We start from the raw sequence: 54209 nt of genomic DNA on the forward strand, positions 1-54209 counted from the left end.
TTGGTGTCGAAAGTTTTCAGCGACGACGGCCGCGTATCGCCGAAATAAAGCTCCTGATAGACGTCGTTTTCGATCGCCGGAATCTCGTGCGCGGCGAGCAGTTCGACCAGTTGCCGCTTGCGCTCGTCGGGCATCCGGAAACCGAGCGGATTCTGGAAGTTCGGCATCACCATGCAGGCCGCGATCTTCTGGCGCGCGATCACCTTCGCGAGCGCATCGATATCGATCCCGTGCTGTGGATGGGTGGTCACCTCGATCGCGCGCATGCCGAGACGCTCGATCGCGTGCAGCATCGCGTAGTAAGTGGGCGATTCGACCGCGACCGTGTCGCCCGGCTTCGCGACCGCCTGCAGGCTCAGATTGATCGCCTCGGTCGCGCCGAGCGTGATGACGATCTCGCCCGGATCGACCGGCAGGCCGTTTTCCGCGTAGCGCCGCGCGATCTGCCGGATCAGCTCCGGATTGCCGGGCGGCAGATCGTCGATCAGGTTCCAGCTCGCGTGGCGCCGCGCGATCGCGTTCGCGTACTGGTTGATGCGCCGCCACGGGAACAGCGACGGATCGGGGTACGGCGAGCCGAACGGCACCGCGTCGTGCGCGCGAATGCTGCGCAGTGTGGACAGCACCAGCCGGCTCACATCGACGGTCGCGGGCACCGGCGGCGGCGCTTTGCGAGCGGTGCGCGACGCCGCCGGCGCTGGGGCAAGCGCGCGGGCGGCATCGTCCCGCACGAAGTAGCCGGACTGCGGCCGCGTCTCGACGATGCCGCGGCTCTCCAGCAGCGCGTACGCGTGCAGCACGGTCTTGATGCTGACGCCATGCTGCTGGCTCGCCTGACGCACCGACGCGATCCGCTCGCCGGCCGCGAACACGCCGCGACGCACGGCTTCGGTGATTTCGTCGGCGAGTTTTTCGTAGAGTTTCACAGGCGGCGTGACGGTTTTGACGGTGGCGCGAGCGGGCTGCAAACACCCAAGGTTCGAGCCTGAGGCACAGTTGTGCAACTGTACTCCTGTTCTTTCCGATTTTCTGTATCCGACGCGCTTTGTGGAACACAGTAGGCTTGCGGGTATCGGCTCAAAGAGCCTCTCGAGTCCCTCCCGTCACCGCCATGAAGAAGAACGAAGTTCGCGCCGCAACCCGCACCGAAGCCCGTGTCGAATCTCGCACTGAACCGCGCATCGAACCGTACAAGCACCCCGCCGCCGGCTGGGGCGCGCTGAAGTACGTCGCCATCAACCTGCTGAAGGAAAAAGTCGCGGGCGGCAACTATCGCACGCTGCTTAAGCAGAACCAGCCCGACGGCTTCGACTGCCCCGGTTGCGCGTGGCCGGATCGCGAGCACGCGTCGACCTTCGAGTTCTGCGAGAACGGCGTGAAAGCGGTGGCCGCCGAGGCGACCAGCAAGCGCGTGACGCCCGCGTTCTTCGAGGAGCACAGCGTCGCCGAACTGATGACGCAATCGGACTTCGAACTCGAACAGCATGGCCGGCTGACCGACCCGCTCGTCTACGACGCGCTGCGCGACCGCTACGTGCCGATCGGCTGGGACGAAGCGTTCGAGCTGATCGCGAGTCATCTGAAGCGGCTCGACGATCCGGACCGCGCGGCGTTCTACACGTCGGGCCGCGCGAGCAACGAGGCCGCGTTCCTGTATCAGCTGTTCGTGCGCATGTACGGCACCAACAATTTCCCCGACTGCTCGAACATGTGCCACGAGGCGACCAGCCGCGGACTGCCGCACACGGTCGGGATCGGCAAAGGCACGGTCACGCTCGACGACTTCGAACACGCGGACACGCTGCTGATCTTCGGTCAGAACCCGGCAACCAACCATCCGCGCATGCTCGGCGAACTGCGCGAATGCGCGAAGCGCGGCGCGACCATCGTGTCGATCAATCCGCTGAAGGAACGCGGACTCGAACGCTTCGCGAGCCCGCAGCACCCGGTCGAGATGCTGACGATGGGCAGCACGAAGATCAGCTCGGTGTTCATCCGCCCGAAGGTCGGCGGCGATTTCGCGCTGATCAAGGGCGTCGCCAAACGCGTGCTCGAACTCGACGACGAAGCGCTCGCATCAGGCTTGCCGCGCGTGCTCGATGTCGAATTCATCGCCGAACACACGGTCGGCTTCGCGGCGTTCGCCGCCGATCTGCGCGCCGAGCGCTGGGACACGATCGTCGCCGAAGCGGGTGTGCCGTTCGACGATGTGCTCAAGCTCGCGGACATCTATGTGAAAGGCCGCGCGGTGATCTCGACGTGGGGGATGGGCCTCACGCAGCACAAGAACTCGGTCGCGACCGTGCAGCTGCTGTCGAACCTGATGATGATGCGCGGCAATATCGGCCGGCGCGGCGCGGGGCTGTGCCCGGTGCGCGGTCATTCGAACGTGCAGGGCGACCGCACGGTCGGCATCGAGGAAAAGCCGACCCAGGCGTTTCTCGACCAGCTCGGCGCAGTCTACGATTTCGAGCCGCCGCGCGAGCATGGACTCGACGTCGTCAATACGATTCAGGCGATGCTCGACGGCAAGGTGAAGGTATTCATCGGTCTCGGCGGCAACTTCTCGATCGCGACGCCGGATACGCCGCGCACGTGGGAAGCGATGCGCGCGTGCGAGCTGACCGTGCACGTGACCACCAAGCTGAACCGCAGCCACCTCGTGCATGGCCGCGACGCGCTGATCCTGCCGACGCTCGGACGCACCGAAATCGATCTGCAGAACGGCGTGTCCCAAGGCGTGAGCGTCGAGGATTCGATGAGCATGGTGCACATCTCGTACGGGATGAACAAACCGGCGTCGGATAATCTGCTGTCCGAAGTAGCGATCGTCGCGCGCATGGCGCATGCGACGCTCGGCAGCGCGAAAGTCGACTGGCTCGCGCAGGCGGCCGACTACGCGCTGATCCGCGACGGTATCGCGAAGGTGATCGACGGCTTTGCGGATTACAACGAGCGGCTGAAAAATCCGGGCGGCTTTCACCTGGGCGTCGCGTCGCGCAATCGCGTGTGGAAAACGCCTAGCGGCAAGGCACAGTTCATCGCACACGCGATCGCGCTCGACACGCCGATTCACCAGGCGCGCGAGCAATACGGCGAACGCCTGATGACGCTGATGACCACACGCTCGCATGATCAGTACAACACGACGATTTACGGTCTCGACGATCGCTATCGCGGCGTGTATGGACAGCGGCGCGTGCTGTTCGCCAATCAGGAGGACCTCGATATGCTCGGCTTCGCGGCCGGTCAGCGTGTCGATATCACGAGTGTTTGGGCCGATGGGATCGAGCGGCGCGTGGATGGTTTTCTGCTGGTCGAGTACGACATTCCGCGCGGCTGTCTCGGCGCTTATTATCCGGAGACCAATCCGCTGGTGCCGCTCTCCTCTGTCGCCGATGGCGCGGGAACGCCGACGTCGAAGTCGATTCCGGTGCTGTTGAGCGCGTCGGCGGTGGAAGTGTCGGAGGCGGTGGCCGCCTGAGTTTCGCGACGGGTCACCGCGCAATGCGGGACCCGTGTTTCAGGCGCTCGCCTTCGCCAGATCGCGATGCGTCAGATACAAACGCAGATCGAATTCGATCTGGTGGTACCCCGGCTGCATGAACTCGCACAGTCGATAAAACGCCTTGTTGTGATCGCTCTCTTTCAGATGAGCGAGTTCGTGCACGACGATCATCTTCAGAAACTCCGGCGCCGCTGATTTGAATAGCGACGCGATGCGGATTTCCTTCTTCGCTTTCAGCTTGCCGCCCTGCACCCGCGAAATACTCGTGTGCAGGCCGAGCGCATGACGCACGACGTCGAGCTTGCTGTCGTAGGTGACCTTGTCGATCTGCTCGGCGCTGCGCAGGTGTTCGCGTTTCAGGTCAGCGCAGTAGGTATAGAGCGCGCGGTCGGTCTGGATCTCGTGCGTGTCTGGATACTTTTTTGCTATGTACGAGCCGAGCTGGTTGGAGGCGATCAGCGCTCGCACTTTGTCTTGCAGCGGTGCTGGGTAGCCGGTCAGGTATTTGAGGTGGGACATGGGGGGTGCGGCTTTCGGCGGCTGAGTGTCCTGATAGTGGACGCGAGAGTTGGCGAATGGGCGTGAGAGATTTCGCTCATTTTACCCGGCGTGGGTCGAGCGCAGGTTTGCGTCCGTTTGCGTCCGTTTGCGGCGCGCAGTCGCGAGCAGCCAACAAAAAATGCCGGCTCGAAAGCCGGCTTTATGCCGACGAACAGGTGTTTAAGTCCCAGCGGCTGATGCCCCGCTAGCGGCGCCCGCGGTTGCCGCGGTCGACGAACTCTTGTAGCGGGCGGCAAGCGAATCTGCGGCCGACTGCACGCGCTCGGTTTGCAGATAATTATCGGGACTGGCGCAATTCGGGGCGAGATGCGTCACATCAGGCGACGAAACCGCCTTACCCGACGAATCAAACGTGAACGACTGCGGGATCTGACCGATCAACTGAACCGGCGCGCCGTTGCTCTGGGCTCGGGTAAGCGCGGCCGCCAAGCCCACAGAGGCCGAATCCTCCGTTTCGCAAGTCCGGATCGGCATCACCGCGAATACCGGCTTACCGGCGAGCGCAGCCCGTTGCGCAAACACGGTCAGATCCTGCACGAACTGGTCGAGCGCGGCTTGCTGCGCGGGATCGCTCGCCGGCGTCCACATGTCGTCGAGATCGAAGTTGACGACTATCCAGTCGCCCGGATCGCTCTTGAATTGATCGTTCGTCGGCGGCAGCGTCTTGTTCTCGCCCGTCACGATCTGATGCAGTGTCGTGCCGTCCATCACCTGCGCCGCCACGCTCGCCGTGATGCCGTCCGCCGTTAGTGCGTTCTGAACGGACTGCACCGTTCGTGTCACATAACTGTCAGTTGCGGTGTCCTTCGAAACTGCACTGGCTCTCACCGGCGTGGCCGAGGCGTATCCCATCACCAGCGGCTCGCCGTACATCGAGATTGTCAGAGGCTTGGCGACTGGCTGGGCCGGCGGCTCTGTGACCGACGGCTCCTCATTGACACTCCCCCCGCCGCAGGCTGACAGGCACAACGCGGCGATCGCTCCCAATATCATCGTTTTTTTCATTCCCGTCCCCGGTGGTTATATTTTCTAATCCTTACCAAAGAATACCTGCGCTGCGAGCCATTAATCAACGGTTTCCTGGACCTCAGATGTACGCTGTTTCGCATGGATGGCGTCGACACGTGAGCGAGCAAGATCCATTGGACGGGGTGAGCCTTACTGGCAACGCGTAGATCAATGCCATTTGAATATTTCACTCCTGCTGCGCGAGAATCAAGGCCGTCGCGCAATATTGCGTTCCTCGACACTCATCCTCACAAACGGCCAGTTCCGCTGCCGTAGATCAACCAGCCAACATTCGCCCATCGAAACCATTTCGGGATACTGATATTTAGCCTATAACGACCATCAGGATCGACTGGTTTCGCAAAAACCGCGAAGCAATTGCGCACGCTGCATCGACAGCAAGCCATCGCGACGGCTTGCTGCGCGGTCCAGCATGAGCCGCACGCGTTAGCCTGGAAATGAAAAAGCCCGTCAGGAGATGACGGGCTTAGCAGGCAATGCTGTTTCTAGCAGATGACTTTAATCGATGACGATCTCGCCTTCATACAGGATATCCACCACTGATAGCTGGTGACTGACGTTATCGGGCAACCTTGCGGTGTTGCGCATCATGATGGTTTTGCTGTTATCGGCGATCTGCTCTCGTGATGCCAACCTGAATTCCACAGGGGTGAATTCCTTGGATACACATGTGGCATTTCTGTAGTACTGGTCGGGCACGCACACGTTCACCAGAAACTTGAAATTGCCTTCATCAAGCGCTGTTCTTCTGAGGGAGAACAAAACCTTCTCACCACCAAAGTTGAAATCGATAACACCATCATTCGGAACTGATATTACTATCAGCGCCAACAGCGTGCCCTTGATCTTGAACCTTACCGTATCGCCTTGCTCGATCCGATAGGCTTCTTCGCTCACCAGCGAGTTCGAGAATGCTTCGAACCTCTCTGTCTGCGAGAATATTTTCCGGAAGACGCCTTCCCTGACAGCCGACTTTGCATTGATGTACCGCCCCTTGGAGATAGGCAAAACGTTCGCATTGGAGCTCCGGCCATGTCCTTGAAGAACTGTCGAAGCCACCATTTCGCCGATCAGTGAGTGTGCTTTTTTCGAATAGTGCGAAGGGTCTCGATACAGGTCAACAGCCGGGGTGAGCTCGCCAGCAATCGACTTGTCGTATAGCTTTTGATTGCAGTCTACGGTCGTCACGCCGTAACGCTCATTTATAAAAGCCACTCCGGAGTTGATCTCCGAGAACGTCGGGTTATCCCAGATGTTCTGCGTGGTCAGCAACGGAGCCACTATCTGAGCAGAGGGAACTTCAGCACGCAGCTTCGCAATCAGTCCCTCGTACGTGCGGGCCCATTGCTTGGCGATCCTCCAACGCGACAACTCGCTGTCATTGAGCGCGTATTCAACCACGATGACGTCCGCTGATCGATGTTTGTCCTTCGCGGTGACCTGCCAAAGGCCAAAATGGCTGAACGTTCCACCGATTGCCAGATTTACCAGATCTATCTTTTTGTCTAGCGATTTTTCAAGGGCGGCGACAAGAAAAGGGACATAGCCATCCTTGAGAACTGAGTTTGATCCGCCAATGATGCAGAGTTTCATACGGTTTTTTGCCGGCGTCGATATACGGTTTTATTACCGACCTAATTTCGAGCCGGCTCCGAAAGGGCGATAGCATACCGTCCCGCAGCAAAGCGGGGAAGGCGATATATGATCCACCAGGCCAAACAGCAGAAATCAGCAAATGGACAGCAGTCGACAGCAACAGTAGAAGTGTTCCGCCCGATATCAGACGATTCGGTAGTGAAAAGCGAAGTGGTGTTGCGGCACAAACGGCGAGATTCTCCGAGCCAAGATTTGGCGGCAGGAATATTCACCTGACGGCTCGAAGAACGGTCAACCGCGCATCATCTCCATCCACGCGCGAATCGCTATGTTGGCGATCTCCGGCACGGCGCCGCATCTGAGACGATCAATGCCGGAATCGATCTCTTCACCGTCGGTGGAGTTCTCGGACACAAGTCCGTCGTATCGACGAAGCGATACTCGCACCTGGTCACGGAGAGGCTGGCGGCGGCAGTGGGGAAAGCGGGCGGAAAAGGATGGAAAACAAAGAATCCGGTTTAAGGCAGAAAGACCCACAGCCGAAATCTGAAGCGGCCCCGTCGAATCCGCTAAACCCTGCTGATATTGTGGTGCCGGGGACCGGACTCGAACCGGCAAGCTGCGAAGCGGCGGATTTTAAGTCCGCTATGTTTACCAATTTCATCACCCCGGCGGGGGTCGCAAAACCGCGTGGACGCGAATTCTACCATTGCCTTGCCGGACCGCCCAAGAGCGCCTTTGCAGCGCCGATTACCGCGCCGGCAACCGCCCTGACCCGCCAGCGCCCTCGGCCCCTCTCCAGCCGCCTCACCACACCACCAACCGGTCAATCCCGATGAATCGCACGGTCGCGCAATTGGTCGGCACGATCAACCGGCTCGCCGCGCGGTTACGCGGGCTAATAGAAAGCACCGCGTTTCTCGGCGAACGCGCCCGCCTGACGATTGGCGGCGCCGCACCGGAACCGCTCGGCGTCAACGTAGCCGACCGTATCGAACTGCCTCGCTGCACCGCGGTCCGCATCCCGATCGATCCGGACGCGCCGATTGCACTATCTTAGAGACAGCGTTAAAAACAGCGCCTGCTCGCGGCGCTCAACAAGCAGAAACCCGAAGGATTTCCACCATGCTGCTGGCTCAAATTAGCGATCTGCATATCAAGCAAGCGGGCGTTCTCGCGTATCGCCGCGTCGATACCGCCGCCTATCTGACGCGCTGCGTCGCCGCGCTCAATGCGCTCGCGCCGCGTCCCGACGCGGTGCTGATCACCGGCGATCTCGTCGATCAGGGCGACCCGCAACAGTACGCACACCTGAAGACGCTGCTCGCGCCGCTCGAAATCCCCTACTTCCTGATGGTCGGCAATCACGATGAACGCGCCGCGTTGCGCGCGGCGTTTCCCGAGCGCGCGGAACTGCGCGACGGCGGCGAATTCGTGCAGTACGGGGTCGATGTCGGCCCGCTGCGCGTGCTCGCACTCGATTCGATGGTGCCCGGCCAAAGCGGCGGCACGCTGTGCGATGCGCGGCTCGGCTGGCTCGCCCAGCAGCTCGACGCGGCGCGCGGCAAGCCGGTCGTGGTCGCGCTGCATCATCCGCCGTTCGCGTGCGGAATCGGCCATATGGATGAAATGCGCGTCGACCAGGCGGCGGCGGACAAACTCGCGGCATTGATCGGCCAGCATCCGAACGTCGAGCGCGTGCTGTGCGGTCACGTGCATCGCGCGATGTTCGTGCGCTTCGGCGGCACGATCGCCAGCGCGATTCCGGCGCCCGCGCATCAGGTCGCGCTCGATCTGCGCGAACACGCGCCGTCGGCGTTCGTGATGGAGCCGCCCGCGTACGCGCTGCATCGCTACGAGCCGGCGACCGGTCTCGTCACGCATCACGCGTATGTCGATGCGGCCGACGGACCATATCCGTTCCATGACTAAAGCGGCCTGATCGACCGAACGGGCGGACCGGATGAACGATCTGGCGGCGCAACATCGTTGACAGCAGGAACCACGCCGCTCCGGTATGATCGGCACGCTTGAGGACCGTGCATGGGCCGGTCCGCCGATCCCCCTCTGTCATGTCCACTCCCGACGCCTCCACTTCCGCTCCCTCCGCGCGGTCGCTGCGCAGCCTGTTGCTGCTGCTCGCGACGATCGCCGGCATCTCGGTCGCGAACATCTATTACAACCAGCCGCTGCTCGACAACTTCCGGCAGTCGTTTCCGGGCAGCGCGTCGTGGGTCGGCGCGGTGCCGGCCGTCACGCAGCTCGGCTACGCGGCCGGCATGCTGCTGCTCGCGCCGCTCGGCGACCGCTTCGACCGCCGTCTGCTGATCCTGTTGCAGATCGCCGGGATGTGCGTCGCGTTGATCGTCGCGGCGACCGCGCCGACGCTCGCGGTGCTGATCGTCGCGAGTCTGGCGATCGGCGTGCTCGCGACGATCGCGCAGCAGGCGGTGCCGTTCTCGGCCGAACTCGCGCCCCCGTCCGAACGCGGTCACGCGGTCGGCATGGTGATGAGCGGTCTGCTGCTCGGCATCCTGCTCGCGCGGACCGCGTCGGGCATCGTCGCCGAATACTTCGGCTGGCGCGCGGTGTTCGGCGCGTCGGTGCTCGCGCTGGTCGCGCTCGCGGTCGTGATCATTCTGCGTTTGCCGAAGAGTCAGCCGACTTCGACGCTGCCGTACGGCAAGCTGATGGTGTCGATGTGGCATCTGGTGGTCGAGCATCGCGCGCTGCGCGAGGCGTCGCTGACCGGCGCCGCGCTGTTCGGTGCGTTCAGCATCTTCTGGTCGGTGCTCGCGCTGCTGCTCGCGGGCGCGCCGTTTCATCTCGGCCCGCAGGCCGCGGGACTATTCGGTATCGTCGGCGCGGCGGGCGCGCTGGCCGCGCCGCTCGCCGGCAAGTTCGCCGACCGGCGCGGACCACGCACGATCATCACCCTGTCGCTGGTGCTGGTCGTGATCGCGTTCGTGATTTTCGGGGCATCGGCGAAGAGCATCGCCGGGCTGGTGGTCGGCGTGATCATTCTCGACATCGGTGTGCAGGCCGCGCAGATTTCGAACCAGTCGCGCATCTACGCGCTGAAGCCCGACGCGCGCAGCCGCGTGAATACGGTGTACATGGTCGCGTATTTCATCGGCGGCGCGTTGGGCTCGGGCGTCGGTGCGATCGTCTGGCCGGTGTTCGGCTGGCTCGGCGTGAGCATTGCGGGCATCGTGTTTATCGCGCTCGGCGCGTGGAATCATTTGCGGCTGCCGGCGCGGGCGGGGAATTGATCGCAATGCCAGGTAATAGCGAGGAAGCGCGCATGCGCAAGCGCGACGTCGTCGTAGCCTCGTTGCGGTCACCGTTCAGCGCCCAAGCGCGTGAACTACCCGGTGGCCGCGAACTCACGCTCGGCATGCTCGAAAAAGCGATGCAGCGCGGCGCGTGGCAGCGGGACTAATCGGGACTAGTAATTAGTCGCGCCGCTCACCCGCCGTCGCCCCGCCCCGCCGCATACTCATGCAACGCGTCGAGCACCCGGTCGAACTCGAACGATTTGTCGTAAAAGTGGCGCACCCCGTACTGCTCGCAACGCGCGCGATACGCGGGCAGCGCGTGATTGGTCAGCACCGCCGCGAACATCGAATCGATCAATCCCTCGCGTTGCAGATACGCGAGCACCGGCACCCCCGAACCCTGCTTCAGTTGCAGATCGACGATCACCGCATCGAACGCCTCGGCGTCGAGCAGCGCGATCGCCTGATCGGCGGAATCGGCATACGCGGATACCTGCAACACCCCCGACGAATCGATCGCCTCCACGAGAGAGCGCCGAATCAGCGGCGAATCCTCGATCAGCAGCACGCGCAGCGGCGTGCGAGCGGCTGATCCATCGACAGGGTTCGGTTCGCTGTTCATCGGCGTGTCTCGCTCGTCCATCATTCGATCAAACCGTTCTTGATCGCGTAATAGGTGAGGTCCGCGTTGTTCGTCAGACGCATCTTCTCCAGCACGCGCGCGCGATACGTGCTGATCGTCTTCACCGACAAATGCAGTTCCTCGGCGATCTCGGTCGGCAATTGCCCGGCCGCGAGCTTGCAGAAGATCTGGAATTCGCGCTCGGACAACGCTTCATGCGGCCGGCCCGCGGCGGGTTTGTCGAGATTGTCGGCGAGCGTATCGGCGACCGCCTCCGACAGATAGCGATGTCCGCGCGCCACCGAGCGGATCGCACGGACGATCTCGTCGGGCTCGCAATCCTTGTTCAGATAGCCGTTCGCGCCCGCGCGCAGCAGGTTGATCGCGTACTGGCTTTCCGGGTAGCCGGACAGAATCAGCACCCCCTGCTCGGGGCGTACCTGCTTGATCACGCGCAGCGTGTCGATGCCGTTCTTGTCGGGCATCGCGATATCGAGCAGCACCACGTCGAACGCCTGCTCGCGTACGAGAGTGATCGCCTCCTCGCCGGTGGCCGCCTCCGCGGCGACGCACATGTCCGGCTCGTCGGCGACGAACTGTCTGAAACCGCCTCGAACGATCGCGTGATCGTCAGCTATCAGCACTCGAATCATCGGTTGGGTGTCCGTGCAAAGAGCGTCGCTCCGAAGCAGACATTGTAATGATCCGCACAACGCGCGGGCGGCGAATAAAGTCCGCGCGAAGCGATGCGACGACGCGCGGCGCGGGCCGTCGCCGCTTCACGCGCCCCCGTCGATTGCGGCGTTAATCGCGGCGTTAATCGCGACGTTAATCGCGGAGTTAATCGCGCCCGGACAGCAGGTCGGCCATATCGTCCGCATGCTCCTCCTCGACCGCGAGGATTTCCTCGAACAGCCGCCGCGTGGTCACGTCCTTCTCGCCCAGATAGCGGATGATCTCGCGATACGTATCGATCGCGATCCGCTCGGCAATCAGGTTCTCGCGGATCATGTCGGTCAGGTCGGTGCCCTCCTTGTACTCCGAATGCGCGCGGCCCTTGATGCCGTCCGGCGCGAAATCGGGCTCGCCGCCCAGCTGCACGATCCGCTCGGCGAGCCGGTCCGCATGCTCCTGCTCCTCGCTCGCATGCTCGGCGAATTCCGTCGCCACCGCCTCCGAGTTGATGCCCTTTGCCATGAAGTAATGCCGCTTGTAGCGCAGCGTGCAGACGAGTTCGGTTGCGAGCGCGTCGTTCAGGAGCTTCAGCACCGTCTCGCGGTCCGCGCCATAGGTCGCGGTTACCGGACCATCGGACATGTGCTTGCGCGCGTCGTCGCGAATCTTCTGCAGGTCCATCGAAAACGAACCGCCCGCCTGGGCGCCAGATTGCTTCGTCATCGAACTTCTCCTTAAACCGTATTGGGGGAACCCGCGCACCAGCATGAATCGCGCCTGGCGCGCGGGTGGGGACTGTCGGCGTTCGGAGTACTTCGCAGGTACTCCGCGCGGATTCGATTTTTATCGCTACGTTCGGAACACGCCGAGCAGCAACGTGACCACGAACACGACGAGGAAGATATAGAACAGGATCTTCGCGATTTCGGCCGCGCCGGCCGCGATGCCGGTAAAGCCGAACACCGCGGCGATAATCGCGATCACGAAAAACACGATGGCATAGTGAAGCATGGCGTTTCTCCCTTTGTTATCGGCTTGCGATGGCAACGAGCAAAATCCGCGTCGCTAATCGATGATTTTCTTCGTCACCACGAAGCCCAGCACGAGGAACACCACGCACAGCACGACGAAGACGAAGAACAGGAACTTCGCGATAGCCGCGGCGCCGGCGGCGATCCCGGTGAAGCCGAGAACGCCGGCAATCACGGCGACGACCGCGAAGATCAATGCCCACTTCAACATGATGGTTCCCTCCCGAAACATTGATTGAACGATCGGGTCCATGCTATCGATGCAGCGCGGCGCGCGCATTCCGACGCTCGCCGTTTTTCGTGTGAGAATCCGCTTACATTGGATTACGACGGCGTTACGCCGCAATCCTCGCCAAGGAGTTAAACGTGTCGAACGTGCAGAACCTGCCGGAAGTGCGCAGCGCTACGAGCGCGACGCGGCTCGCCGACTGGATGCGCAACCGCAGCTGGGCGATCGCGATGACGGTCGCGATCGTGATCACCGTCGGCGGTCTGGTGATTCTCGAGACCGCGCGCCAGCGCATCACCGCCGAATATGAAACCGCGCTCGAAGCGCGCGACGTGACCGTGCAACTGAGCACGCTCGCGAGCGAGCTGTCGCGCCTCGACGCACGCCAGAACCAGTTTCTTCTGACGAAGGACGACGCGTCCGCGCAGGCGTTCTGCGCGAGCGCCGCGCGCATTCGCGACAACACCCGGCAACTGGAGCGCTTCTACCGGGGCGGGCGCGCGGACAGCGCGGAGCTCGCCAGCTTCACGCAAATCCTCACGCTGATCGACGCGCGCATCGGCGCGGGCGCCGCCGCGCTGCAGCACGCGGCGCCTCACCCGCTCGAACTGGGCGCATGCGGCGAAGCCGCCAGTGTGAATCCGGCCGACGCGTCGCTGATCGACAGCACGCTCACGCTGCTGCGCGACAACGAAGAGCGGCGCGCGCAGCACGCGCTGGCCGCGAGCCGCGCCGATCAGCGGCTCTCCACGCTGTGCGCGGCCGGTCTGTCCGCGTTGAACATCGTGCTGTTCATCCTGCTGTTTCGCAATCTCGGCATCCAGATCGACCGGCAGGCGCGCGCGCAGCGTCAACTGATCACGCAGCAGGAAGAACTGGATCAGCTGGTCAATGAGCGGACCCGTCAGCTCGAAGCGCTCGGCTGGCATCTGCAGGCGGTCAGCGAAAACGAAAAGACCCAGCTTGCGCGCGAGCTGCACGACGAACTCGGCGCGATCCTGACCGCTTGCCGGATGGATGTCGCGTGGGCGCGCCGCAAACTGAAGGACAGCGAACCCGAACTCGCCGACAAGCTGAAGCGCGCGCTCGCCAATCTCGACCAGGGGATCGCGCTGAAGCGCCGCATCATCGAAGACATGCGCCCGACCGTGCTCGCCAACTTCGGACTCGTCACCGCGCTGCGCACGCTCGCCGACGAAGCCGCGCAGCGCAACGGCTGGGCGCTCGAACTGCATCTGCCGGCCGACGATATCCAGCTCGACGAACAGACCGAGATCGCGCTCTTCCGGGTCGCTCAGGAGTCCCTGACAAATGCGGCGAAGTATGCGCGGGCGTCGAAGGTATCGATTGCGTTGCGGGTCGACGACGGCGAGGTCGCGCTGCATATCGCCGACAACGGCGTGGGCATCATGCCGGCCGATCTGAAGCGCACCCACACGCATGGGCTGCTCGGGATGCGCCAGCGGGTCGCCGCGCACGGCGGACGCTTCGAGATTCGTCGCGGCACGCACAACGGCACCGATATCGACGTCGTGATGCCGAGCGCGAGCACCGCGACGCCGTCCGTCGATGTACCGCAGGCCGTGGTGCCGCCCGCAGTCCCGCCTACATCGCCGCAAAACCCGCTATAGCAAGCCCGCGCGCCGCCGCGATGCGACCCGCTGTAGGACGACGCCGACGCCAACACCGGAGCCCGCCTACAACAAAATCGCGGCGCCGCCGACAGCGCCGCCACCGCCCTTTTTTTACCATGCAATCAGGCCGGTTCGAGACCGGATCAAAACCTGATCGACTGGCATGTCCCCGGTCGGACGACATCAACCGATGCATTCTCGACAAGGAGAACTTTCATGACTCGACTGATCGCTGTGCTTCTGCTTGCAGGAACGGCCGTGCTGGCCACCGGTTGCAACACGATGGCCGGGGCCGGTGAGGATATTTCGAAGGGTGGCAACGCGCTGACGAACTCGGCCGAAAAGGCGAAATAACGGCGCAGCGGGCGCGCGAGCCGCGCCCGTCGTCGCCGGGTTTTACGCAGGATTGCCAGGCGCCCGCCGCGGGAAACCGCGGCGGGCTTTTTCGTGCGCGGCGTTGGCTCACGACAGGAAGCCGGCAATAAAAACAGAACGGCGACCCGCTTGCGCGGGATCGCCGTTCCGTCCTTCCAGCGCCTGCTATTGCGCAGTCCTTGTTATCGGCAGCGCGTGCGAACTCATCGTTCACGCATCGCGCCGGGCGCTTCCGGCGCCCGCGCCGTCAACCCCCGTCATGTGCCGCCGTCACTCCCCGGTCAGCGCATTCGTCAACTCGATGCTCGGCGTGCTGGTATTGCCGTTCTGCGCGATCAGCAGATGAATCTGCCCCGGCAGCAACTGGCTCAACGCGCCGCCGATCGGCACCGACGTAATCAGCCAGTCCGCGTTGTTCGCAAGCGAGAACGCCGACGAGCGGAACACCGGCGTCTTGTTGCCGGACACCGTCGCGATCAGCACGTACTGCCCGCCCGACACGTAGATCGAATCCTGGCCGCTCGCCGGCACCGCGTTCTTGAACGATACGCCGGCCATCGTCGGCGACACGTTCGAAACGTCGGTGGTGCCCGCCTGCACCAGGTAGAGATCGAGATTGCTCGCATTGGCCGATGCATTGAAGCCGCGCACGCGCGCATCGTTGGTCAGCAGGCCCTTGTCGAACGGATCGTCGATCAGGCCGATGTCGGGCGCGCTCAGTCCGGGCAACGCGAGCACCGTGTACTCATGGCCTTTCGCGACGTTCGGGAAGGTGCCGCTCGCGAGCGCGGTCGTCGAACCGGTGGCCGCATATGCGACAGTGGTCGAACCGGTGTTGATGTTGGTGAGATTGGTCACCCCTTTATAGGCGATGTTGGTCTGCCCGGACGGCGCGCTGCCGTTGACGAGGAAGTCGACCGCCGGCCCGCCCGGAATCGCGTGAATGAAGTGGATCTGCGGATTGGTCAGCCCAAGCTCCTTGCCGGCATCGCTGCCACCGCCGCCACACGCGCTGAGAATCGATGCGGCCGCAACCACTGCCGCGATGGTTCGGATCGTTTTCATTATGTTCACCTGTCTCGATGTCGGGCTTTACGCCCTTTGCCCATTGATATGCGGACTGCCGCCGCGAAGCTCGCGGTTGCCCTCCCCCATCCGAACCGCACCGCGCGCCATGCGTTGGTCACAGCGAGCACCGTGCCGGTGGATGCTCGCAAAGAGCAATGCGTGTGCCGCGGCCACGCAAAGGGCTTGCCAGCCGCACGAATGTCTTGGGTGGCCGCACCCGGCCGCGATTTAGAATTTTTCCTCGGCGGCCAGGCACACACGCGCGGTGTATCGTTCGAGCGGCTTCCCTCCTTACACGGCTCCCGCATGTCTTACCAACACTTACTCGCCGAACTCGATCTCGGCTTCACGCGGCTGCGCAATCGCGTCGTGATGGGTTCGATGCATACCGGCATGGAAGACCGCTTCTGGCATTACCCGCAACTGGCCGCGTACTTTCGCGAACGCGCCAAAGGCGGCGTCGGTCTGATCATTACCGGCGGCATCTCGCCGAATCGCGAGGGCTGGCTGCTGCCGTTCGGCGGCACGCTGAACTCGGTATTCGATCTGCGCAATCACCGGCTGCTGACCGAAGCGGTGCATGCCGAAGGCGGCAAGATCGCGCTGCAGATCCTGCATGCGGGACGCTATGGTTATCAGCCGTTCGTGGTGTCGGCATCGAGATTGAAGTCGCCGATCTCCAAGTTCAAACCGCGCGCGTTGAGCATCGCCGGCATCGCGAGAACCGTGCGCGACTACGCGCGTTGCGCGCGGCTCGCGCAGCGCGCCGGCTACGACGGCGTCGAGATCATGGGCAGCGAAGGTTATCTGCTGAACCAGTTCCTGTGTCCGCGCACCAACCAGCGCACCGATCAGTACGGCGGCAGCCTCGAGAACCGGATGCGGCTCGCGCGCGAAATCGTCGAACGGGTACGCGCGACGTGCGGCGAGCGCTTTATCGTCGTGTACCGGCTGTCGCTGATCGATCTGGTCGAAGGCGGCAATACGTGGGATGAAACCGTGCAGGTCGCGCGCGCGCTCGAAGCGGCCGGCGTGACGATCTTCAATACCGGCATCGGCTGGCACGAGGCGCGCGTGCCCACCATCGTGACGTCCGTGCCGCGCGCCGCGTTCGTCGCGCTCAGCGCGCGCCTGAAGGCCGCGGTCAACGTGCCGGTGATCGCATCGAACCGCATCAACACGCCCGAGATCGGCGACACGCTGATCGCCGACGGCGCGGCCGATCTGGTGTCGATGGCGCGGCCGCTGCTGGCCGACCCGGAGTTCGTGCTGAAGGTCGCCGAGGGGCGCGCGCACGAAATCAACACCTGCATCGCCTGCAATCAGGCCTGCCTCGATCACACGTTCAAAAACCAGCGCGCGAGCTGCCTCGTCAATCCGCGCGCGGGCCGCGAGACCGAACTCGTCTACCGGCCGCTCGCGAATGCGCAGGCCGCGCGTTCGATCGCGGTGGTCGGCGCGGGGCCGGCCGGGTTGTCGGCGGCGACGGTAGCGGCCGAGCGCGGTCATCGCGTGACGCTGTTCGAAGCGAGCGACGTGCTCGGCGGCCAGTTCAATCTCGCGATGCGCGTGCCCGGCAAGGAAGAGTTCAGCGAAACGATCCGCTATTTCCGCAGCCAGTTGCAGCGCCATCATGTCGACGTGCGGCTCGGCACGCGGGTCGATGCGGCGCTGCTCGCGGCCGGCGGTTACGACGACGTGATCGTCGCGACCGGCATCGTGCCGCGCCGGCCGTCGATCGCCGGGATCGACGGACCCAACGTGCTGTCGTATGTCGACGTACTGCGCGGCGCGCCGGTCGGCGCGCGGGTCGCGGTGATCGGCGCGGGCGGGATCGGCTTCGACGTCAGCGAGTTTCTGCTGCATCGCGCGGGCGAGCCGCTGCCGGTGCCGCGCGATACATGGCTCGACGAATGGGGCGTCGACCTCGCGGTACGCGAGCGCGGCGGCCTGAAGCCGCCGGTGCCCGCACAGCCGCCGCGGCAGATCTGGCTACTGCAACGCAAGGCCGGCAAGCTCGGCGCGGGTCTCGGCAAGACCTCGGGCTGGGTGCATCGGGCGACGCTCGCAAGAAACGGTGTGCAGATGCTCGGCGGCATCGAGTATCGCGAGATCAGCGCGCGCGGTCTGCGCATTGCGCGCGACGGGGTCGAGCAATGGCTCGATGTCGATACGATCGTCGTGTGCGCGGGGCAGGACTCGCTGCGCGAGCTGTTGCCGTCCTCGACCGACGGCGCGCGCACGGGCGGCCCGCGCTTTCATGTGATCGGCGGCGCGAAGCTCGCGACCGAACTCGATGCGAAGCGCGCGATTCGCGAAGGCGCGGAACTGGCGGCAAGACTTTGACGACGGCCGCGCCGCCGGCTTGTTACGCGCTGCCCTTCTTCCGGTAGTCGAACCAGAAAGACAAACCGACGCTCAGCAGAATCACGAGCGTCGCGACCACCGTATAGCGGGTGACCTCTTCGCCGAGCAGCAGCGCGCCGAGCGCGACCGCGACGACCGGATTCACGTACATGCAGCTGCTCGCGATCATCGGGCTGGTATGGCGGATCAGAAAGCCGTACGCGACATACGCGGCCATCGAACCGATCAGCACCAGATACAGAAACGCGAGCACCGGCAGGAAATGCAGTTCGAGCATCCGTTCGCCGGAGATCAACGCGAGCACCGTCGACATCGCGCCGCCCAGCCCGATCTGCAGCGCGGTCGACAGAAACAGATCCGACGGCAGCTTCAGTTGCGCGGCCAGTTGCGCGCCGCCGGCCCAGAACAGCGCGCCGCACAGAATCGCCAGACTGCCGCCGGCCGAGCCCGGCGTGTTGTCGCCGTGACTGAGAATCGCGATGCCGACCAGCCCGAGCCCGACCGCGACCCATTCGCCACGGCCGATCTTGCGGCCGGCGAGCGCCGCGATCACGGTCGCGAACAGCGGCACGGTCGCGACCATCACGGCCGCGGTACCGGTGCCGACCGTGCGCATCCCGTACGCGAGCATGCCGCTCGACAGGCCCACCAGCATCGTGCCGACGAGGCCGGCGTTGCGCACTTCGGCGGCGCTCGGCCAGACCGGCTTGCGCCGCACCGCGAACGCGAACAGACCGAGGCCGGCGAACAGATTGCGCAGCCCCGACATCAACAGCGGCGGAAACGAGCCGAGCGCGACGTGCACGCCGAGATAGGTCGAACCCCACACGAAATAGACGACGGCGAGCGCAAGCGCGATCTGGCTATTGCGCGAGCGCGGCAGGCGCAGCCAGTCCGGCAGAAAATCAGGGGATTGCAGCGACATGCGTTCAGTCCGCCCGGTTCGTGCGCGCAAGCCCGCGCATGATCGAATGCGCGCGCCGCGGCGCGCCTGTGCAAACGCCACCGGGGCGGGACGGCGGACACCGCATCGGCGATGCGGTCTGACGGGCGAAGCTGGCGGGCATGGTGGTGGAACGGGAAGACGTGAAAGGCGCGGGCCGCGCCGAAAGCAGCGCGGCCGCCGGATCGGTCAAAACGACCCGATGCGGCACCGGCGCGACGCGCGGCGGAATGCTGGAAAAAGCCGCCGCGCGGCTCCGCATTATGCAGTAAGCGCCCAACGCGCCGGGCGGGAGAATCGTAACTTTTTGGCGTACTTGCAACAGAAAAGCCGGGGACGGAGCCCCGGCTTCATAGGGATTTCAGATTACTTCGATGTCCGGCGTTTTCCGGCTGGCTGGATCGCCCGGAATGGCCCGGGATCGGCAGGATCGCTAAAGACTTGGGGAGCGATCACGGGTGCTCCCGCGCTTCGCTTTTTGCGGCGGCAAAGCGAGCCGCCGCCCGCCTTGAAACCCCCGCTTACTCGTAGCTGACCACCACCGTCACGCGCGTATCCACGTCGGTGCGCTTTGCATTGAGCGACAGCACGCCGCCGCTGCGATCGACCGCGTAGTGGCCGTTGCGGGCCGCGCCGACCCGACCGTTGCCGTCGACGAAGCGCGCCGCCACCCGCTCGGCGCTCTGCGTTTTGCCGTCGACCTCCAGCGCGACATCCGCGCCGCCGGCCGCTCCCGGCGGTGCGCTGAACGTCACCGTACGCGCGAAGCCCTGCCCCGTCACGCTCGCGACGCCGCCCGTCATCTGCGCCGCATCGGCGCGGATCTGCAGCGGCGGCGCGACGATCGCCCCGACGAAGCGGATCACCCCGCCATTGGCCCCCGCCGCCGCCGATGCCGCCAGCGGCGCCGCGAGCAAGGCCGCCAGTACCGCCGCACGAGCGGCGCTTCGCGTCTGCATTTTTTTCGTTTTCATGCGCACCTCTCTCTGTCAGTCGGCGCGAGTCGCCTCGCGCCATTTACACGCCATTTACTTGCCACTCACTCGCCGCCCCGCGAATCGCTTCGCGAAGCGGCGCCCTTCTCTGCACACTGATTAACGACGCTTTTTCGACTGGCTTGAACGCATCGCGCATCATTTGCCGACTGCACCCCGCTCGCGCGAACCGCATACCGCGCGGAACGCGTGACCGCGAAACAGAAGCGCGCGACAGCGTGCTAACATCAAGCTTTCGTTTCACAACTGCCGCATCGCTGCAGCGCTATTCGCCGCCGTTCGCCGCGCCCCCTTTCCGACACTGTTCGTCCTGTCCATAACGCCTATGCGCCGTCCGACTTTCCGTGCTCTCGCCCGCCTGCGCCGCTGCCGCGCAAGCGTCGGCGCACGTCCGGCCGGCGCGCCGCACAGCCGCGCCGAGGCGTCCCGAACGCTCCCGCTTCACGCCGCCCGGCGCCCGCACTGACGTAGCCCATCGCTGATCCGGGGCCACGTCGCCGGGCTCCGGGCCTGGTTCGTTCGCACCCTGGCTGCCCCCATTCGCAGATCGCGCCGCGCGTATTGCCACGCGTGTCCTTCCCTCACCGATTGATTTGGAGTACTCATCGTGAAATCCAAAGCCTGCTACCTGACCGAACTCGACGTCACCCGTCTCGAAAAACACGCCGCCGCCAACGCGAAACTGCAGGACATGCTCGACGACGTACTCGAACGCGCGGTGATCGTCGACTCGCACGAGATCCCCGCCGACGTCGTCACGATGAACTCGCAAGCAACCCTGATCGATACGGCGAGCGGCGAGCAGATGACGTGGACCGTCGTCTATCCGCCCAACGCCGACTTCGCGCAGGGACGCCTGAACGTGTTCTCGCCGGCCGGCCTCGCACTGCTCGGCGCGCGCCGCGGCGAGAGCATCCGCTTCACGCCGCCGAGCGGCGACCAGAAGGTGCTCAAGGTGAACAAGATCCTTTATCAGCCGGAAGCCGCCGACGACTTCACGCTGTAAGCCGTCTGTCGCTGCACCGTAAGACCGCTGACCGGTCCTATCTCAAAAGAAGCATAGAACGAATCCTAACGCGACCCAATGTGTCATTGGGTCCATAAGCGGACAGGTTGCCAAATAGCGGGCAGGCAGTGTATTGTGTGCGCTGCTAACGCGGGGGTCCTGCGTAGCGCGGAGCTGGAGGTCCGTGCGACGTGGGTGAGAAATACCCTTTGAACCTGATCTGGATAATGCCAGCGCAGGGAAGCGTACGGATTTCGCACTCCAGCCTCACCCGCCTCATCTCTCACGCGATCTCCGGCTACTTCCGTCTCGTCTCCTGCTTAGCCGCCCCACTTTGCTTTGTATGGAGACACGCATGAACGCCAATCCGAAATTCATTTCCGCCGAAGCCCACGTGGACGAGGCGGCCGTCGCGCCGCTGCCGAATTCCCGTAAGGTCTACGTGACCGGCTCGCGTCCCGACATCCGCGTGCCGATGCGCGAAATCTCGCAGGCCGACACGCCCGACGGCTTCGGCGGCGAAAAGAATCCGCCGATCTACGTGTATGACACGTCGGGCCCCTACTCCGACCCGGACGCGAAGATCGACATCCGCGCCGGTCTGCCGGCGCTGCGTCAGGCGTGGATCGAAGAGCGCGGCGACACCGAGCCGCTCACCGGTCTGTCGAGCAGCTTCAGCCGCGAACGCGCCGCCGACCCGGCCACCGCGCAACTGCGCTTCCCCGGCCTGCATCGCACGCCACGCCGCGCGAAGGCCGGCAAGAACGTCTCGCAGATGCACTACGCGAAGCAGGGCATCGTCACGCCGGAGATGGAATACATCGCGATTCGCGAGAACCAGCGCCGCGCCGAGTATCTGGAAAGCCTGAAGGCGAGCGGTCCGAACGGCACCAAACTCGCCGCGATGATGGGCCGCCAGCACCCGGGCCAGGCGTTCGGCGCGAGCGCGTTCGGCCCGAACGGCCTCGCCGAAATCACCGCGGAATTCGTGCGCGAGGAAGTCGCGCGCGGCCGCGCGATCATCCCGAACAACATCAATCACCCGGAAAGCGAGCCGATGATCATCGGCCGCAACTTCCTCGTGAAGATCAACGCGAACATCGGCAACTCGGCGGTGACCTCGTCGATCGGCGAGGAAGTCGACAAGATGACGTGGGCGATCCGCTGGGGCGGCGACACGGTGATGGATCTGTCGACCGGCAAGCACATCCACGAAACGCGCGAATGGATCATCCGCAACAGCCCGGTGCCGATCGGCACGGTACCGATCTATCAGGCGCTCGAAAAGGTCAACGGCAAGGCTGAAGACCTGACCTGGGAAATCTTCCGCGACACGCTGATCGAGCAGGCCGAGCAAGGCGTCGACTACTTCACGATTCACGCGGGCGTGCGTCTGCAATACGTGCCGCTGACCGCAAACCGGATGACCGGCATCGTGTCGCGCGGCGGCTCGATCATGGCGAAGTGGTGTCTCGCGCATCACAAGGAAAGCTTCCTGTACGAGCACTTCGAAGAGATCTGCGAAATCATGAAGGCGTACGACGTGGCCTTCTCGCTCGGCGACGGCCTGCGCCCAGGCTCGATCTACGACGCGAACGACGAAGCGCAGCTCGGCGAGCTGAAGACGCTCGGCGAACTCACGCAGATCGCGTGGAAGCACGACGTGCAGGTGATGATCGAAGGCCCGGGTCACGTGCCGATGCAGCTGATCAAGGAGAACATGGACCTGCAGCTCGACTGGTGCGACGAGGCGCCGTTCTACACGCTCGGGCCGCTCACCACCGATATCGCGCCCGGCTACGACCACATCACCTCGGGCATCGGCGCCGCGATGATCGGCTGGTTCGGCACCGCGATGCTGTGCTACGTGACGCCGAAGGAACACCTCGGACTGCCGAACAAGGACGACGTGAAGACCGGCATCATCACGTACAAGCTCGCCGCGCACGCGGCCGACCTCGCGAAGGGTCACCCGGGCGCGCAGGTACGCGACAACGCGTTGAGCAAGGCGCGCTTCGAATTCCGCTGGGAGGACCAGTTCAATCTCGGCCTCGACCCGGACAAGGCGCGCGAATTCCACGACGAAACGTTGCCGAAGGACTCGGCGAAAGTCGCGCATTTCTGCTCGATGTGCGGCCCGCACTTCTGCTCGATGAAGATCACCCAGGACGTGCGCGAGTTCGCCGCGCAACAGGGGATGAGCGACGACGAAGCGCTGAAGAAAGGGATGGAAGTGAAGTCGATCGAGTTCATCAAGCAGGGCGCGGAGATTTATCAGCGGCAGTAACGCTTCACGTCGCATCGAAGCGTTTCGCATTACCTGCTTCGCAAGCATCGCAGTATCGAAGCCCGCCGGCATGGCGGGCTTTTTTATTTCCACAGCCCATGCGATGTCGCGGCGATCAGGCACGCCACCTGCTAATGCACAGGAAACATTTGATTACCAAAGCGGCGCCGCGCTGACAAGCGCACACATCTGGATACGGCGTTCGCGGCTACGATCAAATGCAAGGAGCGCGACGTGTGCGTCGTCGTGAATTTTCGCCGGTCGCGCCTACGGGAATTCGCTTGATCAAACGTGTCTAACTACAAACGGAGTCAGCATCATGAAAACGATCCGTCATCTCGGTACGCTCGCCACCATCGCGACCCTTCTGGTCAGTCTGTCGGCCTGCGACGGCATGACCCGACGTCAACGCGACACAGCCATCGGCGCGGGCGTGGGCGGCGCCGCGGGCGCGGCGATCGGCGGCAATGCACTGTCGACGCTGGGCGGCGCGGCGGCGGGCGGCATTATCGGCAACCAGGTCGGCAAGTAAGAAGCGCGGGCGCATCGTGCGTGAACGCATTCACGCATCTGTTCACGCGCGATGCTGAACACGCCCGTCGATTCACACAGGATACCGAAGCAAATTTTCAGACCACTCAACGCGGCGCAAACCGTGCCGCCTTCTTTCCGCCCTTCGCATCTGTCGGACCGCAATACGCCGTTACGGTTTTGCCACTGCATTACCGCCGCAAAAGCGTAAGCTCTTGACAGTGATGCCGCGTCACGCGGTATCGAGTCATCGGGAGCGCGCCATGAATTCACGCGTCGTTCATCCTGTCCGCGCCGCTCGCGCGCGCTTTCTTCAGCACTTTCTCCAGCACTTTCTTCAGCCGTCACGCGTTCCGCTCCGCTCTGTCCGCGCATTCGGACGCCCTACTCGCGCGATGTGCGTAGCCGTCGGCGGCGCCATCGCGTTGTCCGGCTGTTATTACTACCCGGCCAGCTACTATCCGTCCGGCTATTACACGTCGTATTACTCGACGGTGGCCGCCCAGCCGGTCGATCCGCAGCAATCTCAAGCGCAGGTGCAGGGACAAACCGCGGCGCCGGGCAGCGCGCAGGACGTCGCGCCCACGTATGCGGTCGCCGCGCCGCCCGTCTATGTGGCGCCGCCGGTCTATCCCGCCTACTACCCGCCGCCGGTCTATCCATACCCCGCTTACTACGGCTATCCCGGCTGGTACGGTCCGTCGATCGCGATCGGTATCGGCGGCTATTGGGGGGGACATTGGGGCGGGCACGGACACGGCCACTGGCATTGACGCGTCCGCGCGAGCTGCCGCACGCTCAGGCGCTTCTCTTGCTCATCGGTCAGCGCGACGCCGCCCGCCCTCGCCGGCACGCCCCGCCGCGCTCGTACTTTCCCGGCTTGACTCGCCGACATTGCGCTCTATCCTTGGAAAGCCTCATGCAGCAACCGCTTAACTCCGGCGGCGCCCGCTTCATCGAGTTCTCTGGCGCGCGTCCGCCCGGTTACCGCGACGCGCCCTTCCTGCGCAGTCCCGCCGCGTCGATCCGAACAACAACGAAGGAGACGTGATGTTCCATCAACTACTCACTCCGGTCGGCAATTCGCTGCTCGCGTCGTTTCTGGTCGCGGCGCTGCCGATCATCGCGGTGCTCGCGCTGCTCGGCTGGGCCCGTCGACCCGCGTGGCAGGCGTCGCTCGCGGGTCTGATCGTCGGTCTGGTGGTGGCGATTTTTGTCTGGCAATTTCCGGTCGGACTCGCGTTCAACTCGGTCGCGGCCGGCGCGGTGTTCGCGTGCTGGCCGGTGATGTGGATCGTGTTCACCGCGATCCTGCTGTACAACATCGCGCAACGCTCGGGACGCTTCGAGGCGTTTCGTGTGTGGATGATCGAGAACCTGCCGAACGACCGGCGCATCGTGCTGGTGGTGGTCGGCTTTTCGTTCGGCGCGCTGCTCGAAGGCATTTCGGGCTTCGGCACGCCGGTCGCGATCACCAGTTCGCTGCTGATCCTGCTCGGCTTCCCGACGCTCGAGGCGCTCACCTTCACGCTGATTTTCAACACCGCGCCGGTCGCGTTCGGCGCGCTCGGCGTGCCGATCACCGTGCTCGGCGCGGTTACTCACCTGCCGTCGGACCTGCTCGCCAAAATGGTCGGCCGGCAGTTGCCGTTCTTCGCGGTGCTGCTGCCGTTCTACGTGATCGGCGTGTACGCGGGCTTTCGCAACATGCTGCGGATCTGGCCGGTGCTGCTGGTGTCGGGCTTGAGCTTCGCGCTGACCCAGTTCGTCGTGTCGAACTTCGTCAACTACAGCCTGACCGACGTGCTGTCCTCACTCGTGTCGCTGATTCTCACCGTCGCGTTTCTGCGCGTGTGGAAGCCGGCCGCCGATCCGCAATTCGCAGTCGACGTCGAGCGGGCCGGCGATACCCGCGGCCGCATCGGCGGCGCGCAGGGCTGGTATCCGTGGATCATCGTGTCGGTCGTCGTGATCATCTGGACGGTCGCGCGGATCTTCACGATCGGCGACGTCAAGGTGCCGTGGCCGGGGCTCGACAAGGCCGTCTTCATCACGCTGTACAACACCCCGTACGGCGCGGTGTGGGACTTCCAGCCGCTCGCGACCGGCACCGCGATCCTGGTCGCGGCGATCATCACCGCACTGGTCGTGCGGCTGAGCGTCGCCGAGTTCGGCCGCGCGATCGCCGACACGTGGGAACAGACGCGCATCGCGATTCTGACCGTCGCGACGATCGTCGGCCTCGCGTATCTGATGAACTACTCGGGGCTCACCTATACGCTCGGGCTCGGGGTCGCGTCGGTCGGGCCGGTGTTTCCGCTCGTGTCCGCGTTCCTCGGCTGGGTCGCGGTGTTCCTGTCGGGCAGCGACACGTCGGGCAACGCGCTGTTCGGCAATCTGCAGGTGGTGGCGGCCAAACAGCTGAACCTGAATCCGGTGCTGATGGCGGCGACCAATTCGTCGGGCGGCGTGATGGGCAAGATGATCTCGCCGCAGAACATCTCGACCGGCGTCGCCACCACCGAGCTCAAGGGCAAGGAGGGCGTGGTGTTCGCGAAGACCTTCAAGCACTCGATTCTGCTGACGGTGCTGCTCGGTCTGCTGGTGTGGGCGCAGCAGAATTTCCTGCAATGGATGATTCCGCATTGACGCTGCGCGTCGCTCATCCGCTTTGATCGCCTGCGGCGGCCATGCGGCGATCACGCGCCACGCATACGCTGAGCCGCGCTGCCCCACCGGCAGCGCGGCACCGTCTACAATGCCACCCGCTCTGATCGCAATTTTTCTCACATACGGGTGAGAATTGCTCGTTTTGCGCGTGCCCTCGCGACGCTTACGATCGAGCTCAACCGACGCCGCCATCTCCCGTATCTTGCCGTTTCATTCCACGCTGAAACGTTTCGAGCGATTGCGCTGCTACGATGCGCTGGCGTCCCGACTCAACCGCGCGCGGCGCCTGCCCAATGAACACCAGAAACCTGCTGCAACTCCTGATTCTCGCCGCCCTGTGGGGCGCGTCGTTCCTGTTCATCCGCGTCGGCGTCAGCGACTTCGGCGTCGCTCCGTTGATGGCGCTGCGCGTCGGCATCGGCGCGCTGTTTCTCGCCGTGGTGCTGATCGCGCGACGCCCGCTGCGGCAGTCCGCGAGCTTGCTGCGCAGCCGCGCGCTGCCGCTGCTGGTGGTCGGCATCCTCAATTCGGCCGCGCCGTTCTGCCTGTTCGCGTATGCGGAGCTGACGCTGTCGGCCGGCGCGACCTCGGTGATCAATGCGAGCGCGCCGCTGTGGGGCGCGCTGGTCGGCTTCCTGTGGCTGCGCGACAAGCTGAGCGCGCTACGCACGCTCGGGCTGGCGGTCGGTTTTCTCGGCGTGCTGATGCTGGTGTGGGATCAGATCGCGGCGCCGGCCGGTTCGTCCGCGGCGCCATCGACCATCGCGCTCGCGGCCGGCGCCGCGCTCGCCGCGACGCTGCTGTACGGGATCGCCGCCAACTACACCAAGCGCTACCTGACCGGCGTCGACGCGCTGACCGTCGCGACCGGCACGATGCTCGGCGCGACGATCGTGTTGCTGCCGCTCGCGGTGATCTACTGGCCGGCCGCACCGATCTCGCTGCACGCGTGGGGCGCGGTGATCGCGCTCGGGGTGGCCTGCACCGGCGTCGCGTACATGCTGTTCTTCCACCTGATCGCAGTGGCCGGCCCGGCCCGCGCGATTGCCGTGACCTTCGTGATTCCGATCTTCGGCATCCTGTGGGGCGCGCTGTTTCTCGGCGAAGCGATCTCGCCCGGGATGCTCGAAGGCTGCGCGGTGATTCTGGCCGGCACCGCGCTCGCAACCGGCGTAGTCAAGCGCCTGCCGTGGTTCGGCACGCGCCGCGCGGACACCTGAACCTCTCCCGCGCCGGCGGCTACGCAACATCCCCCGCACAAAAAAATAGCCCGCACTCCTGGAGTGCGGGCTAAAAACCGTCGCCCTACGAGGATAGGCGACGGGGCCACCGGGGCCACGCGCGTCGCGCGCGGCCGTTGTCGGCTCAGCGCAGGCTCTTCGGCCTACGCCATGGGCGGAGGGAAACGCAGTTGGGGAACCGGCCGCTAACTCACGCCGGGCATCCCATCCGGCCCCATGAGTCTTATAAAGCAGCTTGTGTGCCAGTTATTGCGCGGCGCAGCGAATTGTTTGCAACCCACTGATTTTTATTGAGATATTTCTTACAGGGCGGCAGAAAAGCGCGCGTGAGGAGCAGCCGGAGAGCGTCCGGGCGAGTTACGTCACCGGGGTAACGTCACGTTACATGGGCTCACGTGTGCGCTCGCACGCGGGCAATTGCGCAACGCAATGCCCGACGCCACCTGCGCGCGGACGAAAAAAAAGCCCGGCTCAGCCGGGCTTTTTTCGAATCAGCAGCGCGAGCCGCGAGGCTCACGCATCCATGCGCATCAGTGCAGCTGATAGACCATCAGACTCAGGATCTGCTTGGCCTGCGGGCTTTCGTCGACCTGCCCCTTGTCGTCGACGATGGCGACGCGGGTTTCGTTCGGCGTCACCGCGCGCACGTTCACGCGATACTGCTTCGCGACCTTTTCCTTCTTGCCGTGGAACACCTGGCTCCAGAAGCCCTGCTCGGCCGACGACATGTCCTTCGGATCGACGTAGCGCACGAAGTACAGACCACGGCTCACGTCGCGATCGTCGACGGTGAAGTTGCTGCGGTCGAGCGCGAGGCCGACGCGCAGCCACGCGCGGTCATACGGCTCGCCCAGCGAGAGTTCGGTCGACGACATCTGCGCGGACGTACTCGCCGCATCGTCCGGCATCGGCTGCTGGGCCGCGAGTGCGACGTTCTGCGCCGCGGTGGCGGCCGCGGCCGACTTCGCGCCGGTGCCCGCCGCGTTAGGCGCGACCTGCGCGCCGGCCGGCGACAGTTCCGCGTTCTGCGTGTCGCCCTGCGAGCGCGAATCGGCGCGCCCGAGCGCGGCCATCAGGCGCTTCAGATATTCCTGCTCGAGCGCCGGATCGTTCGGCTTCGGCTGCCATTCGCTCGAATCCTTGTTGGTGCCGGTGATCGCCTCGCGCATGCCCTTCTGGCTGACGAACACATAGGTGCCGCCGTTCGGCGCCTTCTCGAGACGGGTGCGGAACTTGTTGCGCTCCGAGGTCACGTAGCTGTTGCCCATTGCCTTGGACAACGTATTGCGGATAAAGCCGTTGTCGATCTGCGCGTGGGTTTCGTTCCAGTCGGTTTCCATCACGCCCTTGTCGCGCTGGTCGACCACCAGCAGGAAGCCCTGCTCCTGCCAGAAACGGCGGATTTGCGGCCATGCCTGATCGGGCGCCTTGTTGTCGATCACGAGCCAGCTTTCGGTGCCGTCGCGCTGGATATGCATGCCCTGAACCTGCGGCACGACCGCCACCGCGTCGCCCGCCGGCGCCTGCGCCTGTACCTGCTTCAACGTAGACAACGACGTTTCGCCGCCCTGCGGCGGCAGCGAACGCTGATCGGCCGTCTCGTCGATCATGTTCGGCGGCACGGCAAGCGATGCCTGCTTCGACTTCGAGTCGCTCTTGTAGTCGATTTTGGTCGGCGACGAGGTGCCACAGCCGGCGACCAGCCCGCCCGCCATCAGCAATACTGCAAACCGCTTGGTAAGACGAAGATCAGTCATGTTCGGGGAATCCTTCCGCTACGCCACGGCAAGTTTCCGTGGATCAACCCAACATTTTACCGGTCCCGGCGAAGCGTGTGCAAAAACTGGGGTTTGCCCGCGCTAAAGCCGAAGCCCGCCGATGCCGACAAGCGCGTAGTGACCTCGACGACGGCGGAGTGAAACACCTTGGCAAGCGATTTGACGAAGCGCACCGCATCGACCCTTCGACTGCGGGAAAAAAGGCCGTTCCTGTCATTTTGTCAGTATTGTTATGAGGGTTATTTAACAATAAATGACAGTTTCCGATTGACGTGGGAAAGTTCTCACACTTTCGCCGGAAGCTGCTTCAGAAAAGGCTTTCGGCGGGTATGCACCCGGCTTCGAGGTGCAGGGGTACGTGTCCAACACGGCCTACAAAAAATTAAAAAAACCGGGCGGTTCACAAATCCGTTATCTCAATAAAGCCCGGACGCAATTCGAGGACAAGCCACATGTACAAGCTCTGTTTCAACCGATCGGTGAGCGCCGCGGCGCTCGCGGTGCTCGTCTGCTGCGCGAGCGCGCATGCGCAATTGGGCGGCACGATGCCCAGCGGGGCCGTGGCCGGCGCCAGCGCGCCGCGTACGGTGCTCAACGGCGCGCTGCGCGAGCGCACGTGGACCGACGCCGGCAACACGGTAATCAACGAATACGCGACCAGTACCGGTCAGATCGTCGCCTATGCATGGCAGGGCCCGACGATGCCGGACCTGCACGCGTTGCTCGGCAAATATGCGGACTCGTATCAGGCCGGCGCCGCCGCCGCGGCGGGTAGCGGCAACCTGCATGCGTCGCGGGTCGCGCGCTCCGACGTGATCGTGGAGTCCGGCGGGCCGATGCGCGGCTACGTCGGCCGGGCGTGGTTGCCGGCGGCGCTGCCCGCCGGCGTGACGTCCGACGACATCCAGTAAGTAACGCGCGCGCGTGCCGTCGCGTCGTTCGCGCGCCGGCACGCGCCCTTCCGTGCACCCGACCGGTCCTCACACGCCATGAAATCCGCCCTGCGTTTCCACGCCCTGCTCCTCGTCGTCTGCGCGGCTCTTGCCGCGTGCGGCGGCGGGGGCGGCGACAGCTCGTCAACCACCTCGACGCCGTCCACGCCTTCGTCCAGCGGCACCAGCTCGAGCGGCTCGACCAGCGCGACCAACACGACTCAAACCACCAGCGTGCCGCAATCGACCGTGGCCAACGTGCAGCCGATCGCGGTCGGCGTGTCGCCCGGCAACACCCGCAACATGCTGACGACCAGCGTCACCGTCTGCGAGACCGGCACCAGCAACTGCGCGACGATCGACGATATCCAGGTCGACACCGGCTCGAACGGCCTGCGCATCCTCGCATCGGCGCTGCCGGCGAACCTGTCGCTGCCGAGGCTCGCGGCGGGCGGCGGCGTCAGCGCCGAATGCGCGGTGTTCGGCAGCGGCTACGCGTGGGGTTCGCTGCGCAACGCCGACGTGCGCCTCGCGGGCCAGCTGGCCGCGTCGATTCCGATTCACGTGATCGCCGACAGCGCGCTGCCCGCCGCGCCGACCGACTGCGCGAACGCGGGTCCGGCGCTGCTGACGGTCGCGAGCCTGCATTCGAACGGGATCCTCGGCGTCGGTCTGTTCCCGGTCGACTGCGGCAGCGGCTGCTCGAACGCGGCGCTGCCGCGCTGGTACTACAGCTGCACGACGGGCGGCAGCTGCACCGCGACGCGGCAACCGATCGCGCAGCAGGTGACCAACCCGGTCAGCAGCTTCGCGCTCGACAACAACGGCGTCGTGATCGATCTGCCGGCCGTCGCGGATGACGGCGCGCTCAGCGTGGCGGGCTCGCTGATCTTCGGCATCGACACCCAGGCGAACAACACGCTGAGCGGCTCGACCGTGCTCAAGGCGAATGCGGCGACCGGCTACGTGACGACCAGCACCGGCGGCCAGACCTATGCGCTGAGCTATCTCGACAGCGGCTCGAACGGGCTGTTCTTCCGCTCGACGCAATTCCCGCTGTGCGGCTTCTGGTTCTGCCCGAGCACGACGCAGGCGTTGAGCGCGTCGATCACCGGCGCCGATGGAGTGTCGAGCACGGTGTCGTTCACGGTCGGCAATTCGAGCACGCTGTTCGCGTCGGCGAACAACGCGTTCGCCAATCTGGCCGGCAACGCGAGTCAGGGCTTCGGCTGGGGGCTGCCGTTCTTCTACGGCAAACGGGTGTATACGGCGATCGCGGCGCGCAATACGTCGGCGGGCGCCGGGCCGTATTACGCGTTCTGAAGTGAGTCAGTGAAGGAGCGCAGCGCGGTTGCGTGAGCGGGGCGCGGCGAGCGCGCGGCGGGCCTAGCCCGCTTCGCTGGCCGCCTGCTCGACCGGCGCGGCCAGTTGCGCCGGCGCGAGCCAACGGAATACGTCGAGTGTTTCGCCGTGGAACGTGCACTCGGCCGCGGCCGGCGTGTTGACCTTCTTCGGCGTGGCGGGCTTCGCCGCCACTTCGAGGTCCGAGGCCGCGTGCGGCGCCGATGCGGCCAGCGGCGCGGAAGCCGCGAGCGCGTCGGAAGCGGCCGCATCCGGCACACCCGCCCGATGCTCGATCGCCCCCTCGACCACCACGCGCGAGCCGCGAATCGCGGCGCCCCGGTGGCTGACCCGCAGCGTATCGGCCGCCATCCCCGTCGCCGGATCGGCGAGTTTGTCGCGCATCAGCTGCTCGCATGCGCTGGAGTTGCGGGTGGCGATCGTGCAGCCCGCGAGCAGCGCGGCGGCGCTCGCGATACAGGCGATAGGGAGGAGCCGAATTTTCATCGAAAGTCCGTTGTGCCAAGCGTCGGCCATTGTAGCTTAGGCCTTGTCGCGCGGCATCGCAGCCGTTTCGGCGCTTGACGCGCCGCCGCGAATGTGTTCCCATTGCGCTCTATGTACCGCGCCCAGACCACCCTATCGCTACTACTAGCCCGCTCTACCGGGCTAGGTCTGCTGCTGCGCGCGTCCGCTTCTCTCTGATCCACCGAAGCATCGCTTGAATCCCCAGTAACTGACCCAGCCCCGGTTTCCGACCGGCGGCCCAGTTTCGCGTTTTCGTCGTCCGGTCGACACCTGCTCCCCCGGTCTCTCCCTCGGATGATGAAAATGTTGAAAAACCCTGCTACCAAGTACCGCTCGTTCAAGCCCATCAATTTGACGGACCGCCAGTGGCCGTCGCGCACCATCACGCGCGCGCCGATCTGGATGAGTACCGACCTGCGCGACGGCAACCAGGCGCTGTTCGAGCCGATGAACGCCGAGCGCAAGATGCGCATGTTCAAGACGCTGGTGCAGATCGGCTTCAAGGAAATCGAAGTCGCGTTTCCGTCGGCATCGCAGACCGATTTCAACTTCGTGCGCGAGCTGATCGAGGGCGGCCATATCCCCGACGACGTGACGATCGAAGTGCTCACCCAGGCACGCGACGATCTGATCGAGCGCACCTTCGAATCGTTGCGCGGCGCCCCGCGCGCGATCGTCCACCTGTACAACGCGACCGCGCCGGAATTCCGCAAGATCGTGTTCGGCCTCGAAAAGAGCGGCGTGATCGAACTCGCGCAGAAGGCCGCGCGCACGATGAAGCGCCTCGCCGACGCGCAGCCGGACACCCACTTCACGCTGCAATACAGCCCGGAAGTGTTCAGCGGCACCGAACTCGAATTCGCGAAGGAAGTCTGCGACGCGGTGTTCGACATCTGGGAACCGACGCCGCAGCACAAGGCGATCGTCAACCTGCCGGCCACCGTCGAAATGGCCACGCCGAACGTCTACGCGGACCAGGTCGAATGGATGCACCGCAACCTCAAGCGCCGCGATTCGCTGATCGTGTCGGTTCACCCGCATAACGACCGCGGCACCGCGGTCGCCGCCGCCGAACTCGCGGTGATGGCCGGCGCCGATCGTATCGAAGGCTGCCTGTTCGGCAACGGCGAGCGCACCGGCAACGTCGACCTCGTCACGCTCGCGTTGAACCTGTACACCCAGGGCGTCGACCCGGAACTCGATTTCTCGAACATCAACGAAGTCGCCCGCACCGCCGAGGAATGCACGCAGTTGCCGGTGCATCCGCGTCATCCGTATGTCGGCGATCTGGTGTTCACCGCGTTCTCGGGCTCGCACCAGGACGCGATCAAGAAGGGCTTCGCCGCGCAGAAGCCGGACGCGATCTGGGAAGTGCCGTACATGCCGATCGATCCGAGCGACCTCGGCCGCACCTACGATTCGGTGATCCGCGTGAACAGCCAGTCGGGCAAGGGCGGCATCGCGTATCTGCTCGAGCAGAGCTACGGCGTGGTGTTGCCGCGCCGTCTGCAGGTCGACTTCAGCTCGGCCGTGCAGCGCTACACCGACGACAGCGGCCAGGAAGTCACGCCCGCGCAGATCTGGGAACTGTTCCAGCAGGAATACGTGCATGCCGCCGAGCCGGTCCGTTACATTAGCCACAGCCTGTCCGAGCAGGACGGCCGCGAGCACATCAAGCTGAACGTCGAAATCAACGGCACGCCGCGCGTGCTGGCGGGCGCCGGCAACGGTCCGCTCGACGCGCTGATGCATGCGTTCGACGTGCCGGTGCGCATTCAGCACTACGAAGAGCGCGCACTCACGCAGGGCGCGGACGCCCGCGCGATCGCGATCGCCGAAATGGCCGGCGCGGATGTGTCGGGCAGCGCGTTCGGCGTCGGTGTCGATGCGAACCTGGTGACCGCGTCGATCCGCGCGGTGATCAGCGGCGTGAACCGTGCGTATGCCCGCGTGAGCGCGGATGCGCAGGAGCGTTTCTTCGACGCGTCGCTGAGCGACGCGACGGTCTGAGTTCTTCGGACCTGAGATAGAAGAAGCGGCGCGCCGGATAGACGGCGCGCTAATGACAGAGGGGGCGTTTTCACGCCCCCTCTTTTTTATTGGCGATTTATCACGCGCCGATTCATTGATAGACGTCGCGGCCGAAGTACTTCTGCGAAATCCGCAGATAGGTGCCGTCTTTGCGCAGGCTCGCGAGCGCGTCGTCGAGCGCCGCGCGCAGTTTCGGGCTGCCCTTGCGGATCAGCACCCCGGCGCGGTCCCCGCTGCCGGCCGAATGATCGACCGCGACGACCTTTACTTTGGCATCCGGCCGGCGCTTGCGGTAATCGAGAAACGACAGCGAATCGTTGACCGTCGCATCGACGCGGCCCGCGATGACGAGATCGATCGAGTCTTCGAAACCCGCCGCCGGAATCACCTGCGCGCCATACCCGGCCGCGATCCGGCCGACCGCGCTGCTCAGCGTGTTGGCCGATTTACGGCCTTTCAGGTCGTCGAACGAGCGGATGCTGGTGTTGTCCGACGCGACGATCAGCACCGAATGCGACGTGATGTACGGCGTCGAGTAGTCGTATTTGAGCTTGCGTTCGTCGGTGATCGCGACTTCGTTGATCACCGCGTCGTAACGGTTCATGTCGAGCCCGCCGATCATGCCGTCCCATTTGCCCTCGATGAATTGCGCGTCGACGCCGAGCCGCTGCGCGATCGCGCTGCCGAGTTCGACGTCGAAGCCGGTTAGCCGGCCCGTTTCGTCGTGATAGCTGAACGGCGCGTAGGTGCCCTCGGTGCCGATGCGCAGCACGCCGGCGGCCTTGATCCGCGCGAGATCGTCGGCGTGCGCCGGCGGCGCGAGCGCGATCTGCAACAACGCGACCAGCGCGAGGGAACGAAGCGGCTTCATCCGATGACTCCGTGGGGTGGCGACCTGTGAGCGGCTGCGGCGCCGGCCGCTTGCGGGGCACGGCGCAACGTGGGCCGACTGTAGCAAACCGTCCACCTTTTTCAAAGCGGAGCGCGGCAGCCACGCGAAGCGCGCGGGCGCGCGCCGCTCAGTAAGTCTCCAGATGCAGGCGCCCTTCCCGCTTCAGTTTCGCCCACAGCGCGTCCCAGTCGAGCTGCTGCTGTTCGGCGATCTCCCGCAGCGCCTGCAACACGCCGTCCTCCATCCCCTTCAGACCGCACACGTAGATATAGGTGTTGTCGTCCTTCAGCAGACTCGCGACGTCGGCCGCGCGCTCGCGCATCGCGTCCTGCACGTAGCGTTTCGCCTGTCCGGCCGTGCGCGAGAACGCCAGCGTGGTGTCGATGAAATCCTTCGGCAGATTCGTCAGCGGTCCGAAGTAAGGCAGCTCCTCCTTGGTGCGCGCGCCGAAAAACAGCATCAGCTTGCCGGTCGCGCCTTTCAGGCGTTTGCGCCGGCGATACTCGGTCATTGCCCGCATCGGCGCGGAGCCGGTGCCGGTACAGATCATCAGCAGATGCGAGTTCGGATGATTAGGCATCAGAAACGTGCTGCCGAACGGCCCGATCACGCTGACCGTGTCGCCCTTTTTCAGATCGCACAGATAGTTCGAGCAGACGCCGTCGACCGCATCGCCGTGCTGCTGCGCGACCCGTTTGACCGTCAGCGACACGTTGTTGTAGCCGGGCCGCTCGCCGTCGCGCGGGCTCGCGATCGAGTACTGGCGCGCATGATGCACACGGCCGTCGGCGCTCGCGCCCGGCGGCAGAATGCCGATCGATTGCCCTTCGAGCACCGGAAACGGCATCGCGCCGAAATCGAGCACGATGTGATGGATATCGCTAGAAGTAGCCGCATCGGTCAGCCGGTAGTTGCCGACCACGGTCGCGCTGGTCGGGCTCTTGTGCGTGTACAGATTCACGTACGGCTTCGCGGCCGACCACGGCGGCACCAGCGCGCCGCGCACCGTGTCGACTTCGATGCCGTCCGCTTCGTCGGTGCTGTCGCCCTGGGCGGGCGCGGCCGCGTCCGCCGGCGGCACCGCCATCGTGGTCTGTTCGGGCAGCACGTCCCACTTGAATTGCTCGTCGATCGAATACGCGTCGGCCTTCAGCACGGTGCGCCAGTTGTCGATCGCGCCGGTCGGGCACGGCGGCACGCAGGCCATGCAGCCGTTGCAGATATCCGCCCTGACCACGTAGTTGTTGTCGTCGTGCGTGATCGCGTCGATCGGACAGGTCTCTTCGCAGGTGTTGCAGCGAATGCAGATTTCCGGATCGATCAGATGCTGCCGCAGAACTTCGATCGACACTGGGCCGTTCATGACTTCCTCCGACTGCAAAGACAGGTCGCGCGCGTCAGTTGAAGCGCACGTATTCGAAATCGACCGGTTGGCGGTTCACGCCCATTGCCGGCGGCGCGATCCAGTTCGCGAACTTGCCCGGCTCGGCGACGCGCCCCATCAGCGACGCGACGAACGCGCGGTCCTCCGGCGTCGCGAGCCACTTTGCCTCGTTCGCGGCCCATTCGGTCTCGCTGAGCACGCGGCCGTCGGGTGACACGCGCGTGCCCGCGAAGGTGCCGATCTGCCGGTTGAACGCCTTGTGCGGCACCGTCATGCGGAAATCGATGCCGGCCTTTTCCAGCACCTTGTTCCAGCGGCCGACGCCGGCCACCGAATCCTTGATGTAGTCGTCGCGCAGCACTTCGTTCATCGCGTTGAGCATCGGCACCTCGCGCTCGACCAGCTTGCCGTCCTGCACGTCGAGCAGCTTGTAGCTGTGCTCGTTCAGTCGATGATCGTCGTCGCGCTTGCCTTCCTCGTAGCGGCCCTTCAGGCCCGAACTGTAGAACGTCGCCGCATTCGACGAATGATCGGCGCCGAACAGGTCGATCGTCACCGAGTAGTGGAAGTTCAGATAGCGCTGGATCGTCGGCAGATCGATCACGCCGGCCGCGCGCAGCTTCGCGACGTCGTCGGTGCCGAGCTTGTTCATCACCTGCGCGGTGCGCTGGATCACGCGCGACACGCCCGATTCGCCGACGAACATATGATGCGCTTCCTCGGTCAGCATGAACTTCGTGGTACGCGCGAGCGGATCGAAGCCTGACTCGGCAAGCGCCGACAGCTGGAACTTGCCGTCGCGGTCGGTGAAGTACGTGAACATGTAAAACGCGAGCCAGTCCGGCGTTTTCTCGTTGAATGCGCCGAGAATGCGCGGATTGTCGTCGTCGCCCGAACGGCGGCCGAGCAATGCTTCGGCTTCCTCACGACCGTCGCGGCCGAAATAGCGATGCAGCAGATAGACCATCGCCCACAGATGGCGGCCTTCCTCGACATTGACCTGGAACAGGTTGCGCAGATCGTACAGCGACGGCGCGGTGAGCCCGAGGTGGCGCTGCTGCTCGACGGACGCCGGCTCGGTGTCGCCCTGCGTGACGATGATGCGGCGCAGATTCGCGCGATGCTCGCCCGGCACGTCCTGCCACGCGGCTTCGCCCTTGTGCTCGCCGAAATGGATCTTGCGCTCCTGGTCGCCCGGCGTGAGAAAAATGCCCCAACGATACTCGGGCATTTTCACGTAGTCGAAATGCGCCCAGCCGCCGGCGTCGACGCTGGTCGCGGTGCGCAGATACACGTCGTAGCCGTGCGAGCCTTCCGGGCCCATATCGCCCCACCACGACAGAAAGTTCGGTTGCCACTGTTCGAGCGCGCGTTGCAGTGCGCGGTCGTCGGCCAGGTTGACGTTGTTCGGAATCTTTTCGCTGTAGTTGATCGTGGACATGGGTCGGTTTCCTGTGCGAAAGCCGCCGTGGCGAGAGGCGCGTGGCGGCGGGCGGCGTGTTCAGGTGTGCTTCGGGTTTCGGTCCGGGTTGTGCCGGTTCGGCAGGCTGCTCGCATCCTGCACGCGCATCCGGCCTCGGACCGTTTAATCAGACGCGCGACACATCGAATTGCGCTTTGCTGCCCTTGCCGTACACCTTGAGCGCGCCCTTCTCGCCCACCGCGTTCGGCCGGTTGAAAATCCAGTTCTGCCAGGCGGTGAGACGTCCGAAAATGCGCGTCTCCATCGTCTCCGGTCCGTTGAAGCGCAGATTCGCTTCGAGCCCGGTCAGCGCATCCGGCGACATCGCCGCGCGCTCCTCGAGCGCGATGCGGATTTCGTCGGCCCAGTCGATATCGTCCGGCGCCGCGGTGACGAGACCGAGGCGCTCGGCGTCGAGCGGCCTGAGCGGCTGGCCGAGTTGCGCGCGCACCGCGTCGAGCGGTTCGGACTCCTCGTAAAAGCGCCGCGCGAGCCGCGACTGATGCGTAACCAGCGGATACAGACCGAAGTTGACTTCCGACAGCGTCAACGCCGGCTCGTCGTCCTCGTGGTCCGGGAGCGCGGCCATGTAGCTGCGATCGGCGGCGAACGCGATCTCGGCGAACGTGCCGGCGAAACACGAACCCGGTTCGATCAGCGCGAACAGCGAGCGCGACGACACGTCGATACGCGCGAGCGTGCGGCGCAGCATGCCGATCGTCTCGCGCACGAACCAGTGATCCTTGTGCTCCAGCAGCGTCGCGTCGGCCGCGAGTAGATGGCCCGCGTCGCCGCTGGTCTTGAACACCCAGGTGCCAATGTCGAGTTCGTTGGTGCGCATCGACAGGATCGCGTCGTCGAGTTCGCGCGCGAACTGCAGTGGCCACCAGTTCGCGCCGGCCGCGACGATCGCGTCGATGCCGGCAGGCGGTGCGACCTGCGGCGCGCGCGCGGTGAAGGTCGCGACGCGTTTCGCGCGATCGATCGTCACGTCGACGGTTGAATAGCTCAGGCCGTTCTCACGCTCGCTGCGTTCGATGCGCGTGAGCGCGACGCCTTGCGCATCGGCGGGCCGGTCGCTTTGCGCGGCCAGTTCGAGCGCGCGTGCCTGAATCGCCTGCTCGAACCGGTTCGGCTTCACGACTTCATCGACGAGACGCCACGCCTTCGCACGCTCGCCGCGCACGCCTTCGACCACCGTGCAGAAGATATCCGCGCGATCGTGGCGCACGTGGCGCTTGTCGGTCACCCGAGTGAGACCGCCGGTGCCGGGCAGCACGCCGAGCAGCGGCACTTCAGGCAACGATACGGACGACGAACGGTCGTCGATCAGATAGATTTCGTCGCAAGCGAGCGCGAGTTCGTAGCCGCCGCCCGCGCACGAACCGTTCACCGCGGCGAGAAATTTCAGCCCGGAATGACGCGACGAATCTTCGAGGCCGTTGCGGGTCTCGTTGGTGAACTTGCAGAAGTTGACTTTCCACGCGTGCGACGACAAACCGAGCATGAAGATGTTCGCGCCCGAGCAGAACACCCGGTCCTTCAGGCTCGTCACCACCACGGTCCGCACTTCCGGATGCTCGAAGCGGATCCGTTGCAGCGCGTCGTGCAGCTCGATATCGACGCCGAGATCGTACGAATTGAGCTTCAGCTTGTAGCCGTCGCGGATACCGCGGTCCTCGGCGATGTCGATGCCGAGCGTCGCGACCGGGCCGTTAAAACTGAGCTTCCAGTGCTGGTACTGCGACGGGTCGGTGCGGTAGTCGACCGGGGCGACGGCGGGCTGGACTGCGGACATGGGGCGTCTCCTGACTAGCGATGCGAGGCAATTTTTTTGAACAATAGTGCACTGAATTTAACCAGTAAAGCACTTTAGTGCATTTTTACGGGCAAACCCTGACGCACCCACCCCGCTGTCAGTTCACCCGTGCGTCGTCCGCGACCGGCATCGGCGACGCCGCGAGCCGCGCGGCGAGCCGGTCGCGCAACTGCAGATAGGCGTCAGCCAGCGTCTGTTCACTGGTGTCGAACACGAGGTCGGCACGCGCGTACAGTTCGGCGCGCCCGGCGAGGATGCGCTTGAGATCGTCCATCGCCTCGTGATTGCCCGACATCGGCCGCAGATCGCCTTGCGCGACGACGCGGCGCATATGTTCGTCGGGCGTCGCCTGCAACCACACGGTGAAGCAATGCGACAGCAGCGTGTTGAAGGTGCCCGCCTCGGACACCAGCCCGCCCGGCGACGCGATCACCGCGCGCTCGTGTTCATGGATCACCGCGTCGAGCGCGCGCTGCTCGTAGCGCCGGTACGCACTCGCTCCGTACAACGAATGAATTTCCGCCGGCGAGCAACCGGCCAGTTGCTCGATCACCCGCGTCAGCTCGATAAACGGCACCTTGTGCTCCTGCGCGAGCATCCGCCCGAGCGTCGATTTGCCGGCGCCGCGCAGACCGATCAGCGCGATGCGCTCGTTGCGGCGCGGATCGCATGGCGCCTGCGCGAACATCCGCGCCAGCGCGACACGCGCGCGTTGCAGCGCCGCCTGGTCGCGACCCTGCAGCAGTTCGCGGATCAGCAGCCATTCGGCCGACGCAGTGGTTTCGTCGCCGATTATTTCGGCCAACGAACAGTTCAGCGTCGCCGCAAGCTGGCGCAGCACCAGCACCGATGCATTGCCGAGCCCCGACTCCAGATTCGCCAGATGCCGCTCGGACAGACCGGTTTCGACGGCCAGCGTCTTGCGCGTCATGCCGCGGCGCGCGCGCAGCAGGCGCACGCGCTCGCCCATCGCGGTCAGAAACGGGTCGCGCTCCTCGCGCTCATCTCGCTGCGCGCCGTGCTCGACGCGGCCCGGGTCGGCATCATCGACCTCCGCGGATGAGGGCTTTCCCGGAGAGTACTTTTGATTCATGTTCGGCGACCTCCCGACTTTGACGCATGTACTATAGTGCTTGACAGGCGGCAAGTGAACGGTTTAATTTTCGCCAAACGCAGATTCAAACAAACAATCGCGCGCAGCCGAGCAAGCCCGGCTGCGTCATGGAGACCGCGCGGCAGCACGCCTGCACGAAAGTGCCGGTGCACGGGGCACGTACCCCGCGCTCGCGCGCATCTGGAGGCTCGCATGTCCCCACAGGATTTCCAGCACCTGATCGCAGGCGTGACCGGGCAACTGGCCGGGCGGCCGCTCGACGCCGGGCTCGCCGCGTGGCTGAACGACACCTGGCCCGCCGACAGCCCGACTTTCCAGCAACTGGCCAGCGCGTGCCGCAGCGGCATCGCCAGCGGCTGGATGTGCAACCGCGAAGGCGGCGGCATCCGCTACGGCCGCGTGTTCAAGGCGCTGCCCGAGACCCACGGCTTTTCGGTCGACGTCGTCGACATGCAGGACATCGCCGGTCCGCACCACGTCCATCCGCACGGCGAAATCGACCTGATCATGCCGCTCACCGAAGGCGCGACGTTCGATGGCCACCCGGCCGGCTGGTGCGTGTACGGGCCCGGCTCCGCGCATCGGCCGACGGTCGCCAACGGCCAGGCGCTGGTGCTGTATCTGCTGCCGCAAGGCGCGATCGAATTCACGCGCGCGTGAGCGGCGCGCCGCGCACACCACGCCACGCCACGCGAACAGTTCGCAGCCCAGACCACATCACCCGAGCAATTCGCAGCGAGCGGATCACGAGCACATAACAGCCGGACCGCGCCCCACGGATGGAGGAGACATATGGAAGCCCTGCTGGAAAAGGCCGAGCCGCAGCCGGTCGCGCCGCCGCCGTCGTTCAACTTCGCCGCGCATCTGTTCCAGCTGAACGAGGCGCGCGCGAGCAAGCCCGCCTATCTCGACGATCACGGCGCGCTGACTTATGGAGAACTCGAACAACGCGCGCGACGCTGCGCCAGCGCGCTGCGGGCACTCGGCGTGCACCCCGAGGAGCGCGTGCTGCTGGTGATGCTCGATACCGTGTCGCTGCCGGTCGCGTTTCTCGGCGCGCTGTACGCGGGCATCGTGCCGGTCGTCGCCAACACGCTGCTGGGCGCCGCCGACTACGCGTACATGCTGACGCACAGCCATGCACGCGCGGCGATCGTTTCGGAACCCTTATTGCCCAACGTGCTCGATGCGCTCGCCAGCGTCGAGCACGACGGTTGCCAGTTGCTGGTGTCGCAACCGTACGGCACCGCCGCGGCTGCAACCTCTGCGCTTGCCGCACCGCGCTTCGAAACGCTGCTCGACGCGGCGCCGCCCGCGCCCAAAGCCAGCCCGACCAACGCCGACGACATCGCGTTCTGGCTGTATTCGTCGGGCTCGACCGGCAAACCGAAAGGCACCGTGCACACGCACGCGAATCTGTACTGGACCGCCGAGTTGTACGGCAAACCGGTGCTCGGTATCGTCGAAAGCGACGTGGTGTTTTCGGCGGCGAAACTGTTCTTCGCGTACGGACTCGGCAATGCGCTGACCTTTCCGCTGTCGGTCGGCGCGACCGCGATCCTGATGGCCGAGCGCCCCACCGCCGACGCGATTTTCACGCGCCTCGTCCGGCATCGGCCGACCGTGTTTTACGGCGTGCCGACGCTGTACGCGAACATGCTGGTGTCGCCGAATCTGCCGGCGCGCGCGGACGTCGCGATACGGATCTGCGCATCCGCCGGCGAAGCGTTGCCGCGCGAAGTCGGCGAGCGCTTCACCGCGCACTTCGGCGCCGAGATTCTCGACGGCATCGGCTCGACCGAAATGCTGCACATCTTCCTGTCGAATCGGCCGGGCGAAGTCGAGTACGGCACGACCGGGCGCCCGGTGCCGGGCTACGAAGTGGAATTGCGCGACGAAGCGGGACAGCCGGTGGCCGACGGCGAAGTCGGCGACCTGTTCATCAAGGGGCCGAGCGCCGCGCTGATGTACTGGAACAATCGCGAGAAAACCCGCGCGACCTTTCTCGGCGAATGGATCAGAAGCGGCGACAAATACCGGCGCCTCGCGAACGGCTGCTATGTGTACGCGGGCCGCAGCGACGACATGCTGAAAGTAAGCGGCCAGTACGTGTCGCCGGTCGAAGTCGAGATGGTGCTGGTCGAACATCCGGCGGTGCTCGAAGCGGCGGTGGTCGGCGTTGCGCGCGACGGCCTCGTGAAGACCCGCGCGTTCGTCGTGCTCAAGCGCGAGTTCGCGCCGTCTGAGATACTCGCGGACGAACTGAAGGCCTTCGTCAAGGGACGGCTCGCGCCGCACAAGTATCCGCGCGACATCGTGTTCGCCGACGACCTGCCGAAGACCGCCACCGGCAAGATTCAACGCTTCAAGCTACGCGAACTGTCATGAGGTAATCGATCGATGCAGAACCCCGCTTCCGCTGTGGCCGCTTCCATTGCCCCCGCTAATGCATCCGCGAATGCGCCCTCTGCCGCGAGCCGCTTCGCCGAATTGCCGGCGAGCGCGTCGCATGGGCCGCTGCGCATCGAATATCGCTGGGTCAACGAAGCCGCGGAAGATGCGCCGATCGCGCTGTTTCTGCACGAAGGTCTGGGTTCGATCGCGATGTGGCGCGACTGGCCGCAACGCTTGTGCGAACAGCTCGGTATGCGCGGGCTCGTCTATTCGCGGCCCGGCTATGGTCTGTCGACGCCACGCGAGCCGCACGTGAAATGGCCGGTCGATTTCATGACCGCGCAGGCGCGCGACGTTCTTCCCGCGCTGCTCGACGCGCTCGCGATCGATACGCAGCAGCGCCGGCGCATGTGGGTGATCGGCCATAGCGACGGCGGCTCGATCGCGCTGCTATACGCGGCGCTCCATCCGCACGCGCTGGCGGGCGCGGTCGTGATCGCACCACATGTGTTCGTCGAAGACATCTCGGTGGAAAGCATCGCGCAGACCAAGCAGCTTTACGAAACCACCGACCTGCGCGCGAAGCTCGCCCGCTATCACGCGGACGTCGATTCCGCGTTCTACGGCTGGAACGACGTCTGGCTCGATCCGGCGTTCAGGCAGTGGTCGATCGTCGACGCACTCGCGCCGATCGAGAGGCCGCTGCTCGCGATCCAGGGCCACGACGACAACTACGGGACGATGGCGCAGATCGACACGATCGCCGCGCGCGTACCGCACGCCCGGCTCGTCAAACTCGATGCGTGCGGACACTCGCCGCATCGCGATGCACCCGCCGCCCTCAACGACGCGATCGCCGCGTTCGTCTGCGCACAGCAATAAACGCCACCGCGCGGCTCTTGCGCATTCTTCATAAAAATTACACGGTTCGGCACTTATGCTCACGCATCGCTGACCTCGGCACATGGATGCCCAGGCATCCCTTCCCCGTGCCGGAGACAGTGCCATGCCCTTCGTGTCGAAGCCGTTCCGTGCGCCGTCGCGCAAACGTTTGGCGTGCGCACTGACGATCGGCGTGCTGTGCGCGCTCGTCGCCGGATGCGGCAACGACGATAAAGCCGCTGACACCCCTACGCTCAGTGCTACTGAGCATCCCACCGCCAACAGCTTCAACGCAGCGGGCAACACATCGCCGGGCGCACCCGCGCCGGCCATCCTGACGATCGAGACCCCAGCGGCTTCCACGTCCGACGCCGGCACCGCGCTGTCGGCGACCGCGCCGCCGCTCGCGACGCCCGTAATCCACAGCGTGGATTGATCTGGCGCGTTCGCGCGGCGGCCGGCCTGTCCGCGCGCGAACGTGCAGCAAGCAGTACTTCCTCGTCGTCTCCCTTTTTTCCACCGAAGATCAACGCCACCACCATGACCTCAAAAAACCGCCGTGATTTTCTACGCTCGGCCGCGCAAGCCGCCGGTTCGTTCACCGCGCTCAGCATGCTGCCCGCCGGCATTCGCAACGCACTCGCGATTCCGGCCAACAACCGCACCGGCACGATCCGCGACGTCGAACACATCGTCGTGCTGATGCAGGAAAACCGCTCGTTCGATCATTACTTCGGCTCGCTCAAAGGCGTGCGCGGCTTCGGCGATACGCGCGCGATCAAGCTCGCGAACGGCCAGCCGGTCTGGTATCAGCCGCTCACCACCGATACCGCCGGCGCGAACTATGTTCTGCCGTTTCGCCCGAGCGCGCCGAACCTCGGCCTGCAATTCCTGCAGGATCTCGCGCACGACTGGGGCAGCACGCAGGCCGCGTGCAACGGCGGACGCAACGATCAGTGGGTGCCGCAAAAAGGCGCGACGACGATGGCCTATCTGACGCGCGAGGACATGCCGTTCCACTATCAGCTCGCCGACGCGTTCACCATCTGCGACGCGTACCACTGCTCGCTGATGGGGCCGACCGATCCGAACCGCTACTACATGTGGAGCGGCTGGGTCGGCAACGACGGCAGCGGCGGCGGTCCGGTGATCGACAACTCGGAACTCGGCTACGGCTGGTCGACGTACCCGGAAGTGCTGCAAAACGCGGGCATCTCGTGGAAGATCTATCAGGACATCGGCACCGGCCTCGATGCAAACGGTTCGTGGGGCTGGACGCAGAACGCGTACATCGGCAACTACGGCGACAACTCGCTGCTGTACTTCAACCAGTATCGCAACGCGCAGCCGGGCAATCCGCTGTATGACAACGCGCGCACCGGCACCAACGCGGCAAAGGGCGACGGCTATTTCGACATCCTCAAGCGCGACGTGCAGAACAACGCGCTGCCGCAGGTGTCGTGGATCGTCGCGCCGGAAGCGTACTCCGAGCATCCGAACTGGCCGACCAACTACGGCGCGTGGTACATCGATCAGGTGCTGCAGATCCTCACGTCGAATCCCGAGGTGTGGAGCAAGACCGTGCTGCTGATCAACTACGACGAAAACGACGGCTTCTTCGATCACGTCGCCGCGCCGTTCGCGGCCGCGTCGAGCGCGAACGGTCTGTCGACTGTCGACACCACGCACGAAATCTATCCGGGCGATGCGAAGACCGCGGCCGCGCCGTACGGGCTCGGACCGCGCGTGCCGATGCTGGTCGTGTCGCCGTGGTCGAAAGGCGGCTATGTGTGCTCGGAACTGTTCGACCATACGTCGGTGATCCGCTTCATCGAAAAACGTTTCGGGGTCCATCACAATCTCGACGAATCGAACATCACGCCGTGGCGTCGCGCGGTGTGCGGCGATCTGACTTCGGCGTTCGACTTCGCGAATCCGAACGCGGCGGTGCCGTCGCTGCCGCGCACGAGCGGCTACGTGCCGGCCGATCAGCAGCGCCACGACGACTACAAACCGCAGCCGCCCGCCGTGCAAACGATGCCGAAACAGGAAGCCGGCGTGCGTCCCGCGCGCGCGTTGCCCTATGAACTGTTCGTGCGCGCGGACGAAGGCGCGAACGGCAAACTGACGCTGCGCTTTATCAATACCGGTAGCGCGGGCGCGGTGTTCCTCGTGTATGCGGCCAATAGCGCGAATGCGCCGCTCAGCTATACGGTCGAAGCGGGCAAGCGTCTGCAGGACACGTTGGCGCTCAATGCGGACGGCAGCTACGACTTCACCGTGCACGGTCCGAACGGCTTCCTGCGCCGCTTCGCCGGCAAGGTGGCCGCGCACGGCGGTGGCCATCGCGCCGATAGCGCGCGGCCGGATGTCGCCGATGGTTACGACGTCGCGAACGGCAATCTGCAACTGCGGCTCGAGAACGTCGGCAGCGCCCGTTGCCAGTTCACGATCGTCAATGCATACGATCCGAAGCATCCGATCCGCCACACGGTGCGCGGCGGCGATCACGACGGGTTGTACCTCGATCTGCGCAACGCGCACGGCTGGTACGACCTGGCGATCACCGTCGATACCGACCCGGCGTTCGCGCGACGCCTTGCCGGCCACGTGGAAACCGGCAACAGCAGCATGAGCGATCCGGCGTTGGGCGGTTAAGCGTTTCGGCGCGCTTTCATGAAGCGCGTTTGAAAAAGCAACGGCCGCTGCGTGTCTGCACGCAGCGGCCGTCATTTACCTGTGCTTCGAATTGCAGACTCGAGAGGAATGCTACGCTTCGAAATCGAGGCCCCCGATCAACGCGATCGGATCGCCCTGCGTATGCGTGAGGAAATCGAGTTCGCGCGCCTGGGTCCATGCGTTGAGCTTGCGCGGCAGCGCGGCCAGATAGCGGGCGAAGCGCGCGCCGCCCTGCTCGTTAATCAGCCGCTCGATTTCGTCGCTGTCCCACGTCAGATAGAGGTTCAACGGATACGGATAGTGGCCGAGGTCATCGAGCGGCGCCGCGTGAATGCGCACCCGCGTCGGTTCGCCGTGGCCGCCGTGCGGCAACACATCGGTATGCACGGTCTTCGCGAAACACGCGGCGATCGCTTCGGCGATGCGCGGCGCGAACTGCTGGTCGAAACGAATGGCACTCTCCGGGCGCATCCAGTGTCTCCGATGTTCGTTTAATTGGTCGTCGTGAGTGGGTGATCGTAGCATGGGCATTTCTGAATAAGCCCCCCGCCTTTGTGTTTTCACACCCCTGTCCTGTGCCGCCAAACCTGGCGCATATGACATAACCCAGACCAGATCCGCCTATTGATCCGCCGCGACTCAACGATTCGCGACAACTCCTGTGCAATTCCGGCCCTTTACATCTGACGTTCTCCAGGCGGGACTAGCATCGATACTGGTTGACGTAACGCGCCGGTTGCGTCGCGTCGCTCGATTGTTTTTCCCGGAAGGCTTATGAGCAAGGCAAGATTCGCATCGTTCTGGCATGGCCCGGAACTCTCCCCGTATGAAATCGCCTGTCTGAATTCGTTCACGTTGTATGGCAGCGAGGTCGCGCTCTACAGTTACGAGCCGATCGCCAATCTGCCGCCGCGCGTGATCGCGAAGGACGCGAGCGCGATTTTGCCGCGCGATTCGCTGAACGATTTTCCGATTCACGGTGTGCCGTCGATGGCGCACTTCACCGACTATTTCCGCTTCGTGATGTTCACGAAGACCGACGAAATCTGGGTCGACACCGACCTGCTGCTGTTGCGCGATTTCGACCTCAGCGCCAAAGGCGATTTGATCGGCCGGGAAACGCCGACCAGCATCTGCACCGCGCTGTTGCGGCTCGATCCGGATCATCCGCGCCTGAGCGATCTGATCCTGCGCGTCGAAGCGATGAAAGGCACCGAGATCAAATGGGGCGCCACCGGTCCGCGCCTGCTGACCGCCGTCTACGGCGTGAAAGCCGGCCTGCCGGAAAGCCTGTTCTATCCGGTGCATTTCGACGACTACTACAAGCCGTTCCTGCCGCGCTATTTCGACGAATGCGCGGCGCTCTGTTCCGATGCGTACACGCTGCATCTGTGGAACAACCGCGTCGTCAAAATGGGCCTGTTCAAGCGCATCGGCCCGCCGGTCGGCTCGTTCCTGCATCACGTGTTCGAGCAGACCGGCGCGAACGGGATGTTCCGCGAGTTCTACCCCACCAACGTGATGCAAACGATGATCGACAACGCGGTCGAAAAAGTCGGTAGCGATGAGGGCGTGCGCAAGCTGCTGCGCGTCGGCGTGCCGATGGTCACGACGGCGATCGTGCGCCGCTTCGGTGCCTAACCACCGATGCGCCTCTATGCGCGCAACCGCTACTGTTCTCGCGCGTTTTGCGCGGCGTGAGTCTGCTCGAGAATGAATTCGATGAACGTCGCGGCCGCGCGCGTGTGATGCCGGTTCGGCATATACAGCATGTACATGTGAGTACCGAAGATGCTAAGCCGCCATTCGTCGAGCGCGGTCAGCACTTCGCCGCGCTTCAGAACGTCCTGCACCACGTAGTCGGGCACGAGTCCGACACCCAGACCGGCCAGCACGGCCTGGCGCAAAAATAGAAAGTTTTCCGAAATAATCGTCGGTTCGAGCAGTACCTCGTGCCGCTCGTCGCGCAGATAGGCGGCGAGCCGCAGCTGTTTGCCGATCACCGCCGCGGTGATCAGCGGCGCGGCGCGCAGATCGTCGAGCGTCACCGGCATCCCATGCGTTTGCGCGAACTCCTGCGACGCGCACGCGACATAACGGACCGGCCCCATATCGCGCGCGACCAGATTCTGCGGCGGCTCCGACATCACCCGCACCGCGATATCGACCTCGTCGCGCAACAGATCCTCGACACGGTTCTCGAACATCACATCGAGCACGATGCCCGGGTACAGCCGCTTGAACGCGATCAGCCAGTCGGACATCACCAGTTGGCCATAGCCGCTCGGCACGCTGAGCCGCACCCGCCCCTGCAGACTCTGGCCCAGCGTGGTCACCGACTCGCGCGCGGCCAGCAGCGCGTTCTGAATGGTGCGACCGTGCTCGTAGAGCCGCAGCCCGATCTCGGTCGGCTCGACGCGGCGCGTGGTCCGCCGCACCAGTTGCAGACCGACCGAGCGCTCGAGCTGGTTCAGGTGATAGCTGACGTTCGCGCGGCTCATCTTCAGCCGGCGCGCGGCCTCGCTCAGATTGCCGGCGTCGAGGATATCGACCAGCAAGGTCAGGGAATTGACGTCCATCGTCGCGTCGTTGTCAAAATAATTTTGACAGTCTGTCAATCATCCATGTGATTGTCAACGAACCTTGACCACTCCAGAATGGGATCATCGGGCGCGCGTTTTTCCGCGGATTTCGCGTTTTTTTGCGTTTTCTGCATGTACCGCCGACGCACGCGCCCTCGCCAATCGAACCAACAGGAGACGCCCCGATGACCCTTCCCCTTTCAGCCGACGTCGTTACGCGCGAATTGCGCGGCAAGGTGCTGCTCGTCACGATCGACCATCCGCCGGTCAACGCGCTGTCGGCCGACGTGCGACGCGGCCTGCTCGCGGCGATCGAAGCCGCCGATGCCGAGCCCGCGATCGACGCCGTGCTGCTGATCGGCGCGGGGCGCAACTTCATCGCCGGCGCGGACATTCGCGAGTTCGGCAAGCCGCCGGTTGCGCCCGCGCTGCCGGACGTGTGCAACCGCATCGAGGCGTGCGGCAAGCCGGTGATCGCGGCGCTGCACGGCGCGGCGCTCGGCGGCGGCCTCGAAGTCGCGCTCGCCGCGCATTACCGGATTGCGGTCGACGGCGCGAAGCTCGGCCTGCCCGAAGTGCAGCTCGGTCTGCTGCCGGGTGCCGGCGGCACCCAGCGCACCCCGCGTCTGATCGGTGCGCAGGCCGCGCTCGATCTGATCCTGAGCGGCCGGCACGCGAGCGCGAAAGAAGCGCTCGCGCTGGGCCTGATCGATCGCATCGGCACGAGCGACGACATCCTCGCCGAAGGCCTCGCGTACGTGCACGAACTGCTGGCCGCCCATGCGCCGGTACGACGCACACGCGATGCCGCCGCGCTCGCGGATCGCGCGGCGAGCGTGGCCGCGATCGCCGCCGCGCGCGAGCAGACCGCGAAGAAATCGCGCGGCCTGTTCTCGCCGCTGAAGATCGTCGACGCAGTCGAAGCCGCGCTCGAACAATCCTTCGACGAAGGCCTGAAAACCGAGCGCAAGCTGTTTCTGCAATGCGTCGACAGTCCGCAACGCGCGGGGCTGATCCATGCGTTCTTTGCCGAACGCGAAGTGGTGAAGGCGCCGGAAACACGCGACGCGAAACCGCGCGCGCTGAACTCGCTGGGCGTGATCGGCGGCGGCACGATGGGCGCCGGTATCGCGGTCGCGGCGCTCGATGCGGGCCTGCCGGTGACGATGATCGAACGCGACGACACGGCGCTCGCGCGCGGCCGCGCGCACATCGAAAAGGTCTACGACGGCCTGATCGCGAAGGGGCGCATGAGCGCGGAGAAGAAAGCCGCGACGCTGGCGCGCTGGAGCGGCAGCACCTCGTACGATGCGCTCGCGCACGTCGACCTCGTGATCGAAGCGGTATTCGAGGACCTCGACGTGAAGAAGGCGGTGTTCGCCGAACTCGACCGCGTCTGCAAGCCGGGCGCGGTGCTCGCGACCAACACGTCGTATCTCGACATCGACGCGATCGCCGCCAGTATTTCCCGCCCCGCCGACGTGATCGGCCTGCACTTCTTTTCGCCGGCCAACATCATGAAGCTGCTCGAAGTGGTGGTGCCGAAACAGGTCAGCGCGGACGTGGTCGCGACCGCGTTCGAGCTCGCGAAGAAGCTGCGCAAAACGCCGGTGCGCGCGGGCGTGTGCGACGGCTTCATCGGCAACCGGGTGCTCGCCGTGTATCGCGCCGCCGCCGACGCACTGATGGAAGACGGCGCGTCGCCCTATCAGATCGACGCGGCGGTACGCGCATTCGGCTTTCCGATGGGCCCGTTCCAGGTGGTCGATCTCGCCGGCGGCGACATCGGCTGGGCCGCACGCAAACGCCGCGCGGCGACCCGCAATCCGGACGCGCGCTACGTGCAGATCGCCGATCGTCTGTGCGAGCGCGGCTGGTTCGGCCAGAAGACCGGCCGCGGCTTTTATCTGTACCCCGAAGGATCGCGCAGCGGCACGCCGGACCCCGAGGTCGACGCGATCATCGACGCCGAACGCCAACGCGCCGGCATCACGCCGCGCAGCTTCACGGACGAAGAAATCATCCGCCGCTATATGGCCGCGATGATCAACGAAGGCGCGAACGTCGTGCACGAAGGCATCGCGCTGCGCCCGCTCGACGTCGACGTCACCTTCCTGTACGGCTACGGCTTTCCGCGCTACCGCGGCGGCCCGATGAAATACGCGGACATGGTCGGCCTGCCGACGATACTCGCGGACATCCGCGCATTCGCGAAAGAAGATCCGCTGTTCTGGCGGCCGTCGCCGCTGCTGGTCGAACTGGTCGAACGCGGCGCGGATTTCGCGAGCCTGAACAGCACCGCGCAAGCGTAGCCGTCATTCACCGCAGCGCGACCGGCGCCGCTTGGCGTTGCGAGCGCCGGTCTACTGAACTCCCACGGAATAACCGCGATGGATCTGAACTTCACCCCCGACGAAGAAGCGTTTCGCACCGACGTGCTGGCGTTTCTGCGCGACCACCTCCCGCAGCGCCTGGCCGACAAGGTCCACGGCGGCCGCCGTCTGACACGCGACGATATGGCCGAATGGCACGCGATCCTGCACCGCCAGGGCTGGCTCGCGAACCACTGGCCGAAGGAGTACGGCGGCCCCGGCTGGAACGCGGTGCAAAAATTCATCTTCGAAAACGAATGCGCGCTGGCCGGCGCGCCGCGCGTCGTGCCGTTCGGCGTCAACATGCTCGGCCCGGTGCTGATCAAATACGGCAACGAAGAGCAGAAACGCCACTGGCTGCCGCGCATTCTCGACGGCTCGGACTGGTGGTGCCAGGGCTACTCGGAACCGGGCGCCGGCTCCGATCTCGCATCGGTCAAGACCACCGCGGTGCGCGGCATGGACGCCCTGGGCGAGCACTACATCGTCAACGGCCAGAAGACGTGGACCACGCTCGGCCACTACGCGAACATGATCTTCTGCCTCGTGCGCACCGCGACCGACGTGCGCAAGCAGGAAGGCATCAGCTTTCTGCTGATCGACATGAACACGCCGGGCGTCGAAGTCCGGCCGATCATCACGCTCGACGGTGAACATGAGGTCAACGAAGTGTTCTTCACCGACGTGCGCGTGCCGGTCGAGAACCTCGTCGGCGAACAGAACAAGGGCTGGACCTACGCGAAATATCTGCTCACGTATGAGCGCACCAATATCGCGGGCGTCGGCTTCTCGGTCGCCGCGTTCAACCGCTTGCGCAAGATCGCCGCGAAGCAGCGGCGCAACGGCCGCCCGCTCGCTGACGACCCCGCGTTCGCCGCGCGCATGGCGCGCGTCGAGATCGACCTCGAGAACATGAAGACCACCAACCTGCGCGTGATCGCGGCGGTCGCGGGCGGCGGCGTGCCCGGCGCCGAAAGTTCGATGCTGAAGATTCGCGGCACCGAGATCCGCCAGGAAATCTCGTCGCTGACGCGCCGCGCGATGGGCGCGTATGCGCAGCCGTTCGTCGAGGAAGCGCTGCACGAAGGTTTCGACGGCGTGCCGGTCGGACCCGACGAAGCGGCGAGCGCCGCGTCGTTGTACTTCAACAATCGCAAGCTGTCGATCTTCGGCGGCTCGAACGAAATCCAGAAGAACATCATTTCCAAAATGATCCTCGGACTGTAAGAGGCGCACGTCATGAACTTTCAGCACACCGAAGACCGCCGCATGCTGGCGGATACGCTGAACCGCTTTGTCAGCGAGCAATACGGCTTTGCGACGCACGATGCGATCGCGCGCTCGGCGCAGGGCTTCAGCACCGAACTGTGGGCGCGCTTTGCGGAGCTCGGCGTGATCGGCGCGTTATTCGATGAGGCGAGCGGCGGGTACGGCGGCAGCGGCTTCGATATCGCCGTTGTGTTCGAGAGCCTCGGACGCGGTCTCGTCGTCGAACCGTTTCTCGATACGTTGATCGTCGGTCGGGCGCTCGCGCGCAGCGGCAGCGACGCGCAGCAGGCACTGGTGGCGTCGCTGATCGACGGCTCGAGGATCGTCGCGCTCGCGCATGGCGAACCGGATAGTCATTACGAACTCTCGCGCGTGACGACCCGGGTGCAACGCGACGGCAACGGCTGGACGTTGAACGGCGCGAAGGCAGTGGTCCAGCACGGCGAGCACGCATCGCACTTCCTCGTCTCGGCGCGCACCAGTGGAGACGAAGATGACGAAACCGGCATTTCGCTGTTCCTGGTTGCGCGCGATGCCGCGGGAGTTGGCGTGCGCGGCTATCGCAAGATCGACGGCGGCCGCGCGGCCGAAGTCAGCTTCGACAACGTCCGGCTAGGCGACGATGCGCTGCTCGGCCCGGCCGACCAGGGCTTCGCGACGCTCGAATACGCAGTCAGTTGCGGCGTGCTTGCGCTATGCGCGGAAGCGGTCGGCGCGATGGACGTCGCCAAGGACTATACGCTCGACTACCTGCGCACCCGCAAACAGTTCGGTGTGCCAATCGGTAGCTTCCAGGCGTTGCAGCACCGGATGGCCGACCTGCTGCTCGAAATCGAACAGGCGCGCTCGGCGGTGATCAACGCGGCGGCCGCGCTCGACGGCGACCGTCATGCGCGCGAGCGCGCAGCGTCGGCGGCGAAGTACAGCATCGGGCGGATCGGCACGCTCGTCGCCGAGGAGTGCATCCAGTTGCATGGCGGGATCGGGATGACGTGGGAACTGCCGCTCGCGCATTACGCGAAGCGGCTCGTGATGATCGATCATCAGTTGGGGGATGAGGATCATCATCTCGAGCGGTTTGTGGCGTTGGGGGCGGGTTGAGGG

General features: G+C 64.8%; 53 protein-coding genes, 1 tRNA gene and 1 riboswitch (1 of these 55 only partly in view). Of the genes, 31 read left to right on the forward strand and 23 right to left on the reverse strand.

Annotated features, from left to right (window positions below):
• Positions 1 to 926, reverse strand: partial view of a PLP-dependent aminotransferase family protein gene (locus tag BTH42_RS17030; protein ID WP_075301549.1) — the 5' portion only. The gene continues 511 nt to the left of window position 1, outside the view; 926 of the gene's 1437 nt are visible here — the first part of the coding sequence; the start codon lies at positions 924 to 926; the stop codon falls past the left edge of the window.
• Between the two features lie 185 nt (positions 927 to 1111).
• On the opposite strand from BTH42_RS17030, the gene BTH42_RS17035 reads away from it, so the two are divergent.
• A complete protein-coding gene (locus tag BTH42_RS17035; protein WP_075301459.1) occupies positions 1112 to 3484 on the forward strand; it encodes an FdhF/YdeP family oxidoreductase in 2373 nt (790 codons plus the stop codon).
• Positions 3485 to 3523: 39 nt separating this feature from the next.
• On the opposite strand, the gene BTH42_RS17040 is transcribed toward BTH42_RS17035, so the two are convergent.
• The 3 genes from BTH42_RS17040 to BTH42_RS17055 all read right to left on the reverse strand — a co-directional run bounded on the left by BTH42_RS17040 (position 3524) and on the right by BTH42_RS17055 (position 6691).
• Positions 3524 to 4027 carry a M48 family metallopeptidase gene (locus BTH42_RS17040; RefSeq protein WP_075301461.1) on the reverse strand — a complete coding sequence of 168 codons (504 nt, stop codon included), beginning with the start codon at positions 4025 to 4027 and terminating at the stop codon, positions 3524 to 3526.
• 201 nt (positions 4028 to 4228) lie between these two features.
• On the reverse strand, positions 4229 to 5074 hold the full coding sequence (locus tag BTH42_RS17045; RefSeq protein WP_143752100.1) for a hypothetical protein: 846 nt from the start codon (positions 5072 to 5074) through the stop codon (positions 4229 to 4231).
• Between the two features lie 522 nt (positions 5075 to 5596).
• Positions 5597 to 6691 (reverse strand): SGNH/GDSL hydrolase family protein, encoded by a 1095-nt coding sequence (locus tag BTH42_RS17055; RefSeq protein ID WP_075301467.1) that lies wholly within the window; start codon positions 6689 to 6691, stop codon positions 5597 to 5599.
• Positions 6692 to 6799: 108 nt separating this feature from the next.
• Here BTH42_RS17055 and BTH42_RS35490 point away from each other — a divergent pair, with 108 nt between their 5' ends.
• Complete coding sequence (locus BTH42_RS35490; protein ID WP_178392186.1) at positions 6800 to 6970, forward strand: hypothetical protein; 171 nt, start codon at positions 6800 to 6802, stop codon at positions 6968 to 6970.
• A gap of 15 nt (positions 6971 to 6985) precedes the next feature.
• On the opposite strand, the gene BTH42_RS36340 is transcribed toward BTH42_RS35490, so the two are convergent.
• Complete coding sequence (locus BTH42_RS36340) at positions 6986 to 7108, reverse strand: hypothetical protein (protein ID WP_305954798.1); 123 nt, start codon at positions 7106 to 7108, stop codon at positions 6986 to 6988.
• On the opposite strand from BTH42_RS36340, the gene BTH42_RS34340 reads away from it, so the two are divergent.
• Positions 7073 to 7216 carry a hypothetical protein gene (locus BTH42_RS34340; RefSeq protein WP_305954799.1) on the forward strand — a complete coding sequence of 48 codons (144 nt, stop codon included), beginning with the start codon at positions 7073 to 7075 and terminating at the stop codon, positions 7214 to 7216. The two genes, BTH42_RS36340 and BTH42_RS34340, sit on opposite strands and share 36 nt — an antisense overlap.
• Positions 7217 to 7282: 66 nt before the next feature.
• Here BTH42_RS34340 and BTH42_RS17065 read toward each other — a convergent pair.
• Positions 7283 to 7367: transfer RNA gene (locus BTH42_RS17065), tRNA-Leu, on the reverse strand.
• A gap of 162 nt (positions 7368 to 7529) precedes the next feature.
• Here BTH42_RS17065 and BTH42_RS17070 point away from each other — a divergent pair.
• From BTH42_RS17070 to BTH42_RS35495, 4 genes are all read left to right on the forward strand, one after another.
• Complete coding sequence (locus BTH42_RS17070; protein ID WP_075301469.1) at positions 7530 to 7754, forward strand: hypothetical protein; 225 nt, start codon at positions 7530 to 7532, stop codon at positions 7752 to 7754.
• Positions 7755 to 7819: 65 nt separating this feature from the next.
• Positions 7820 to 8626: a phosphodiesterase gene (locus tag BTH42_RS17075; protein WP_075301471.1), complete on the forward strand. Its 807-nt coding sequence runs from the start codon at positions 7820 to 7822 to the stop codon at positions 8624 to 8626.
• Between the two features lie 140 nt (positions 8627 to 8766).
• Complete coding sequence (locus tag BTH42_RS17080) at positions 8767 to 9966, forward strand: MFS transporter (protein ID WP_075301473.1); 1200 nt, start codon at positions 8767 to 8769, stop codon at positions 9964 to 9966.
• 32 nt (positions 9967 to 9998) lie between these two features.
• A complete protein-coding gene (locus BTH42_RS35495; protein ID WP_178392187.1) occupies positions 9999 to 10136 on the forward strand; it encodes a hypothetical protein in 138 nt (45 codons plus the stop codon).
• Positions 10137 to 10162: 26 nt separating this feature from the next.
• On the opposite strand, the gene BTH42_RS17085 is transcribed toward BTH42_RS35495, so the two are convergent.
• The 5 genes from BTH42_RS17085 to BTH42_RS17105 form a co-directional block, all read right to left on the reverse strand.
• Positions 10163 to 10594 carry a response regulator gene (locus BTH42_RS17085; protein WP_075301551.1) on the reverse strand — a complete coding sequence of 144 codons (432 nt, stop codon included), beginning with the start codon at positions 10592 to 10594 and terminating at the stop codon, positions 10163 to 10165.
• A gap of 20 nt (positions 10595 to 10614) precedes the next feature.
• Positions 10615 to 11247, reverse strand: a complete 633-nt coding sequence (locus tag BTH42_RS17090) for a response regulator transcription factor (RefSeq protein ID WP_075301475.1) — start codon at positions 11245 to 11247, stop codon at positions 10615 to 10617.
• Positions 11248 to 11434: 187 nt separating this feature from the next.
• Complete coding sequence (locus BTH42_RS17095; RefSeq protein ID WP_075301477.1) at positions 11435 to 11992, reverse strand: bacterioferritin; 558 nt, start codon at positions 11990 to 11992, stop codon at positions 11435 to 11437.
• Between the two features lie 126 nt (positions 11993 to 12118).
• On the reverse strand, positions 12119 to 12280 hold the full coding sequence (locus tag BTH42_RS17100) for a DUF1328 domain-containing protein (protein WP_006052455.1): 162 nt from the start codon (positions 12278 to 12280) through the stop codon (positions 12119 to 12121).
• A 54-nt stretch (positions 12281 to 12334) separates the two neighbouring features.
• Positions 12335 to 12511, reverse strand: a complete 177-nt coding sequence (locus BTH42_RS17105) for a DUF1328 family protein (RefSeq protein WP_075301553.1) — start codon at positions 12509 to 12511, stop codon at positions 12335 to 12337.
• A 155-nt stretch (positions 12512 to 12666) separates the two neighbouring features.
• Between BTH42_RS17105 and BTH42_RS17110 the strand changes: the two genes are divergently transcribed.
• The gene (locus BTH42_RS17110; protein ID WP_075301479.1) at positions 12667 to 14160 is read left to right on the forward strand and encodes a sensor histidine kinase; all 1494 of its coding nucleotides are present in this window, start codon (positions 12667 to 12669) and stop codon (positions 14158 to 14160) included.
• 219 nt (positions 14161 to 14379) lie between these two features.
• Positions 14380 to 14517 (forward strand): entericidin A/B family lipoprotein, encoded by a 138-nt coding sequence (locus BTH42_RS17115; protein WP_075301481.1) that lies wholly within the window; start codon positions 14380 to 14382, stop codon positions 14515 to 14517.
• Between the two features lie 291 nt (positions 14518 to 14808).
• Here the strand turns inward: BTH42_RS17115 and BTH42_RS17120 are convergent, their stop codons facing one another.
• Positions 14809 to 15603 (reverse strand): DUF4397 domain-containing protein, encoded by a 795-nt coding sequence (locus BTH42_RS17120; protein WP_075301483.1) that lies wholly within the window; start codon positions 15601 to 15603, stop codon positions 14809 to 14811.
• Between the two features lie 309 nt (positions 15604 to 15912).
• Between BTH42_RS17120 and BTH42_RS17125 the strand changes: the two genes are divergently transcribed.
• Entirely contained in the window at positions 15913 to 17952 is a 2040-nt protein-coding gene (locus BTH42_RS17125; RefSeq protein WP_075301485.1) for an NADPH-dependent 2,4-dienoyl-CoA reductase, read from the forward strand.
• 22 nt (positions 17953 to 17974) lie between these two features.
• Here the strand turns inward: BTH42_RS17125 and BTH42_RS17130 are convergent, their stop codons facing one another.
• Positions 17975 to 18898 (reverse strand): EamA family transporter, encoded by a 924-nt coding sequence (locus BTH42_RS17130; protein WP_075301487.1) that lies wholly within the window; start codon positions 18896 to 18898, stop codon positions 17975 to 17977.
• Positions 18899 to 19038: 140 nt separating this feature from the next.
• Between BTH42_RS17130 and BTH42_RS35500 the strand changes: the two genes are divergently transcribed.
• Positions 19039 to 19188, forward strand: coding sequence for a hypothetical protein (locus BTH42_RS35500; protein WP_178392188.1), 150 nt, complete (start codon positions 19039 to 19041; stop codon positions 19186 to 19188).
• 249 nt (positions 19189 to 19437) lie between these two features.
• On the opposite strand, the gene BTH42_RS17135 is transcribed toward BTH42_RS35500, so the two are convergent.
• Positions 19438 to 19890: a hypothetical protein gene (locus BTH42_RS17135; protein ID WP_075301489.1), complete on the reverse strand. Its 453-nt coding sequence runs from the start codon at positions 19888 to 19890 to the stop codon at positions 19438 to 19440.
• 628 nt (positions 19891 to 20518) lie between these two features.
• Here BTH42_RS17135 and BTH42_RS17140 point away from each other — a divergent pair.
• From BTH42_RS17140 to BTH42_RS17165, 7 genes are all read left to right on the forward strand, one after another.
• Positions 20519 to 20917, forward strand: coding sequence for a GreA/GreB family elongation factor (locus BTH42_RS17140; RefSeq protein WP_075301491.1), 399 nt, complete (start codon positions 20519 to 20521; stop codon positions 20915 to 20917).
• A 142-nt stretch (positions 20918 to 21059) separates the two neighbouring features.
• Positions 21060 to 21177: riboswitch (TPP riboswitch) on the forward strand.
• Between the two features lie 95 nt (positions 21178 to 21272).
• Positions 21273 to 23204 (forward strand): phosphomethylpyrimidine synthase ThiC, encoded by a 1932-nt coding sequence (gene thiC, locus BTH42_RS17145; protein ID WP_075301493.1) that lies wholly within the window; start codon positions 21273 to 21275, stop codon positions 23202 to 23204.
• A gap of 319 nt (positions 23205 to 23523) precedes the next feature.
• On the forward strand, positions 23524 to 23736 hold the full coding sequence (locus BTH42_RS17150; protein ID WP_075301495.1) for a glycine zipper 2TM domain-containing protein: 213 nt from the start codon (positions 23524 to 23526) through the stop codon (positions 23734 to 23736).
• A gap of 262 nt (positions 23737 to 23998) precedes the next feature.
• Positions 23999 to 24508, forward strand: coding sequence for a hypothetical protein (locus BTH42_RS17155; protein ID WP_075301497.1), 510 nt, complete (start codon positions 23999 to 24001; stop codon positions 24506 to 24508).
• 146 nt (positions 24509 to 24654) lie between these two features.
• Positions 24655 to 24786, forward strand: a complete 132-nt coding sequence (locus BTH42_RS36050; protein ID WP_256702075.1) for a hypothetical protein — start codon at positions 24655 to 24657, stop codon at positions 24784 to 24786.
• Positions 24786 to 26384, forward strand: coding sequence for an L-lactate permease (locus tag BTH42_RS17160; RefSeq protein ID WP_075301499.1), 1599 nt, complete (start codon positions 24786 to 24788; stop codon positions 26382 to 26384). Before BTH42_RS36050 ends, BTH42_RS17160 begins: the two co-directional genes overlap by 1 nt.
• A gap of 314 nt (positions 26385 to 26698) precedes the next feature.
• Positions 26699 to 27625: a DMT family transporter gene (locus BTH42_RS17165; RefSeq protein ID WP_075301501.1), complete on the forward strand. Its 927-nt coding sequence runs from the start codon at positions 26699 to 26701 to the stop codon at positions 27623 to 27625.
• 551 nt (positions 27626 to 28176) lie between these two features.
• On the opposite strand, the gene bamC is transcribed toward BTH42_RS17165, so the two are convergent.
• On the reverse strand, positions 28177 to 29403 hold the full coding sequence (gene bamC / locus BTH42_RS17170; RefSeq protein WP_075301503.1) for an outer membrane protein assembly factor BamC: 1227 nt from the start codon (positions 29401 to 29403) through the stop codon (positions 28177 to 28179).
• A 38-nt stretch (positions 29404 to 29441) separates the two neighbouring features.
• On the opposite strand from bamC, the gene BTH42_RS34870 reads away from it, so the two are divergent.
• The 3 genes from BTH42_RS34870 to BTH42_RS17180 all read left to right on the forward strand — a co-directional run bounded on the left by BTH42_RS34870 (position 29442) and on the right by BTH42_RS17180 (position 31679).
• The gene (locus BTH42_RS34870; protein WP_143752102.1) at positions 29442 to 29660 is read left to right on the forward strand and encodes a hypothetical protein; all 219 of its coding nucleotides are present in this window, start codon (positions 29442 to 29444) and stop codon (positions 29658 to 29660) included.
• Positions 29661 to 29876: 216 nt separating this feature from the next.
• Entirely contained in the window at positions 29877 to 30335 is a 459-nt protein-coding gene (locus BTH42_RS17175; RefSeq protein WP_075301505.1) for a DUF2844 domain-containing protein, read from the forward strand.
• A gap of 78 nt (positions 30336 to 30413) precedes the next feature.
• A complete protein-coding gene (locus BTH42_RS17180; RefSeq protein WP_075301507.1) occupies positions 30414 to 31679 on the forward strand; it encodes a DUF3443 domain-containing protein in 1266 nt (421 codons plus the stop codon).
• Between the two features lie 63 nt (positions 31680 to 31742).
• On the opposite strand, the gene BTH42_RS17185 is transcribed toward BTH42_RS17180, so the two are convergent.
• Positions 31743 to 32204, reverse strand: a complete 462-nt coding sequence (locus BTH42_RS17185; RefSeq protein ID WP_075301555.1) for a hypothetical protein — start codon at positions 32202 to 32204, stop codon at positions 31743 to 31745.
• 324 nt (positions 32205 to 32528) lie between these two features.
• On the opposite strand from BTH42_RS17185, the gene leuA reads away from it, so the two are divergent.
• Positions 32529 to 34235: a 2-isopropylmalate synthase gene (gene leuA / locus BTH42_RS17190; protein ID WP_075301509.1), complete on the forward strand. Its 1707-nt coding sequence runs from the start codon at positions 32529 to 32531 to the stop codon at positions 34233 to 34235.
• Between the two features lie 112 nt (positions 34236 to 34347).
• Here the strand turns inward: leuA and BTH42_RS17195 are convergent, their stop codons facing one another.
• From BTH42_RS17195 to BTH42_RS17215, 5 genes are all read right to left on the reverse strand, one after another.
• Entirely contained in the window at positions 34348 to 35127 is a 780-nt protein-coding gene (locus BTH42_RS17195; protein ID WP_075301511.1) for an amino acid ABC transporter substrate-binding protein, read from the reverse strand.
• A gap of 148 nt (positions 35128 to 35275) precedes the next feature.
• Positions 35276 to 36511, reverse strand: a complete 1236-nt coding sequence (gene boxA / locus BTH42_RS17200; RefSeq protein WP_075301513.1) for a benzoyl-CoA 2,3-epoxidase subunit BoxA — start codon at positions 36509 to 36511, stop codon at positions 35276 to 35278.
• 34 nt (positions 36512 to 36545) lie between these two features.
• Positions 36546 to 37973 (reverse strand): benzoyl-CoA 2,3-epoxidase subunit BoxB, encoded by a 1428-nt coding sequence (boxB, locus tag BTH42_RS17205; protein ID WP_075301515.1) that lies wholly within the window; start codon positions 37971 to 37973, stop codon positions 36546 to 36548.
• Positions 37974 to 38121: 148 nt separating this feature from the next.
• A complete protein-coding gene (gene boxC / locus BTH42_RS17210; protein ID WP_075301517.1) occupies positions 38122 to 39792 on the reverse strand; it encodes a 2,3-epoxybenzoyl-CoA dihydrolase in 1671 nt (556 codons plus the stop codon).
• A 118-nt stretch (positions 39793 to 39910) separates the two neighbouring features.
• Positions 39911 to 40906 (reverse strand): helix-turn-helix transcriptional regulator, encoded by a 996-nt coding sequence (locus BTH42_RS17215; protein ID WP_075301519.1) that lies wholly within the window; start codon positions 40904 to 40906, stop codon positions 39911 to 39913.
• A gap of 213 nt (positions 40907 to 41119) precedes the next feature.
• Here BTH42_RS17215 and BTH42_RS17220 point away from each other — a divergent pair, with 213 nt between their 5' ends.
• The 5 genes from BTH42_RS17220 (at position 41120) to BTH42_RS17240 (ending at position 46861) form a co-directional block, all read left to right on the forward strand.
• Positions 41120 to 41587 (forward strand): DUF4863 family protein, encoded by a 468-nt coding sequence (locus tag BTH42_RS17220; RefSeq protein ID WP_075301521.1) that lies wholly within the window; start codon positions 41120 to 41122, stop codon positions 41585 to 41587.
• A 132-nt stretch (positions 41588 to 41719) separates the two neighbouring features.
• Positions 41720 to 43315, forward strand: coding sequence for a benzoate-CoA ligase family protein (locus BTH42_RS17225; RefSeq protein WP_075301523.1), 1596 nt, complete (start codon positions 41720 to 41722; stop codon positions 43313 to 43315).
• Positions 43316 to 43327: 12 nt separating this feature from the next.
• Entirely contained in the window at positions 43328 to 44203 is an 876-nt protein-coding gene (locus BTH42_RS17230) for an alpha/beta fold hydrolase (protein ID WP_075301525.1), read from the forward strand.
• Positions 44204 to 44327: 124 nt separating this feature from the next.
• Positions 44328 to 44639 (forward strand): hypothetical protein, encoded by a 312-nt coding sequence (locus BTH42_RS17235; RefSeq protein ID WP_075301527.1) that lies wholly within the window; start codon positions 44328 to 44330, stop codon positions 44637 to 44639.
• 104 nt (positions 44640 to 44743) lie between these two features.
• A complete protein-coding gene (locus BTH42_RS17240) occupies positions 44744 to 46861 on the forward strand; it encodes a phosphocholine-specific phospholipase C (RefSeq protein WP_075301529.1) in 2118 nt (705 codons plus the stop codon).
• A gap of 111 nt (positions 46862 to 46972) precedes the next feature.
• Here BTH42_RS17240 and BTH42_RS17245 read toward each other — a convergent pair whose 3' ends face one another.
• Complete coding sequence (locus BTH42_RS17245) at positions 46973 to 47353, reverse strand: DUF5594 family protein (RefSeq protein ID WP_075301531.1); 381 nt, start codon at positions 47351 to 47353, stop codon at positions 46973 to 46975.
• A gap of 303 nt (positions 47354 to 47656) precedes the next feature.
• Here BTH42_RS17245 and BTH42_RS17250 point away from each other — a divergent pair, with 303 nt between their 5' ends.
• On the forward strand, positions 47657 to 48523 hold the full coding sequence (locus BTH42_RS17250) for a hypothetical protein (protein ID WP_075301533.1): 867 nt from the start codon (positions 47657 to 47659) through the stop codon (positions 48521 to 48523).
• Positions 48524 to 48552: 29 nt separating this feature from the next.
• Here BTH42_RS17250 and BTH42_RS17255 read toward each other — a convergent pair whose 3' ends face one another.
• Positions 48553 to 49461, reverse strand: a complete 909-nt coding sequence (locus tag BTH42_RS17255) for a LysR family transcriptional regulator (protein WP_075301535.1) — start codon at positions 49459 to 49461, stop codon at positions 48553 to 48555.
• A 188-nt stretch (positions 49462 to 49649) separates the two neighbouring features.
• Between BTH42_RS17255 and BTH42_RS17260 the strand changes: the two genes are divergently transcribed.
• The 3 genes from BTH42_RS17260 to BTH42_RS17270 all read left to right on the forward strand — a co-directional run bounded on the left by BTH42_RS17260 (position 49650) and on the right by BTH42_RS17270 (position 54206).
• Positions 49650 to 51776 (forward strand): 3-hydroxyacyl-CoA dehydrogenase NAD-binding domain-containing protein, encoded by a 2127-nt coding sequence (locus BTH42_RS17260; RefSeq protein ID WP_075301537.1) that lies wholly within the window; start codon positions 49650 to 49652, stop codon positions 51774 to 51776.
• 78 nt (positions 51777 to 51854) lie between these two features.
• On the forward strand, positions 51855 to 53063 hold the full coding sequence (locus BTH42_RS17265; RefSeq protein ID WP_075301539.1) for an acyl-CoA dehydrogenase family protein: 1209 nt from the start codon (positions 51855 to 51857) through the stop codon (positions 53061 to 53063).
• Positions 53064 to 53075: 12 nt separating this feature from the next.
• A complete protein-coding gene (locus tag BTH42_RS17270) occupies positions 53076 to 54206 on the forward strand; it encodes an acyl-CoA dehydrogenase family protein (RefSeq protein WP_075301541.1) in 1131 nt (376 codons plus the stop codon).
• Positions 54207 to 54209: the final 3 nt, after the last annotated feature.

It is taken from the genome of Burkholderia sp. SRS-W-2-2016 (genome assembly GCF_001931485.1).
Lineage (GTDB): Bacteria > Pseudomonadota > Gammaproteobacteria > Burkholderiales > Burkholderiaceae > Paraburkholderia.

Excerpts from the sequence above, each read along its gene's own strand:
- BTH42_RS17040 (WP_075301461.1), bottom strand. The coding sequence starts at position 4,027 with ATGTCCCACCTCAAATACCTGACCGGCTACCCAGCACCGCTGCAAGAC.
- BTH42_RS17070 (WP_075301469.1), top strand. The coding sequence starts at position 7,530 with ATGAATCGCACGGTCGCGCAATTGGTCGGCACGATCAACCGGCTCGCC.
- BTH42_RS35495 (WP_178392187.1), top strand. The coding sequence starts at position 9,999 with ATGCGCAAGCGCGACGTCGTCGTAGCCTCGTTGCGGTCACCGTTCAGC.
- BTH42_RS17120 (WP_075301483.1), bottom strand. The coding sequence starts at position 15,603 with ATGAAAACGATCCGAACCATCGCGGCAGTGGTTGCGGCCGCATCGATT.
- BTH42_RS17100 (WP_006052455.1), bottom strand. The coding sequence starts at position 12,280 with ATGCTTCACTATGCCATCGTGTTTTTCGTGATCGCGATTATCGCCGCG.
- BTH42_RS35490 (WP_178392186.1), top strand. The coding sequence starts at position 6,800 with ATGATCCACCAGGCCAAACAGCAGAAATCAGCAAATGGACAGCAGTCG.
- BTH42_RS17195 (WP_075301511.1), bottom strand. The coding sequence starts at position 35,127 with ATGAAGCCGCTTCGTTCCCTCGCGCTGGTCGCGTTGTTGCAGATCGCG.
- BTH42_RS17260 (WP_075301537.1), top strand. The coding sequence starts at position 49,650 with ATGACCCTTCCCCTTTCAGCCGACGTCGTTACGCGCGAATTGCGCGGC.
- BTH42_RS17035 (WP_075301459.1), top strand. The coding sequence starts at position 1,112 with ATGAAGAAGAACGAAGTTCGCGCCGCAACCCGCACCGAAGCCCGTGTC.
- BTH42_RS17215 (WP_075301519.1), bottom strand. The coding sequence starts at position 40,906 with ATGAATCAAAAGTACTCTCCGGGAAAGCCCTCATCCGCGGAGGTCGAT.
- BTH42_RS17115 (WP_075301481.1), top strand. The coding sequence starts at position 14,380 with ATGACTCGACTGATCGCTGTGCTTCTGCTTGCAGGAACGGCCGTGCTG.
- BTH42_RS17080 (WP_075301473.1), top strand. The coding sequence starts at position 8,767 with ATGTCCACTCCCGACGCCTCCACTTCCGCTCCCTCCGCGCGGTCGCTG.
- BTH42_RS17245 (WP_075301531.1), bottom strand. The coding sequence starts at position 47,353 with ATGCGCCCGGAGAGTGCCATTCGTTTCGACCAGCAGTTCGCGCCGCGC.
- BTH42_RS17165 (WP_075301501.1), top strand. The coding sequence starts at position 26,699 with ATGAACACCAGAAACCTGCTGCAACTCCTGATTCTCGCCGCCCTGTGG.
- BTH42_RS17235 (WP_075301527.1), top strand. The coding sequence starts at position 44,328 with ATGCCCTTCGTGTCGAAGCCGTTCCGTGCGCCGTCGCGCAAACGTTTG.
- BTH42_RS17135 (WP_075301489.1), bottom strand. The coding sequence starts at position 19,890 with ATGAAAACGAAAAAAATGCAGACGCGAAGCGCCGCTCGTGCGGCGGTA.
- BTH42_RS17185 (WP_075301555.1), bottom strand. The coding sequence starts at position 32,204 with ATGAAAATTCGGCTCCTCCCTATCGCCTGTATCGCGAGCGCCGCCGCG.
- thiC (WP_075301493.1), top strand. The coding sequence starts at position 21,273 with ATGAACGCCAATCCGAAATTCATTTCCGCCGAAGCCCACGTGGACGAG.
- BTH42_RS17090 (WP_075301475.1), bottom strand. The coding sequence starts at position 11,247 with ATGATTCGAGTGCTGATAGCTGACGATCACGCGATCGTTCGAGGCGGT.
- BTH42_RS17180 (WP_075301507.1), top strand. The coding sequence starts at position 30,414 with ATGAAATCCGCCCTGCGTTTCCACGCCCTGCTCCTCGTCGTCTGCGCG.
- BTH42_RS36050 (WP_256702075.1), top strand. The coding sequence starts at position 24,655 with ATGCAGCAACCGCTTAACTCCGGCGGCGCCCGCTTCATCGAGTTCTCT.
- boxC (WP_075301517.1), bottom strand. The coding sequence starts at position 39,792 with ATGTCCGCAGTCCAGCCCGCCGTCGCCCCGGTCGACTACCGCACCGAC.
- bamC (WP_075301503.1), bottom strand. The coding sequence starts at position 29,403 with ATGACTGATCTTCGTCTTACCAAGCGGTTTGCAGTATTGCTGATGGCG.
- BTH42_RS17220 (WP_075301521.1), top strand. The coding sequence starts at position 41,120 with ATGTCCCCACAGGATTTCCAGCACCTGATCGCAGGCGTGACCGGGCAA.
- BTH42_RS17265 (WP_075301539.1), top strand. The coding sequence starts at position 51,855 with ATGGATCTGAACTTCACCCCCGACGAAGAAGCGTTTCGCACCGACGTG.
- BTH42_RS17225 (WP_075301523.1), top strand. The coding sequence starts at position 41,720 with ATGGAAGCCCTGCTGGAAAAGGCCGAGCCGCAGCCGGTCGCGCCGCCG.
- boxB (WP_075301515.1), bottom strand. The coding sequence starts at position 37,973 with ATGTCCACGATCAACTACAGCGAAAAGATTCCGAACAACGTCAACCTG.
- BTH42_RS17250 (WP_075301533.1), top strand. The coding sequence starts at position 47,657 with ATGAGCAAGGCAAGATTCGCATCGTTCTGGCATGGCCCGGAACTCTCC.
- BTH42_RS35500 (WP_178392188.1), top strand. The coding sequence starts at position 19,039 with ATGGTGGTGGAACGGGAAGACGTGAAAGGCGCGGGCCGCGCCGAAAGC.
- BTH42_RS17240 (WP_075301529.1), top strand. The coding sequence starts at position 44,744 with ATGACCTCAAAAAACCGCCGTGATTTTCTACGCTCGGCCGCGCAAGCC.
- boxA (WP_075301513.1), bottom strand. The coding sequence starts at position 36,511 with ATGAACGGCCCAGTGTCGATCGAAGTTCTGCGGCAGCATCTGATCGAT.
- leuA (WP_075301509.1), top strand. The coding sequence starts at position 32,529 with ATGTTGAAAAACCCTGCTACCAAGTACCGCTCGTTCAAGCCCATCAAT.
- BTH42_RS17125 (WP_075301485.1), top strand. The coding sequence starts at position 15,913 with ATGTCTTACCAACACTTACTCGCCGAACTCGATCTCGGCTTCACGCGG.
- BTH42_RS17255 (WP_075301535.1), bottom strand. The coding sequence starts at position 49,461 with ATGGACGTCAATTCCCTGACCTTGCTGGTCGATATCCTCGACGCCGGC.
- BTH42_RS17055 (WP_075301467.1), bottom strand. The coding sequence starts at position 6,691 with ATGAAACTCTGCATCATTGGCGGATCAAACTCAGTTCTCAAGGATGGC.
- BTH42_RS17270 (WP_075301541.1), top strand. The coding sequence starts at position 53,076 with ATGAACTTTCAGCACACCGAAGACCGCCGCATGCTGGCGGATACGCTG.
- BTH42_RS17150 (WP_075301495.1), top strand. The coding sequence starts at position 23,524 with ATGAAAACGATCCGTCATCTCGGTACGCTCGCCACCATCGCGACCCTT.
- BTH42_RS17130 (WP_075301487.1), bottom strand. The coding sequence starts at position 18,898 with ATGTCGCTGCAATCCCCTGATTTTCTGCCGGACTGGCTGCGCCTGCCG.
- BTH42_RS17085 (WP_075301551.1), bottom strand. The coding sequence starts at position 10,594 with ATGAACAGCGAACCGAACCCTGTCGATGGATCAGCCGCTCGCACGCCG.
- BTH42_RS17105 (WP_075301553.1), bottom strand. The coding sequence starts at position 12,511 with ATGTTGAAGTGGGCATTGATCTTCGCGGTCGTCGCCGTGATTGCCGGC.
- BTH42_RS17175 (WP_075301505.1), top strand. The coding sequence starts at position 29,877 with ATGTACAAGCTCTGTTTCAACCGATCGGTGAGCGCCGCGGCGCTCGCG.
- BTH42_RS17095 (WP_075301477.1), bottom strand. The coding sequence starts at position 11,992 with ATGACGAAGCAATCTGGCGCCCAGGCGGGCGGTTCGTTTTCGATGGAC.
- BTH42_RS17160 (WP_075301499.1), top strand. The coding sequence starts at position 24,786 with ATGTTCCATCAACTACTCACTCCGGTCGGCAATTCGCTGCTCGCGTCG.
- BTH42_RS17155 (WP_075301497.1), top strand. The coding sequence starts at position 23,999 with ATGAATTCACGCGTCGTTCATCCTGTCCGCGCCGCTCGCGCGCGCTTT.
- BTH42_RS17075 (WP_075301471.1), top strand. The coding sequence starts at position 7,820 with ATGCTGCTGGCTCAAATTAGCGATCTGCATATCAAGCAAGCGGGCGTT.
- BTH42_RS17230 (WP_075301525.1), top strand. The coding sequence starts at position 43,328 with ATGCAGAACCCCGCTTCCGCTGTGGCCGCTTCCATTGCCCCCGCTAAT.
- BTH42_RS17045 (WP_143752100.1), bottom strand. The coding sequence starts at position 5,074 with ATGAAAAAAACGATGATATTGGGAGCGATCGCCGCGTTGTGCCTGTCA.